Source organism: Plantibacter sp. ME-Dv--P-122b, assembly GCF_030209375.1.
Taxonomy (GTDB): Bacteria; Actinomycetota; Actinomycetes; order Actinomycetales; family Microbacteriaceae; genus Plantibacter.
In genome coordinates, this window is sequence record NZ_JARVSC010000003.1 from 974256 (window position 1) to 1030817 (window position 56562).

The window sequence follows — 56562 nt, forward strand, 5'->3', positions numbered from 1 at the left end:
CGGGCTCCGTGAGGGCGAGGCGACCGATGATCACGTGCATCGACGGCGTGCAGTGGAAGTACTCGCTGAGGGCGGCGCGATGCCGTTCGGCGAGGGTGTTCGCCGATGCGCTTCCGGCGAGGACACCGGCGCGCTTGGCCTCGGCGAGTTCGTCGACCAGGTCGCGCAGGGGCCCGACGAGCGCACGCCAGTCGTCCGATGTGCGCGTCGCGGACCGCTCGGCGTACTCGGCCCACTGTGCGGAGTCGCCCCAGCGGGCGCGAGCGGTCTCGGCCATCGTGGGGTTCCATTCGTCGCCGAACACCGCTTCGAGCTCGTCCTCGGGGACGAGCACGCCGAGCTCATCGGCTTCGATCAGGCGGTCGACGGACCGGGCGACTGCTTCGAGTCGTTCGATGGTGTCGCCGAGTTCGCGCCGGCGCTGCGTGAGCTCAGCGCGTCGTTCGACGGCCGGTGCGCTGAGCAGGGCGGAGATGCGAGCGAGCGGGACCCCGAGGTCACGCAGGAGGACGACCCGGCGGAGGCGGGCGATGTCGACGGGCAGGTACGAGCGGTAGCCACTGTTCGTCCTCCCCGACGGTGTCGCGACCCCGAGCTCGTCCCAGTGGTGCAGCGTCCGCACGCTGACCCCGATCTCGGCCGCCGCCCGACCGACGGTCACGCCACCCTCGGTCCTCCCGTGCTCGTCCATCCACCCAGCATCGCACCCGGCCAGCCCTCGGTCCGCTGCCTGCTGCCAGCGCGGTGCGCTGACGCGAATGCGTCCGACCCGGCGTGGGCGCACCCCACACACGCGAGCGCGCCCCTCCGGAGACCCGCGCCCACGCGCCAGACCCGCGCTCAGCCCCAGCGCACCGCGGTGACACCGGTACCGAACTCGCCAGCGCGGTGCGCTGGCGCGAGCGCGCCCTACTCGACGCGAGCGTGCGCCTCCCGGCCCGGGCGCACCCCACCCGCGCGAGCGCACCCCTCCGGAGACCCGCGCCCACGCGCCAGACCCGCGCTCACGTCAGCGCACCGCGCTGGCACCACCACCACACACCGGGCGAGCCCGACCGGTGACGCGGACGGCCCCGGGAGCAGTGTGCTCCCGGGGCCGTCGGATGTTCAGTCGGTCAGACCGCCCGGCGACGCGCACGCATCGCGACGAGGACTCCACCGAGGAGGACCAGCAGGACTCCCGCACCGATCGTGCCGAACGGCAGCTCGGCGCCCGTCGTCGCGAGCGCCCCACCCGACGCCGAACCGTCGACGCTCGTGCCGTCGGCCGCGACGATCCGCACCTCGGTCCAGCCGATGAGCGAGCCGTCCGCCGCGTAGACCGCGACGCGGTGGTCGCCTAGCGTCGCGTCGGCCGGGATCGTCGCCAGCAGGTCACCGGCGGCGTTCGTCGTGCCGGTGGCGATCCGCGCCGGCGTCGAGTACAGCCACACCTCGACGTCCGTCGCAGCGAAGCGGTCCTCGAGGCCGACCGTCACGGTCTCGCCCCGCTTCACCGTGTCGGCGAGCGTGATCGCACCACGGTTGGCCTCGGTCAGGCTCGTCCCGGGTAGCGGCGTGACCCCACCGGTCGGCGGCGTCACAGGCGGCGTGGTCGTGCCGGGCAGCGACCCGAGACGCAGGGCCTCGGAAGCGTAGCCGTCGGCGAACCAGTACACGGGACGCTTGCCGTCGACCGACAGCGAGGCCGGCGCGGTCGCGAAGCCCTCGTTGTTGAGGTTGGGCAGGCCCGCCGGACGCTCGACCTGGGCGATCCCCGGCTGCTCGGTCCCGTTCAACGTGATCTGCGCGCCGGTGCCCGCGCAGCCGTCATCGCACACGGCCCACAGCACGCCGAGTGTCGTGTCGTAGTCGAGCGCCATGACCGCCGGGAGGCCCGGGTCGATGGTCGAGATCAGCGTGGCCGAGCCGTCGGCGTTCAGCGCGAACGCGTACACGTCGCCGGTGTCCTCGACGCCGACGAAGAACAGTCCGTCGCCGTGGCCCGCGTAGTTCGCCGGGTCGTACGTCGCCTTCGTGTTGTCGTCGAAGAGCTTGCCGGCGAGGTCGCCGTCGGCCACCCACTCGACGGCCTCGACACCCAGGTTCGCGCCGACCGTCGGCAACAGGGCCGTGAGGTCCCACTCCTGCGACGCGACGACGTCGGGGCCGGGCGCGTTCGGGTCGACCTTGAGCACGGCGTTGAGCGTCGTGCCCTTCACACTGTTGTCGCGCTCGACACCGACATAGACGGAACCTGCGCCGTCGACGGTGATGCCCTCGGTGTCGGGGCCGGCTGCGGACGGGTTCGACGCGTCCTTCTGGAAGCGGGCGCGCTTGCCCTTCTCCCAACCGTCGGCGAAGGAGACCGAACCGTCTGCGGCGATCGCGAGCTTCCAGAAGGAGCCGGTGCCGTTGTCGACGGCCCAGAGGAACGCGCCGTCGGCGGTGACCTGGGTGTCGAGGCCTGAGCTGTCCTCGAGGAACATCGGCTTGGTGTCGAGCACCGTGACGTCTGGCGAACCGGGCCACGGGCCGACCGGGATCTCACCGGCGCACACGTTGGCCGCACCCTTGGTGCTCTCAGCGGTCGCTGCGAAGGCGCCGGTCGCGTCTGGGCAGCGTCCCCAGGTCGTGGCCGGGTGGCCCTCGCCCCAGGTGGTCGAGTCGAGCAGTGCGTCGCCCTCGAAGAGACGGACCGTGTCACCGCCGCCGAGCCCGAAGCCGAGGGCTGCGCGCTCGATGACGAGGTAGCCGCCGGCCGCGATGCTCGTGCCGGTGGGGATGGCGTAGGTGTGGGTGTCGTCGTCGTCCTTCACGACGATGCCGGAGACGTCGAGCGCGGCGGTCGTCGGGTTGACGAGCTCGATCCAGTCGTCGGGCGATCCGCCGTCGGACTCGACCTCGTTGATGCGCACCGGGTTGCCGCAGGCGTTACGCAGGCCCTTGGTGGAGACGGCGGTGTCGACGAACTCGCCCGTGCCGTCGGGGCAGCGCGCGAAGACGCCGTCCGCGTGGGCCGCGTAGGTGTACTCGGCGACCGTCGCGCCGGCGGCGTTCCGCACGGTGGTGGTGTCGCCGTTGCCGAGCCCGAACGCGAAGTTCACGTTCTGATCGAAGACGAAGTAGGCGCCCGGCTCGAGGATCGTGCCAGCGGGCAGCGGGGTCGTGTCGGCGGCGTGGCCCACCGGGTCGTTGTCCATGAGCGTCCAGCCGGAGATATCCAGCGCGGTCGCCTCGAGGTTGACGATCTCGACCCAGTCGGTCGTGTCCTTGTCGGATTCGACCTCGTTGATCGCGACGTTCGGGAGGACGCAGTCGTTCGCGGCACCCTTGGTGATGCGTGCGAGCGTGAAGTCGCCTTCACCGTCGGGGCAGCGGGCGAGCGTCGCGGCGATGAAGTCACCGTCGATGGCCGCGTGGCCGCTCCACGTTCCCGAGCGGTCGATGAGCGCGCCGGTCGCGTCGAACAGGCGGATCTCGTCGGCGCTGCCGATGCCGATCGGGTCGCGGAACGCGCCCTGCGTCTCGGTGCCGCCGACCAGGCCGATCGTCGCTTCGTCGACCACGAGGAACTCGCCGGGGGCGATGGACGTGCCGGGCAGGAACTGCCAGCGGTGGTCGTCGGAGTTGTCGCGGATCTCGTAGCGCGAGATGTCGAGCGCCGTCGTGCCGGGGTTGAAGAACTCGACCCAGTCGGATGGCTGCGAGTCGATCTCGTTGATGCGGATCTCACCGTCGGTCTCGGGAACCTCGGGTGCGGTGAAGACGTTCGCGGCGCCCTTCGTCGACTCGGTGGTCTCGGCCCAGCCGGCGCGGTCGGCGGTGACGCCGTAGGTGACCGGCGCGTGTGCGGTCCACGAGTACTCGTCGGCGATCGCCGCGGTCGCGTCGAACAGGCGGACCGAGTCGTCCTTGCCGAGACCGAAGCCGAACTGGGTGTCGTCGATGACGAGGAACGCGCCGGGCTCGACGACGGTGCCGGCCGGGAAGGCGTAGGGCTTGTCGTCCTTGTTGTCCTTCACGACCCAGCCGTCGAGGGTGACGGCGGTCGTTGCGGTGTTGGTGAACTCGATCCAGTCGCCGGGGACGCCGTCGGTGGACTCGACCTCGTTGATCTGGAGCCCCGGCGCTGGGGCGGCGATGGCGGCGGCGGGCGTCGCGATGAGTGCGGTTGCAGCGATGGCGCACGCGGCGGTCATCGTCAACACGCGGTTGAGGCGGGGCATGGGTCTCCAGGGCACGAAGGGACGGGGATCGTGTCCCATCCCATCGGCATGGGGTGGCCGGGTGGAGGAGCGGCGGTGACCGGGAGGTGAACGGCGGGTGGCTTCCCAGGCGGGACGTGCCACGATCCAGCAGATCCGACGCAGCGATCAGGACTACGCTCACCCCATGACCGACGACGCGACCACCGACACCGCTCCGCGCGCAGACCTCACCGGCTGGGTGCGGACCCCGTTCACCGGCGGCGGCGTCACGCACGACCGCTTCGAGAAGGGGTCGGGGCCGGGCGTCGTGCTCATCCCCGAGCTGCCCGGACTCACGCCCGAGGTCCTCGGGTTGGCGGAGCACCTCGTCGCCGAGGGGTTCACCGTCGCGATCCCCTCACCGTTCGGGACGCCTGGCCACGAGGCGACCGTCGGCTACACGCTCGCGAGCGTCACGAAGGTCTGCGTCTCCGCGGAGTTCAAGGCGTTCGCGACCGGTGCCCACCGACCCGTCGCCGACCACGTCCGGGCACTGGCCGCCGACCTCGCGGCCCGCACGCCGGGCCCGGGCGTCGGCGTCATCGGCATGTGTTTCACCGGCGGTTTCGCGCTCGCTGCCGCCGTCGACGAGCACGTCCTCGCCTCCGTCATGAGCCAGCCGTCGACGCCGTTCCCCGTCAGCCGGGCCCGCCGCATCGACCCAGGGATGTCCGCCGCCGAGTTCAACGCAGTCGCAGCCCGTGCGGCTCAGGGCTCAGTCTGCGCGCTCGGCCTCCGCTTTAGCGAGGATCGGGCCGTCCCGCGGGAGCGCTTCGCTACCATCGCGGCCAAGCTCGGCGACGCGTTCGAGGTCATCGAACTCGACTCCTCCCCCGGCAACGCCGCCGGTTTCTCGAAGACCGCCCACTCGGTCCTCACCGGCGAGGTCCGCGAACGCGACGGCCACCCGGCGTTCGAGGCACGCAAGCGCGTGGTCGCCTTCCTCCGCGAACGCCTCGCGACACCGACCACGTCGGCCTGATCTTCCCAGCCGGCCGACACGCTGCGATCATCGACTCCATGACCTCGACACGCCACGACCGCGCGACACCGAACCTGCCGTCCCGCAGCTTCAACGCGACGGAGACGTTCTATTCGGCGTTCGGCTTCGAGCGCGCGTTCCGAGACGACGGCTGGCTGATCCTCGTCCGCGGTGGTCTGCAGCTCGAGTTCTTCCCGGCACCCGACCTCGACCCGGCATCGAGCGGCTTCATGTGCTGCCTGCGTGTGGCCGACGTCGACGAGCTCTACGACGCCATCCGACGTTCAGGAGTCGCCGAGGCGACCGTCGGCGCGCCTCGCCTGCACCCGGTCCGGATGCAGGAGTGGGGACGCCGAGCGGGATTCCTCATCGACCCGGACGGCACGCAGCTCACCCTCATCGAGCAACGCGACTGATCCGCGACGGCGCGACGTTCCGCGGGTCGCTGCTCGGGAGCGCCTAGAAAAAGGTGATCCCGTGCGGCGCGCGCGGCGTCTGGAGCATCGATCGCAGCAGGAGCGGCGCTGCAGGGTCGGCCGCCTGCAGCACACCGGCAGCAGCGAGCGACACCGGGGAGACCGCGCCGAGCAGGAGCGAACCGAGGTCGGCCACGTCGAGCGCGAGGTCGGCGCCGGCCGCGTCGGTCTCGTCGCTCAGCTTCGTGGCGGTTCCACGACCACCGGCCACCTCGAGGCGGAAGGTGCCCGCCGCGTAGCCGAGCGCGTCGGTCACCGCGATCGTCAACGAGCCGTCGACTGCGAACGGACGCGACGCGAGGACGGCCGGGAGGTCGAGGACGCGCAGCCACACGTGGTCCTCTTCGTGCTCGATGTCGTATGCGCGGTTGTCACCGAGGGCCGAGACGATCGGGTCGTCGAGCCTGGCGCGGTTGTACTTCACGACGTCGTTGAGGTCGATGGAGAGCAGGAACTCCCACAGCGACAGGTAGGCCGCGTCGGTCGCGTAGACGAGGTCGATGATCTCGATGCCGGTCTGTCCGCCGGGCTGCTCGACCATGCGCCAGGTGACGTAGCCGTCGACCTCTTCGCCGTCGGCGGGACGGTGCACGGCGGCGCGGGTGTCCTTCGCCGGTTCACCGTCGCGACCCAGCGTGCCGAGGACCAGCGGCCAGGACCCCGTGTTGCGGACCATGGACCCGATCGAGCGCTCGTCGAAGCGGTCGAACACCTGACGTGCGACGCCGTCGACCAGGTACTCGGGCGTGACGACGGATACGATGCCGCTCGTCGGCGCGAGGAACGGCAGGGCCTTCGCGCGCTTCACGACGACGTTGCGCTCACGGATCGCGGAGCCGAACCCGAAGCGACGGTAGATGGTGCCCTCGCTGGCGGTGAGGGCCGCGATCGCATAGCCGTCGGCGACGCCACGCTCGAGTGCCTGCGTCATCATGCGGCGCAGGATCCCTCGGCGGCGTTCGGTCGGGCGGACCGTGACGTCGGAGATCGCCTGCGTGTTGATGCTCGTGCCGTCGCCCCAGCTGAGCGCCTTCGGGAACCAGGAGAAGGTGCCGGCAGGCCAGGTCTCGTCGACCGAACCGGGCTGCGGCTTGCGGACGTAAGCGCCGAGCAGCACCGCTTCGTCGGCGATGAGCTCGTTCACCTTGCGCTTGCGCGCCTCCGGCTTCGGGGTGGACTCGTGGAAGCCGAACCCGATGGCGTCGAGGGCTGCAAGGCTCTCGGGCGTCGGTTCGCCGTCGGCCCCGTTCGCGAACGGGAACTCACGGAGCTCGTACCGGGTGTCGAAATCTTTGCTGTTGGCCACGAGTCCAGCCTAACGACCTGGCCTGACACGCCCCCGGGAAGCGCGATGGGACCGCGACCTCACGGCAGGGTGATCGACACCTCGACCGTGTACTCGTCGGCGGTCTGGCCGAACACCCGCTGCCGCAGCTCGGTGGTCGGCATCGTGATGCCGCGCTCCGCGATCGCGTCGAACAGGGCGACCACTGCGGGGTGGGTCGATCCCTCGGGGAGCTCGACGCCGGGTTCGGATCGCCAGACCGCAGCGAGCTCGGTCCGCTCGGGCAGCGCTTCGACCGTGGTCTCGTCACCACCCCACGTCGGTTCGAGCTGCGACGAGGTCGGCCAGCAGCAGACGATCTCGACCGCCCCCTGCTCACTCGGTCGGAGCGTGGTCCAGAACGTGCCCGTCGGGCCGACGCCGGCCTCCTGCAGGGCGACGTAGAGCTGCGAGAACTGCTCGTTCGCGTCGTCGTCCGTCACGGCGTCCTCGTCGCCGCGGGGCACAGTGAGCACCCGGCCGACGTAGGGCTGGGGTGGGAGCGCTCGTTCGACGATCTCGACCGGTGCCGCGAGCGACACGACGACCGAGCGGGCCTGCACGAACGCGTGGTCCTCCTGCTCCCGCTGCTCCAGGACGAGGCGGTGGTGCACGTCGAGAGCGGTCGACGGGTCGGCGCCTGCGACGGAGACACCCACCGCGGCGAGGGGGACGCCGGCATCGCGGAGGGCCTTCACGATCACGCCTGAACGCACCTGCTCCTCGCCGTAGCGGCGGTAGCCGGAATCGGGATCGACGTCGGCCGGAACCAGGACGCCCTTCTCGTCGTAGTGGCGGAGCGCCTTCACGCTCAACCCGGTCATGCCTGCGAACTCTCCGATGTGCAACATGCTTCAAGCATCACGCCTCCCCCTACGGGAGAGTCAAACCGCTGACATCGGCGTCCAAACTGCACCCCGAAGATCCTTTAGTGAAGGATAAGCGCCTAAACTTCACTAACGGCTCTCGTAACTGCAACTTCGGCCGGGAAACAGGAGGGGACGATGACGACCGCTGTCACGTATGAACAGCGGCCCTGGCGGTCGCGTATCGCTCCCGACGCGTTGCCGAAGCGCGAGCGGCTGCTCCTCGCACAGCCATACGACGCCGCGGTCCCGCCGCCGATCGCGGACCTCGACATCCGTTTGCCGGATGATCTCGTGGAGCTGCTGGGCGAAGCGCAGGAACGGATCATCCGTTTCGACAGCGAGGTCGGTCACGTCACCGCGCCCTTCTCGTCGATCCTGCTGTGGAGCGAATCGGCGTCGAGCTCGCAGATCGAGAACCTGACGAGCAGCGCGAAGGCGATCGCCGAGGCCGAGTTGGACGAGCGCGACACCGGGAACGCGCCACTCATCGTCGCCAATGTCCGAGCTCTCGAGGCAGCACTCGCAGCATCGGACGAGCTCTCCAACACGACGATCATCGCCATGCAGGAGCAGCTCCTCGGCACATCGGCACCGGAGATCACCGGCCGATATCGCGACGAGCAGGTCTGGATCGGGGGCGGCAATTTCGGTCCGCATGAAGCAGACTTCGTTCCGCCGCACCATGACCGTGTCGCAGCGGCGATGGATGACTTCATCGCCTACTCCCTCCGACCGGCACCGCTCCCGCTCGCTGCGATCGCCGTCGCTCACGCGCAATTCGAGACCATCCACCCGTTCCCTGACGGCAACGGGCGCACCGGTCGAGCGCTGGTGCAGGCCGCCCTCCGGCGGGTCGGACTGACCAGCGGGGTCACTGTGCCCATCTCAGCCGGCATCCTGCAGCAGCGTGACGACTACTTCGCTGCACTCACCAGCTATCGGCAGGGCGACGTCGAGCCGATCGTCCGCGTCTTCGCCGACGGTGCGTTCCTCGCGATCGCCAACGGACGGACGTTGGTGGAGGAGATCGAGACCATCCGGGCCGCATGGCAGCAGGCCTTGCGCGACATCCGCGCCGATTCGGCCGCGCATCGCATCACGGCACTGGCACTGGAACATCCGGTGATGAACAGTCGGCTCGTGCGCGAACATCTCGACGCCTCAGATCGCACGGCCTTCAACGCGCTCGACACCCTCGTCGACCGTGGCATCCTCACGGTCGGCTCGTCGCGACAGCGGAACCGTCTCTGGACTGCGCCTCCCGTTCTGGCAGCGCTCGACGGGTTCGCGACGCGCAGCATGCGGCGCGGTTGACGCCCTGGACGGATGTCGATCTTAGGATCCGACGGGACTGGGCGGCAATGTGAATCCAGGCATCATCAGCCCTGCTTGATGGCCGAGAACCGGCGCGACACCGCAACCCACAGCAGACCGCCGGTCATCGCGTACGCACCGCCGAGGATCAGCCAACCGACAGCGGTTTCTCCGATCGATGGCCGGATGACGATTGCCGTCAGAGCGACCGGCGCGACCATGACCCCGAGCGACGTTCCGAAGCCGAAGACGCCCTGGTAGGCGCCGATCCGATGCGGCGGCGCGTAGGCGTAGCTCAGGGTCCACCCGGCAGCCGACGTCAACAGCTCGGCCAGAGTGAGGACGACGACAGCCCCGCAGAACAGCGAAGCGCCCGGCAGGTCAGGGAGCAGCGTCGAGGCCGCGAACAACGCTGTCGCGCCGAACAGCAATCCGCCCGCGAGCCCGAGCGCACGAGCCGAACGTGAGGGCGTGTCGGCGAGGGACGAGACCGGGACCTGCAGCAGGACGACCAGGACGGTGTTGACGACGATCGCGACGGGGATGAGGACGTAGCGATCCTCAGTCCCGGTCGACACCCACAGCGGCAACAGGAAGTCCAGGATCAGGTAGAACGACGACAGCGCGGCGATCCCGAGGACGAAGACCGTGAATCCGTGGTTGCCGAAGACCGACAGCGGCGACCCTCCCCCGATCCGTTGGACGTCGATCGGCTTCGGCCGAGGAGCGCGCAGCAGCAGGAGGATCCCTCCCATCTCAGCTCCCGCCATGGCAAGGAACGCTGCGCCGAATGGAATCGGCGCAGGAAGTACGAGGACGACCGCAGCGAGCGCGGCTCCGATCGCGATGCCGAGATTACCGACCGCACGCATCAGAGCGCGACACCTCGTCGCGGCCTCGGTCGGCAGCCGCTGACCGATCCAGGTCGCGAGCGTCGCAGCGGAGCTCCGGTCGAATGCAGCCACCACGCTGAACGCGATGACAGCGATCAGCCAGTCGTCGCAGAACACGAGCACGCCGTACCCGAGTGCAACTCCGCACGACGAACCGACGGTGACCGCCTTCGGGCTGAAGTGGTCGGCGACGAACCCGCCGAAGAGCGACCCGGCAAGCCCGAACGCCCCTGCGATGAAGACGGCGACCGCGACCGTCTGCTCATCGATCCGCAGCCCACTGGACAGGTAGATGACCGATAGCGCCACGAATCCTCCGCGCGCCAGGGCTTTCGTAAGTCCGTTGGACAGCATGGCGACGACCGTCCGCCGATCCCCGTCACTGAGATCGTTCGGAAGACGCCAGCCGGCGCGCAGACCGTGCAGCAGCGAGGTCACCGATCCCCTGACCCAGCATGCAGACCATAGGTCGATTCCGACCGCACTGCCTCGGAGAAGTGCGCGCGTTGCCAGGCTCGAAGCCCGGCGGCGTCCGACGCCGGTGGTGCGATCGCGACCTGGTCTGCGAACCAGGACTGGAGCAGGTGGATCCGCTCGTCGAACTGGGCGAGATCGGGCGCGGTGACGAGTGCCTCCGCGGTACGAATGTGCGTTCCGTGGGCAGCGCCGTGCCGCAGCACCGATCCGGGGGCGAGGAAGTACCGGGCGAACTCGACGCCGCTCTGGCGGTGGAATTCGTCAAGTGTCGGAACCGTCAGGATCGTGCCCTCCGGCGTCAGGAGTTGCGTCGTGCCGACGATGCCGGAACGCGTCGCGGTCGGCTGCTGCGGTGGTCGCCCGAGCGCGCAGCGGATGGCTGCCTCGACGATCGAGAAGCCGTACTTCAGGAGTAGCTGCTCGAACGTGAAGGCCCCTCCACGCCGGAGGGCGCACTCGCCGAAGACGTAGCCGTCGGTTGGCGACCAGAAGATCTCCATGTGGAATGCCCCACGCCAGGCACCGAGGGCGGACAACGCCGACTCGGCCATCGGCGACACATCCCGGTACGCCTCAGGCGCTTGTGCCGGGTCGAGCTTCACCATCGTCATCGGCGCACCGGCACTCAGCGATTGCAGCGGCGGAGCACCGTAGTGACTGATCGAGAGGAACTCGATGCGACCGTCGAAGACGATCCCGTCGACCACCCACTCCTTCGCGACATCGATGCACGATTCGAGAAGGAAGTCCTTGTCACCGGCGTCGGACTCGCCAAGGGCGATCAGTGCGGCACGGAGCTCGGGCTCATCCCGGACGATTCGGGTGTGCATCGTCCCTGCGCGGGCTGCCGGCTTCAAGACGTACGAGCCCGGCCAGGGCACTGAACCGGCGTCGAAGGTCCGCACATCTGGAATCGGCCAATGCGCGGCGGTCGCGATCCCCGCTGCCTGGACCGCGCTCTTCTGTATGCGCTTGTCGCGAAAGACCGAGATATCACCCGAGCGGGTGAGCCGCGACGTGTCGGCGAGCGCGGCGAGCGCGTTGCAGGCGCCGAGCGCGAACTCGTCCGTCGTGTAGACACCGTCAAACTGCTCGGGACGCGAGCCGGCAAGAATCAGAGCGGCGAGACAATCGTCGAGTCGACTGTGGTCCTCGACCAGCAGGACTGGCAAGTCTCCAAGTTCTCGAAGCCCAGCTCGCGCACTGGCTCGTGAGCAGATGACCACCGTCTCGACGCCGAGGGCTGCTGCAGTATCGACCGCCGGCCAGTCGAGCCCGATCATCAAGAGGCGTGAACCGGCGAGGTCGCGGTCGCGGGCGTTCGAGCTATCGGTCATGAACCCTCTCCAAGTACCACTGCTGCACAATCCGTCCTATGTCTGTCTTCGGCAGCACGTGCCCGTTCACGCTCCGGACCGGGACGACCTCGTACGCAGTGCCACAGACGAAGGCCTCATCCGCCTCGAACACCTCACTCGGCTGGACATGGCGCTCAACCGTTCGCAAGCTCAAGGACTCCGCACCGTTCAGGATTGTGCGTCTCGTGATACCTCCGAGAAACGTGTCTGCGATTGGCGTCACCAAGGTCGAGCCGAAGACGAGGAAGACATTCGCTCCCGTGACATCCGCAAGCCGGCCGTCATGCGTCGTGAACAGCGCGTCGTCGGCACCCGCCTGGCGCGCTTCGCGTGCGGCAAGTGTGCCGATCGTGTAGACCGTCGAGCATTTTGCGAGAACCGGAAGAGTGTCCGGAGCCGGCCTCCGCCACCGCGACCAGCTGAGGTCGATGCCATCTCGGGTGTCGAACGGAGCAGACCACACCACCGCAGCGAATGCAAGATGGACGGGCGCCCCGCCTCCACCGAGCCCCAGCGCTTCTCCGCGCCAAGCGATGATCCGGAGGTAGCAGTCGCTCACGTCGAGCACCGCGAGATAGCTCTCGATCTCGAGGCTGATCCGTCGCCCGTCGAGTGGCAACCCGAATCCGAGATGCTCAGCCGAAGCGACGAGGCGCGAGACGTGACGATCAAGCTCGAAGGCCCGGCCGCCGTAGACCCGAACGCCCTCATAGACCGCCCCCGCGTAATGGAGGGCGTGGGACATCACCGAAACCGTGGCATGCTCCGCGGGGAGAATCCGGCCATCCACCCACAACTGCTTCTGAGCCATCATGCGTACACAACCGAGATGTCGGCGTCGAGTTGCTGGTGGAAGTCTCGTAGCTCACCGAGATCCGCGTGTGCAGAAAGAACGAAGGCCGGGTACCCACTGAAGGCCGGGTAGGGGAGGATGACTTCACCGGGCCACATCATTTGGACGACGTCGAGAACGGCTGATCGCTGGCTCACCAGATCAAGTCCTCGAATCTCCTGGATCACGCCGCTGCCGCGACACGGCACGATGTAGTTACCGGCTGCTTGCACCACCGAGGTCGTCTCGTGATCGAACACGCTCGGGCGCCGCCCGGTGGCGGCCGCGAGTACCTCCGCGAAGAAGTCGATCCCGGTCGCGGCGCTCACGAGGGCGGCCGAGACACCTGAACCGCCGATGCGGGCGCCGATCTCCAAGATGTGAGGGGTGCCGTCCGCATCGAGACGGAGCTCGGTGTGCGTCGGACCACTGTCAATATCAAGCGCTCGGTGTGCCTCCAGAACGACTCGGCGGATGTCGTTCTCGCTTTTCAGGTCCAGGCCTGACGGGATCTGGTAGATCGACTCCTCGAAGAACGGACCCTGGGGCTGTCCTTTGTATCCGATGGACAGGATGCGGCTTGCTCCGGCGAAGGTCATGGCTTCGACCGCGAACTCCGGCCCTGCGATGAACTCCTCGACGACCACCTCGGTCGACGGACCGAGATCGGTCATCGCGGCGGCCGACCGGACAATCGCATGAGCAAGCTCATCGTGATTGATCACAAGCTCGACCCCTGTACTCGAGAACCCGTTCGATGGTTTGACGACCACCGGCAGGTCGAGTGACTTGGCTTCGGCGAGCAACGCTTCACCTGCGGGCCCCGAGCAGTATCTCGGGCTGGGTAGTCCGCTACGCGCCAAAGCCGACCGCATAGCCCCTTTGTCTCGCAGGCGTGAGATGACCCGAACCGGCAGTCCGGGCAGCTGATGCATCGCTGCGGCACGACTCACCGCCGGTAGCGAGGCCTCATGCATGCCGAAAATGCCGGATGCGCGAAATCGACCGATGACGTCACTCAAGAACTCGACGAACTCCGTTCCTCCGATCGGCCCCGACCAGTGCGCAATCTCGACATTCGCACTGTGTTCTCCGAGATCCCAATCGGAGGACTCGTCTTCGCGAGGAATCACGACCACGCGGCATCCGAGCTTCCGCGCACTCGAGATGAATCCGTCGAAGCGTCGTCGTGGATGAACGACGACGACAACTTCCGGTTGATGCTCCCCGGTCATGCGGAGGGTGTTCTGCTGAAGTCCAATGGGGGTACGGCATCGAAATGTTCGACGTGGCGGCGAAGAATGCGCTGTTCATCGGTGAGCGCATATTTGTCACCCGCGACAGTACTTTCGACGAGGTGCCGGCGCACCATCTGGGTCGCGTTCCAGCGGTACTCGTCAGGCGACGATGAGTCACGTTCCAGCGCTTCAATATCCGCGACCAACGCACGCAATGCCTCGACCGCGCCGCCTTGGTCGATACCGATCACCCCATCGCGGATCTCCAGAGCTCCGCGCTCTTGCAGGTACGAGAACAGGAAGACGCCAGTGCCCGCGTCGAAGTTTCGCTCGGGGCGAGGCTCCAGTGGATAACGGAATATCCGTTCAAGCAAGATCATGCTGAAGAGCTCGTCGAAGTAGGGAACGTCACCTTCACGCGCCATCAGTAGCAGCTTGACGTCGACCTTGATCTCTTCAATCACCCCGATGAACCAGTGCATCTTGAGCACCGCGTTATCGGCCATGGACCATGGGCCCGAGAAGTGTGCACGGTCGTGCAGATACCCCCACAGGCTTCGCACTTGAAAGCAGAGGTACTCGTCGAGCCCGGCTGAGCTCGAAAAGCGGTTGGGATCGCCCAGTAGGAGGCCTGCATTTGCGGCCGCGATCGTGCGGTGGATGTCGAGGAACTTGCTGAAGAAGAAGACGGCGTAGGACTGACGCTCGATCGGTCGGACCGCGGCAACACTCTCTGGGAAGAAGACCAGGCAGTTACCGAGCGTGAACCCCTTGGAACCAGCGAGCAGAATCACGTCCATGTGCACGTCGTTGTCGTGCGGGTAAGCCGATTCCACCTCGGCCAGCAGCCTGGACTGATGGCGCTGGATGAAGAACAGCTCAAGTCGGACCCCAGAGGGTGTCGTGCTGTTCGTCGCGCGAGTGACGCCGACGAAGAGGGCAGCTTCGCCGTCGCCGACACGGGAGAAGGCATCACGCGATCGGTCGAAGTATGGCTTCTCGTCGAGTCCTCGATCGAGCCAATCGGCAACGTCGTCCGCGAAGGCTTGCGCCTGAACGTCCCGGCCGATGTCCCCGAACGCTGCGACGACATGGTCGCGGATACGCGTCAGTAGCTCTCGGTCAGAATCGGTCGGATCAGGGATGACCCCCTGGGCAGTTTGGCGCAGGCGAAACGCATCGACGAGCGGCACCACCTGGTCGCGAAGAACGTCCGCTGTGGCCGCGTTTGCAGGCCGGATCAAGTTCTCCAAGCCGGTTTCGAGCATGTTGGTCCTCTTCTTTGGTCGGCCGTCAGAGCGTGCGGATAGACGGGTGAGCGTGCAAGGTGAAAGCCATGTCGACAGGGCCATGGTCGATGAGTGTCGTCAGCCCGAAGCGGTCAGCCGCCGCTTGTGTGGTGATACACGAGTCGGCGAGGCCAGCCGCGCAATCGGATGCTGCTTGCGAGTTGCTGCTGCTCAAGATCCACCTGACCGCACCTGGAACGAGTGCTCGCGGCGCGGGGTGAGCCGCGCAGGTGGAGATGACCGCACCTTCAGTCGCTTCGGGGCGCGCGAGGACCATCGAGTGCGTCGGCATGAGAAAGGTGTCGATGATCGTCAGCTCCCCAAGGTTGCTGAACACGAGGTCATGGAGAGCCGGGTAGGCAGCGCAAGCCATGACTGCTTGCGACGCATCTTCGAGCGCCTGGACCGCTCGCTCCACACTGCTGTGAAGCTCCACACGGCCCGTCACCTGATGATCGCTCAGCCACTTCCACGCAGCCGCCTCGAGATTCGAGCCTTCCGGGCCCAAGGTATGAATGCGACTGATCGTGCCGAGATACTGCGGCTCCACGTACTTCCCCCGATGTTGGACTCGTGCATTGGGGGTGTCTGCTTTACGGAGGCTCCCCGGCACGATGCGAGATGGCATCCAGAGTGCTCGGAGCCAGCGAGATCGAGCATAAGGTGGTCAAATAACATATATCAAGTATCAGAAGGTTAATGGACGACTGTTGCTGTTTCGCCGCCTCCTCGCTGTGAGGCCCGAAGACGGTGGCACCTCCGCGAGGTCCCGGGCAAGTCCGTCGGTGAGCGACCGCAACACCGCTCAGCGGACCACGCAGCCTTCGGCCAACCGGTAGCCTTCACGCGTGAACATCGATCCCACCGCATTCACCATCTTCTCCGTCACCGCCTGGTTGCTCGGCCTCATCCTGTTCGTGCTGCTGTGGATTTTCATCATCCGGACCGCGGTCCTGTCAGCGCTTCGGAAGCACCACGCGGAGACACAGGCCGAGCGCCGAGCCGCCGCAGGACGCGGCATGCCGCAGTAGAGGCGGGACGATCGATGTCACTTCCCCGCGACACGGAGCACCTCAGGTTCCGGCGCATGACGCCAGCGGACCTCGACGACATGGCGAACCTCCTCGTTGATCCTGCGGTCATGCAGTTCTACCCGGCGCCGAAGACCCGCGAGCAGGCCGCGGCGTGGATCGCCTGGAACGAAGACAATTACGCCCAGTACGGCCTCGGACTGTGGATCATCGAGACCCACGACGGCGAGTTCGTCGGGGACTGCGGCCTGACGTGGCAGCGGGTCAACGGCGAGCTGAAGCTCGAGGTCGGGTACCACGTGAGCCCCGCCTGGCAGGGTCGAGGGTTCGCGACCGAGGCCGCCGCCGCCAGCCGTGACTTCGCCCGCGAGCACTCGGACTCGCTCGAGCTCGTCGCGATCGTCCACCCTGACAACCGGGCGTCGTCGCGCGTGGCGGAGAAGATCGGCATGCGCCGCGTGGACGACGACCGCGGAGCAGACGGGTCGGTGCGGCACGTGCTGAGCATGCGACTTCGTGAGACGTCCGCCTCCAGCGACGCCGATCACCCTCGCTGAGTAGCCGCCGCACCTACCCCCGCGCCGCCACGAACGCCGCGACGCAGTCCTCGATGTCCTGCTCGCTGTGCGCGGCACTGATCTGGACGCGGATGCGGGCCTCGCCGCGGGGCACCACGGGGAAGCTGAACGGGATCACGTAGATGCCCTGCTCCAGCATCCGCGCCGCGACCTGCACCGCCTGCTGCTCGTCGTCGAACATCACCGGGATGATCGGGTGCGAGCCTTCCAGCAGACGGAAGCCCTCCTCGGTCATGCGGGCACGGAACAGGTCCGCCTTGCGGAACAGTCCCTCGCGCAGCTCGTCACCCTCCGCCGCGAGCTCGACGGCCCGACGCGCCCCGGCGACGAGCGACGGCGCCAGGCTGTTCGAGAACAGGTAGGGCCGACCCGACTGCCGCAGCACGTCGACGATCTCCTGCTTCGCACTCACATACCCGCCCGACGCACCGCCGAGCGCCTTGCCGAGGGTGCCGGTGAGGATGTCGACGCGGTCCTGCACCCCGAACAGCTCGGGCGTTCCACGACCGCCCGGGCCGACGAAGCCGACGGCGTGCGAGTCGTCGACGAGGACCAGCGCGCCGTAACGGTCGGCGAGGTCGCAGATCTCGTCCAGCGGGGCGTAGAAGCCGTCCATCGAGAACACGCCGTCGGTGACGATCACGGTGCGACGCGCGTCAGCGGCGTTCATCAGCTGCTGCTCGAGATCGGCCATGTTGCGGTTGCGGTAGCGCAGGCGGCGGGCCTTGCTCAGACGGATGCCGTCGATGAGCGACGCGTGGTTGAGCGCGTCGGAGATGATCGCGTCGTGCTCGCCGAACAGCGCACCGAAGACCGCTCCGTTCGCGTCGAAGCAGGAGGAGAACAGGATGGTGTCCTCCGTGCCGAGGAAGGCGCTCAGCTCCTGCTCGAGGTCGCGGTGGATCTGCTGGGTGCCGCAGATGAAGCGGACGCTTGCGAGCCCGTAGCCCCACTCGTCGAGCGCCAGCTTGGCGGCTTCGACGATCGAGGGCTCGTTGGCGAGGCCCAGGTAGTTGTTGGCGCAGAAGTTCCGCACCTCGCGGCCGTCGATCGTCACGTGACTGCCCTGGCGGGACGTGATCGCGAACTCGCGCTTGGTGAGGTCGTCGGCCTCGATGCGGTCGAGCTGGTCGCGCAGCTGCGTCTTGATGGTGCCGTACATGTCGTCTCCTCGGGGTCGAGTGGGCGGTTGAGCTGCGTGTGGCGGTCGCTCAGGCGGCGGTCGCGGCGTGGGCGGCGACCGGTGCCTGTTCGTCGATGACGCCGGTGATGACGACGTCGCGGGTGTCGGTCCAGTCGATGAGCACCTTGCCCGCCGCTCCCCCGCGCGCAGTGTCGAACGCGTCCTGCCAGGAGGCCAGCGGGAAGCGTGCGGTGACGAGCGACTCGAGGGCGTTACGGAGCTCGGGGCTGTGGTCGACCATCGCGCTCGCGTGGTGCCAGGTGTCGAACATCTCGCGGCCGTAGATGCCCTTGATGGTGATCATGCGGGTGATGACCTTGGTCCAGTCGATCTCGATGTTGGTCGAGGGGAGACCGAGGAGCGCGACCTTGCCGCCGGTGTTGAGGTTCTCGATGAGTTCGCTCGCGGCGGCGGCCTGTCCGGACATCTCGAGGCCGATGTCGAAGCCCTCGAGCATGCCGAGCTCGGCCTGGGCGTCGGCGACCCGCTCCTTCGAGACGTCGACCACGCGGTCCGCCCCGACGGCGAGCGCCTTCTCGAGGCGGTCGGCGACGACGTCGGTCGCGACGATGTTGCGCGCCCCGGCGACCCGGCAGACGGCGATGGCCATGAGGCCGATGGGTCCGCAGCCGGTGATGAGGACGTCTTCGCCGAGGATCGGGAAGCTGAGGGCGGTGTGGACGGCGTTGCCGAGGGGGTCGAAGAGGGCGCCGAGGTCGGGCGTGACCTGGTCGCCGTGGACCCAGACGTTGGTGGCCGGCAGGACGACGTACTCGGCGAAGGCGCCGTCGAGGTTGACGCCGAGGCCGCGCGTGTGGCGGCAGAGGTGGCGGCGGCCCGAGCGGCAGTTGCGGCACGTGCCGCAGACGAGGTGGCCCTCGCCGGAGACCGCTGCGCCAACAGGGATCGCTTCGACGCGGCTGCCGACCTCGACGACCTCACCCGAGAACTCGTGGCCGGGGACGAGCGGGGCGTCGACCGCGCCGGCCGCCCACGGGTCCCACGACTCGATGTGGAGGTCGGTGCCGCAGATGCCGGTGCGGTGGACTCGGATGAGGACGTCGTCGGAACCCATGGCCGGCATCGCGCGCTCGACGAGTTCGAAACCGGCGGTGTCGGGTCGTTTCCAGAGGGCGAGCAACGGCGTTCCTTCCTGCGGGAGCGGCGGCGGCCGGTGGGGCCGGCTGTCGCGGACGGGCGCCCTTGCGCTGTCCTGGTGACCAACGTAGTCAGATCGATCCGTCATGAATATTGAGGGTTTCCACGCGACCAGTTAGCTTGAGCTGATGAATCTCTCTCAGATGCGGATCATGCGTGAACTGGCCGAGCGCGGCACGATCGCGGCGGTCGCGCGGCACCTGCACGTGACAGCGCCGGCGATCTCGCAGCAGCTGGCCGCCCTGCATCGAGAGCTCGGCGTCGCGCTGACGTATCGGGTGGGGCGCGAGATCCGTCTGACCGAGGCGGGCATGGCACTGGCCGAGATGGCGGGGACGGTGCACACGCTGATCGACCGTGCGGCCGAGACGGTGCGCGAGTACGGCGACGACACCGGGGCGCGGGTGCGGGTGGCGGCGTTCCAGAGTGCCGGGCAGGCCTTGCTGCCGGGGTTGCTGGAGGACGCCGATGGCGGACCGTCGCTGGTGTTCGGGGAGCATGATGTCGCGCAACCCGAGTTCGCCGAGCTCGTCGACCAGTACGACCTCGTCATCGCGCACCGGATGGACCATGACGAGCCGTGGCCGTCGGAGCAGCTGTCGGTGACGACGCTGCTGAGCGAGCCGTTCGATGTGGCGATGTCGGTGGACCATCCGCTCGCGAGCCGGTCATCGGTGTCGGCGGTCGAGCTCACGGACGAGTCATGGATCGCTGCCCACGCTGGCTTCGCGCCGGATGTCGCGCTCGGGGTGGTCGAGGCGACGGCTGGCGTGCGGTTCCATCGCGCGCATCGGGTGAACGACTACCACCTGGCGGCGTCGCTGATCGTGGGCGGGGAACTGCTGGCGTTGTTCCCGAGGTACACGGCGCCGCGGGCCGACCCGCGGCTGGTGCTGGTGCCGCTCGAGGACGTGCGGATCGCCCGCAACATCGACGTGCTCGCGCGGCCGCACGCGCTGGCTCGGGTAGCGGTGGCGGGGACGCTCGAGCGGCTGCAGGACGGAGCTGATGCGCTGCAGCGGGAGCGTCCGTCGGCGCCGGTCGGGCCCGGGCTGCATCACGTCGAGGTGTGGCTCGCAGACGTGGAGTCGGAGCGTGCGAGCTGGGCCTGGCTGCTGTCTGGTGTCGGGTTCTCCCAGGAGAGCGAATGGCCGGGCGGCGAGTCCTGGGAGGCCGGCGGCACCTACGTCACGCTGACGGCGTCGCCGAACCTCAGAGCGGAGTCGCACGATCGGCGACGTCCGGGCGTGAACCATCTCGCGTTCCGCGGCGGCACGCGGGAGGCCGTCGACGCGATCATGGCGGCGGGTCCTGAGCACGGCTGGCGACCCCTCTACCAGGACCGCTACCCGCACGCCGGTGGCGAGCAGCACTATGCGGGCTGGCTCGAGAACGACGCGGGGTTCAAGGTGGAGGTGGTCGCTGGACCTGCAGTCAGCGATGCGCGGGCTGACGTCGCCTGAGTAGCGCCGCCCGTATTTCGACGCTGACGATCGCGATGATGACCATGCCGACGCAGCCGAGCGCGGCGATGGTGTTGCCGCTGAGCAGGAAGACTCCGCCGAGCCCGAGGCAGACGAGCAGGAGATCGTTGAAGCTCCCAGCCCGAGCGGTGACGTTCCGGTCGCGCACCACACCTCCCGACTTGTCGACGCGATGCCCCGCGAGGAGATGCTCCCGGAGCATTCTTGAACCCAGGCCTGCCGAAATGGTGATGGCCGCATAGACCGCGCTGGCGATGGGCCGCGGGAGCTCCTGCCAGAGAACCGCTTGAGCCAACCACGTCAGCATGATGGCGCACGCCACGGCCGCCGTGAAGAGATGTACCAGGGCTTCCTCACCAGACTCCTCCCCTCGCTGCGGATCGGCCGATACCGGCGACATCTCATCGACGCTTGGCGCGGGGGAGAGATGCCATCAATGCGCCGGTGGCATGAGCCACACGGTGGCTTCTCTGGGATCCGCTGCGAGATGCGATCGTGCGTCCCCAGAAGTGAGGGGTTCCGGGATGGAATTTAACATTCTACATTCTTGCCACGGCCAAATCGGTCGATGAAGTCAAGGGAGTGAGCATGAACACGATGAAGCGCAGCATGGTCAGTACCTGCACGGGCCTCGGCCTGGCGGCAGCCCTGACCATCACCAGTGCAATGAGCGCGGGAGCGACGCAGCTGACCGACGAGGATCCAGCTCACTCGTCGAGCGCCACGACACAGGTATCGGAAGACGAGGCTCTGGTCGACGTCAGCACGAGCGACGTCGATACTCAAGCCGTTCCCGTCATCGCGATCATCATCGCCGTGATCGCCATGGGTGGGTCGGCGCATGCGATGGGAACCGAGGCAGCGCGGAAAGCCTACTACGCGGGCCTCCGCAATGCCGAGTACCAATCGATCAAGTGGACGGTGCGTGCAACCGTCGTGACCGCACTCGGCCCCGCACTCGGTGGCACGTTCATGGTGGGGTTCGAGAACCAGTTCTACGCGATGTCATGAGGATGTCTCCGGAACAGATCAGGCGGATGCTGATCGTCATCTCGATCATCTTCGCGGCCTTCGCCCTGACGACCTCAGTCGGCGAAGACGGCACCCCCGGAATCGGCATCGCCATGGCTGGGGCACTGACGATCCTGGCGATCATCGCTGCGCGATCAGGTCCGCCGACGCGAGAGCGTGATGCCGCGCCGACGGAACAAGACACCGAACGAGGGGCGTGTTCCGAGGGCGGTGCCCCCACGCGGTGAGACGACTCGTATGAGCGTGACCGACACGTGACGGTGCGGCGAGCGACCGGTCGCTCGCCGCACTGCCGGAACGTTGCAGGGTCAGCTTGCGTGCTGGGCCATCGACGGCCACACGAACCCCAACACCAGCGGGTCCGCTCGGAGTCGGTGGTCGGTCGCCTTCGTCACCGCTTGCCGAGATAGATCTCACTGGCGCAGAGCGCAGCGACCTCTGGAAAGGTGAGGCCCGATTCGGAGGAAGCGAGCTCTGGCACGCACAACATGACGTCCATCGGCTCGATACCGAGCTTGTCGGCGACAGCGAGGACCGAACTCCAGGCTCTGGAGAAATTGTCGGTCGTCACCGGCGTACCGGTCGCGACCAGCGCCGCGGCAGTCGCCTACTGCACTCGTTCGTAGGAGTACGAGCCGCCAACCACCTCGCGCGCTTGTTCGATCGGATCATCTGCAGCCTGCAGCGAAGGAGCGTCGGCTGGCGGCGACTGCACCGACGATTGGCTGTCCGACTGGAGGGCTGCTGGAGGACGCGATCCGCCGACGACAACGCTGACGACGACGATCGCGCCGATCGCCGCGATGATCGAGCACGCGATCAGAAACCGTCCCGCCGCCGTTCGCGTGAACTTCATCGGCGCGGGTGCGTCTCCCCCGGGATCCGTTTGGGATAGCGGTTCAGACATGCGGAGGTCAGTCTCCATCGGGTCAAGTCGGAGTGGTCGATGCTGGCCGGGAGATGCCGGGCTCGTCGATCCACCTTGCGCTACCCTCCCACAACTCGGGCGCGTGACCCATTCTGGGACTGATGACCCCCGCCCCTCCCCCGCCAGACTGTGCTTGGCCCGGTTCGCGGGTCCGTCACCTGCTCCGTCGATGATCCGATGCTGCTGCGGGTCACGATGACCCGATGCAAGGACCGTTCCCATGAGCTCGACCACCCCGCCCTCTGCCACGCCCGCTGGCTGGTATCCCGATTACTCGGACCCGACACAGCAGCGCTACTGGGACGGTGCCGCATGGACCACCCACACTGCGCCCGCCGCAGTCATGCCTCCGCAGCAGGCGGCGACCGCTCCGCTCGTCAACCAGCCGCTCCAGCTGCAGAAGTCCGCGCCGCCAGCGTTCGCCGCCGCGCCGGTTCCGTCCCCGTACGCCGCACAGCCAGGCACCACGTCCGGCATGAGCGGCAAGGCGAAGGGTTGGATCATCGCTGGCGCTGTCGTCGGTTCGCTCCTGCTCGTCGGTGGTGTCTCGAACGCGATCAACGGCGGACGGACTGAGCCGGTTGCCATCGCACAGACCGCAACCCAGGCGCCGACAGCAACGCCGACACCGGTTCCGACCGCGACTGTCGAGCCCATCGCCGAGCCCGCTGCGCCGGCCGTGGTCGATGTCGCCGCCTTCCAGGCGGGCGCGAGCAAGCACACCGCCGACATCGACAAGGATCTCGACGACATGGTCACCACGCTGGCCGAGGGCGGCACCTGGCGGTTGATCTCGAACACGGCTGAGATCAGCTTCAACCTCGGTCAGCTGGAGTCGCTGGACGTGCCGGTATCGATCGCCGCCGAGTGGGCGCCCGCCCTCATCGGACTGCAGACCAACCTCGACACGCTGACGACCGCGGTATCGGGCGGCGACCCAGCTACCATCCAGGGCGCGATGGATGGCGTCCGCGCGTCGGCCGCGGTGCTGCGCGACATCGGTACTCGGGCCGTGTGACACCCCCAGGATCTGACGTAGCAATTCCTGTTCCAACCGTCTGGAGAACTTCGTGTCGAACACCCCTACTCTGCTCCTCCTTCATGGAGTGGGCGCCGGCGACCCTGAGGGCAACTGGACGACCTCGCTGACTGCTTCGCTGTCCGATCTCGGGTACCCCGATCTGTCCGACGTCAACGTCGTAGCGCCCCAGTACGCCCATGCGTTGAAGGGTTGGGATGACAAGGAACCGATGCCGGGCGAGAAGGTCAAGCAGCCCACCCGCGATGCGGCCAGGAAGAACCGGCGCGACTTCGAGCGCCGCATCGGAGCTCTGGAGTTTCGGCTCGGGCGACACCACCCCGGACACATCACGCCCGAGTTTGAGCAAATCGTCAATGCCGCCGTCGGTGCAGGTCTCGTCCTACCCTTTCTTGCTCAGGCCCGGCTGTATCTCTCCGATGCGCAGATTCGCGCGCACATCCTGAATCGAATCCTCGCCCACCTTCCGGGCTCCGGGTCAATCGTCATCGTCGGCCACAGCCTCGGTTCCGTGATCGCCGCTGACCTTCTCCGTCGCCTGCCACACGGGTTGGAGGTCGTCGGCATGGTGACGATCGGGAGCCCGTTGGCGCATGGCGGATTCGACGTCGACAAGCTGCGATCGTCCCTGTCCGAGCCGCCGGTCAACCTTGGCTGGTGGGTGAACTTCTGGAACTTCGGCGATCCGGTTGCGGCACATCGGGGCCTGTCCTCGGTCTTCCCCTGGCTGATCGACCTGGGGGTCAACACGGGACACCTCGGACGTCCCGCACATGACGCGACGGCTTACCTCGCCAACTCAACCGTTGCGGAGAGCATCGGCTACGCGGTCTTCGGGTCAAAGTCGCGCGAAGTGGATGTGTTTGACAACGCCCCAGCCATCCCGCTGGACTTCTCTGAGCAGATTGCTCTTCTCGCACTCCGTTATGCCCATCTCGTGACCCCGATGCTGCGGGGCGACAAAGACAAGCAGGATCGGTATGAGGGAGCGCTGAGGCATGTCCAGGCAGCGACCGTCGACCTCATTGCAAAGCGGAACGAGAGCGAGAGTCGCCCGCTGCCAGCAGCGATCGCGAGGCTCGCATTCGACCTTGCCGATGCCGAGGCAGCAGTTCCCGAAGCTCGCCCCGGTTTCCAGATCCCGAAGGATGAGGCCGTTGCGCTCCTGACGGTGCTCGCGTCAGAGAATGTCATTCGACCGTTCGAGATCGACATCTCAAGGGACCTTTGGAAGGCCGCGATGCGGGACCTCTCAGCCGAGATGGGCCTCGGAAGCCAGTTCGGCACCGACGTGTTCGATGCCGGCCAACGAGCGAAGAGTGCTCTCGGTGGGGCTCGCGGCGTCAATTGGCTCAAATGGGGTGCGATCGGTGTCGGAGCAGCGGCGATCGTCGTGGCGACCGGAGGTTTCGCTCTGGCGGCCGCGCCAGGGCTAGCCGGCGCTGCCGCCATCACGAGCGCGCTCGCGAGTTTCGGACCTGGCGGAATGGTGGGTGGTCTGTTGACCGCCGGCACCCTGGTGACTGCGGGCGGAGGCGGCATAGCCTTCGGGCTTGCGAGTCCGGGAACCTCCGCCGAGACCTTTGAGGCGGTGATCGAACGCCGTCTCGCAGCCGAGATTCTTCGCGAACTGCAGCATCTCGACTCGGACCCGACGACGTGGAGGGTGCTCGTCGAGACGGAGATCGAAGTTCGGCGTGAGCATGAACGACTCGACGAATTCTCCGACGGGGACGCTCCGGGATTGAAGGAGCTCAAGCGCAAAATCGATTCCGTCGAGCGCGCTTTGAAGTACCTGCGGGAACACGGACTTGAGCCAGGACACGTGCCCGAGGCATCCGAACCGCTCCTTGGACGAATAACCGGTTTCGTGCGCGACGGCCGCCAGCAGGAGCGCTGACGGCGTCCCACGGCACGTTCGAACTCTCACGGCACGCCGTGCAAGGCGTGCCGTGAGAGCGGACACGTGCCGCTTCAGGGGGTGTGGAGGGCGACGATCGTGTCCTCGCCGCTGCGCGCCAACCTCCCCGACGACAGCCCGAACTCGAGGGCCTCGTCGAGGCGGGCACCGATCGCGGCGGTGACTCGCTTGCCACCGAAGATCGCGAGGGTCTCGCGGCGGAGTTCGTCGGGCGAGAGACCGGCCGACTCCTCCGCTGCGATCGCCATCGCGTTCGCGATCTCCACCAGGGAGATGTGCTCGATCGCGCGGGCCGCTTCGGCTGAGGACTGACGCGCACCGCGCCAGGTGAGCGGGTCGATCGACGTCGGCCAAGCGAACGGCTCGTCGGAGCGGCCCAGCAGCTCGGCCGGGACCTTGTCGAGGATCGACTTCGCCCGCGAACCCACCACCCGGTCGAGACCGAACGCACCCGCGACCAGCTTGGCCAGACGCGTCACGTGGATCGGCCCCTCCGCCTCCACCGCAGCACGGATCGCACCCTGCACCGCGACGACCGACTGTCGCCCCGGCAAGCGGTCGAGCACTTCGATCCCACCCAGCGTGGGTGCATCCCAGGGCTCGTACTCCGAGAGCTCCGGGTGGCGCGCGGACGCGTCCACCACCGGCGCCGCCTCGACGGGCTGCGCCGAGCCGACCTTGCGGTCGCGGAACTCCGACAGGGTCTCCAGCGACGCCAGCCGCTCCGACCACTCGCGCACGCGGGCGCTGCGAACTGGCGCGGGCGCATCCGAAGCCTCGGGAGCGACATCGGCCTCATCGGTTGCCGGCGCATCAGCCGCATCCGACTCCGCACCAGCCGACTCCTCCGGTACCGCACTCCCCGCAGCAGCCCGCTCAGCCGCAGCCTCAACGGCCGCGACCAACCGGTCCAGCACCTCCTCGCGGTGGTGCAACCACTCCGGCAACCACACGCGCTCGACGCCCGGCCACCGCATCAAGCCACTCAGCACCTCGACCGGCAGTCCGTCACGGTCCGCGACCGTCCGGCGCTCGCGCCACGACGCCCCGTCGAGCAACACCGCCACCAGCGGTCGGTCGGGCTCCGCCTCCCTCGCAATACTGATGTCGACGCGGAAGTCCGACAAGCCGACATCCGTCCGCACCGCGTGCCCGGCGTACCGCAGCTCGTCGGCGATCTCGTCGCGGTGGCGGTCGATGATCGCCTGACGACGCCCGTCCTCGCCGGCCGCTTCACTCCCCCGCTGCGCCAGCTCAAGGTACGCCTTCAGGTGCTTGATGCCGATCGACGAGGTCTGCTCCGCCCGCAGCTCCGACGGGTCGAAGCTCGCGAACAACACCACCTGTCGCCGCGCCCGTGTCACCGCGACGTTCAACCGTCGCTCACCACCGGCGCGCGTGAGCGGACCGAAGTTCAACGGGATCACGCCCTTCTCGTTCGCACTGAACGCGATCGAGAACAGGATCGTGTCGCGCTCGTCGCCCTGCACGTTCTCCAGGTTCTTGACGAAGAGCCCGTCCTGCTCGTCCAGCGCCAGCGCGATCCGCGGGTCGGCACTGTCACGCAGCAGATCCTCGATCAACGTCCGCTGCTGCGCGTTGAAGGTGATGACCCCGAGTGACGGCGTCTCGTCCGGCGAGGCCTCGAAGCGGCGCGAGATCTCCTCGACGATCGCCTGAGCCTCCACCGGGTTGGTCCGCAACGTCTTGCCGCGGCCACCCCGCTCGAACTGCCCGTCCAGCTGCACGAACGCCAGCCCGTGACCCGCGACCCCACCGTCGCCCGCACCCGCGAACGGCGCCGGGAACGACGACAACTGGCTGTCGTAGTAGTGGTGGTTCGAGAACGCGATGAGCGACTCGTCCTGGCTGCGGTAGTGCCACGACAGCCACTTGCTCGGCACCCGCGCCTGCACGCACTCGGACAGGATCGACTCCTCGTCCTGCAACACCTCGCTCGTGTAGTCGGCGTCGTCGTCGATCGTCGCGCCCGCCTCGGCGAACGTGGTCGGCGGCATCTGCTTGCTGTCGCCCACGACGACGACCGAGCGCGAACGCCCCATCGCCCCGATCGCATCGGCGACGCGAATCTGCGACGCCTCGTCGAACACGACGATGTCGAACAGCTCGGCAGCCGCCGGGAAGAACCGCGCGACCGACTCCGGGCTCGCGAGCGTGCACGGCATGATCTGCGTGATGAGCTCGCCGAAGTTCTCGAGCAGTGCACGGACACTCATGCCGCCGCGCTGACGGTCGATCTGGCGACGCAGCCCGCCGACCTGACCACTCTCCGACTGGGAGCTGAACGTCCGCAGCCCGAGCACCGACGCTGGGATCGCCCGCGGCAACTCCTCGCGCACGGCCTTCACGCTCGTGGTGAAGCGGGTGACGCTGCGGTTGTGTGCGGTGGCGTCGAAGGCGTCGAGCGTGGTGGTGCGCTCGCGCTCGTCGATCGACGCCTGTGCGAGGCCCTTCTCGAAGGCGAGTGTCGCGTCCTCGGTCTCGATGCGACCGGCGAGGATCGCAGCGCGGACGTCGTCGAGCCCATGGGTGCGCAGCGGTTCGATGACCCGCACGAGATCGAGCCAGCGTTCGAGGACGACCGGCTCGGCGGCGTCGAGATGGCGTGCGTCGCGGGTCGACCACCAGGCCTGCAGGAAGCCCTCGCCACCCGACCACGCCGACAGGCGCTCGGTGCTGACGGACGCGGTGCGCAGGAAGTCGCTCCAGGTGCTCGCGAGCGTCGTCAGCGCCTGGGCCGCCTGCTGCGACGGCTGGGTCGTGGCGTAGTGGTCGCGGACGGCGGTGATGAACGCGTCGTCGGGCGTGCCCGGCAGGCGGAAGCCCTCCGACAGCCAGCGGTACCAGCCGAGCAGTTCGCGGACGGGCTGGGTCGGCTCGACGAGCGGGTTCCAGCGGTCGCCGACGAGCGGGAGCGCGGTGGAGCGGAGCGTGCCGCGCAGCTGGACGAGACGGTCCTGCGCGGCCTTCGCCTCGGTGAGCTGCGGCACGAGCTGCTTGACCTTGAACGAGGCCGCGTCGACGGCGAGCACATCGCTCAGCTGGGCGAGCGCGGCCCGGAGCCGCTTCTTGCGACCGAAGAAGCTCGACGCGGCAGCCTGCTCAGCGGCGTGGAGCGGGCCGGCGATGTCGCGGTCGAGGATCGCAGGCGTGAACGTCGAGCGCCACTCGGCCTGGGCGTTGCGGAGCTGTTCGGCGGCGGCGAGGGCGTCGTCGAGCCGGACGAAGTCCTCAGGCCGAGTCCCGGCCATGAGCGCGCCGATCGGCAGACGCGGCGCGGCGACGGCGGTCGACCAGAGGCCGAGGAGGTCGGGTCGCGACGCGAGGCGCAGGACGTCCATCGGGAGGCCGGCGTCGAGCGTCGAGGCCAGAGCCGCGTCCAGCGCGCGGGCGGCCTGCTGCACGGTCGCGGCGTCCAGCCCGGGAGCGGACGGGCCGTCGAGGAACGCCCACGGGTGCGTCGTGCTCGGGCGTGCGAGGTCGGAGCGCTCGGGCAGGTCGCGGAACACCTGCCGCAGCTGCTCGAAGGCCTCAGGCGTTCCGGCGGCGACGAGCTGCTCGGGGATCGCCATCGGGACGAGGTCGTGGTCCATCGCGAGCAGGCGACTCCGTGCGGAGTAGAGCGAGAAGCCGGCGGCGTTGACCTCGTGGAGGCGGTCGGCGTAGCGGGTGAGGGTGCGGAGGCCGGACTCCGACAGCTCGCGGTTGGTGCTCAGCGCGTCGATGTCGGCCTTGGTGCGGAGGTCGAGACCGGTCTTGATCTGCGCGCGGACGATGTTGGGCCGTGCGCCCTTGTCGTGGAGGTCGAGCGAGAACGCGCCGAGCCCGACGTCTTCGAGTCGCTGCTTGACGACGTTGAGCGCCGCTCGCTTCTCGGCGACGAACAGGACCTTCTTGCCCTCGGCGAGCGAGCGGGCGAGGAGGTTGGTGATGGTCTGCGACTTGCCGGTGCCGGGAGGGCCTTCGAGCACGAAGGTGCGGCCGGCGACCGCTTCGGCGACGGCGTCGAGCTGGGAGGAGTCGGCGGCGACCGGGCAGTCGAGGCCGAGGCGGTCGAGGTCGGTGTCGGTCTGTGCGGGCGTCGGGTCGGCGTAGGCCTCGAGCGGCGAGTTGATGAGGTGGTCGACGAGACTGTTGGACGCGAGGGTCTCCCAGTTCTCGTCGAGGTCCTTCCACAGCCGGTACTTCGCGAACTGGAGGATCGACAGCGACGCCGTCTCCTCCACGCGGAACGGCAGGCCAGCGTCGAGGATCGCCTGGCGCACGGCGGTGAACGCGGCCGGGAGGTCGATGCCGGAGCCGTCCTCGACCGGGTTGGCGAGTCCGGGGATCTCGAGACCGAAGCTCAGGCGTAGCTTCTCGAGCAGGCAGTAGTTGGGCGTGGAGGAGCCCGACTCGTCGAGCGTAAGGCGGTAGGAGGAGCCGCGGCTCGTGGTCGTGAGCGTGACGGGCACGAGCACGAGGGGCGAGCGGAGGTCGCGGTCGCCGAAGCGCCAGCTCAGCATGCCGAACGCGAGGTAGAGGTTGTTGGCGCCGGTCTCCTCGACGATGGTCTTGGCCTTGTAGGCGAGGGCGCGGAGCTTGGTCGGGTAGGCGGCCTCGGTGACGTCGATGAAGGCGCTCTTCTTGTCCTCGAGGAAGGTGATGCGGTCGCTCTCGGCGAGGTCGCGGCCGAAGCGGATGCCGCGCTGCTGGTCAATCGTCGCGACGCTGTCGGAGGCGACGAGGGTGAGCGGCGTGCCGTGGTTGATGCTGTCCTCGAGGCGGCCGAGCGCCGGGCCGGGGACGGCGAGCTCGAAGCCGGAGCGATCGGTGTAGTTGATGAGTTTGTTGCGGAGGCTGAGGTCGAGGAGGGCGTTCTTCCAGGTGGAGACGCGCTTCGGGACGTCGGGGCCGTGACCGGCGGCGGTCGATTCGGCGGTGGCCGGGGCGTCCTGCGTGAGGGCGCGGGCTTCGGGTGCCTGGTAGAGGGTGACAACGGGTTCGCCCTCGGCGTTGATGCGGCGGCTGGGCAGCGGGTAGATCTTGCGGAGGCGGGCCTGGACGACGTCGGTGACGCCGATGAAGGCGTCGAGCGAGCCGGCGAGGTGTTCGGTGTGGGGCCGGCGGGAGGCTTCGGCGAAGGTGGCGGAGGTGCCGGTGAGCATGGTGGTCTCGACGACGCCGATACGACCGAGTTCGAGGGAGTTGACGGCTTCGGAGACGTCGGTGCTGGCGACGACGTCGAGGGTGGTCTGGACGCGCCAGTAGCCGAGGAAGATGTGGTCGTTGAGGAGCCAGAGGAGGGGGTGGATCCCGATGGCTTCGAGGACGGACGCGAGCAGGATCGTCGTGTCGAGGCAGGTGCCGAGGTGGCTGGTGAGGACTTCCTCGGGGGCGCGGACCTTCTGGCCGCTCTGGCCCCAGCTGGCGGGCGGTTCGGCGTAGCGGATGTCGCGGGCGCGAGCGGCGTCCCAGACGGCGGCGACGATGGCGTCGATGCGGGCGGGGTCGTCGAGTTGGTAGGTGGCGAGGGAGCTGTTGCCGGTCTGCTTGTCGAGGAGGTCGGAGACCTCGAGCATGAGCTCGCTGACGACGAGGGCGTTGGGCTGCACGTGGGCGGCGAGGAGCTCGAGGCCGAGCTGCACGGGTGCGGCGATCCACTGGTTGGACGCGAGCACGGTGACGGGGCTCTCGACGGTGCCGAGCTCGGTGCCGGCGGCGTCGCGGACGGTGACGCGGATGACGCCGGGCCGCTGTTCTTCGACGAGGAGCATGCGGCGTGGGTCGAGGAGGACTTCGGGGCTGCGGAGGAGGGTGGTGCGGTCTTCGCCGAGGTCGGCGAGGAGCACCTTGGTGTCGGCGAGGGCGCCGTCGGCGGTGACGACATCGATCTCGACGGAGGCCGCCCGGCGTTCCCCGCCGTGGTTCTCGAGGACGATCTCGTCGATCACCGCGATGCTGCAGTGCGCCATGGCGTAGCTGAGCGTCGGCGTCGCGCTGACGCGGATGGAGACGGAGGCGGGGCCTGCGGCGGATGCGGTGCCTTCGGCGCTCTGCTCGTCCGCACCATCGGCCCCTGAGCCCGTCGAAGGGCCCAACACTTGCCCCTTCAACTCCCCCACAAACGCAGCCTGCGCCGCAGCCCCAACGCTTTCCAACAGCAACTGCATCGAATCCAACGCCCGGTAAGCCGACTGCTCCGTGAACCCCGCGTTGTGAGCCCAGGCGTTCCGAACCTCCCGAAGCTCACTCGCGTACCCGCGAGCGCTCCGCGACAATACGCGGTCGAACGGGTAACCCAGCTCCCCGATCCGCTCGGTCATCGCGCGAAGCATGAGTGACACGTCGGTCGCCGAGTACCGCCCGTGCCCGATCCCGGCCGCGCGGTCCTTCTCCTCGATAGTCCGCGTCCACTCGACACCGGGCACCGCCTCGGCGAACGCACCCTCGATGATGCGGCGAAGCCCCAACCCAAGCTGCTCGAGCCCCTGGCCGACGGCGGAGTTGAGTTCAGAAGCGTCCACGTGTGGGCCTTTCATCGGGGTGGTGCATGTGGGTCGGGCTGGTCCATCAGACGGCTGCAACGGAACTTCGCCATCGCGCGCTGAATCCCAGTGCGGTGCTAATGAAACAACCCTTAGGAAGTCTGCCGCGCGCGCCTGTACGAACCCTAGCGACGGGCAGCGACACAAGGATGCCCGGAAGAAAGCCGCACAGGCCGTCATGCCCGCCAGCGGGCGCATCGCGCTCACCACCGATCCGCCACCACAAACCGGACACGCCCCGCGCCTGCGAACCGTGACTCGCATCGGGGGGAATATCTAGGGATCACTCGACAACGAAGTCGACAACGTCAATACCCTTGGGCGTTGCGAGCAGGATGCCATGCGTGCGAAGGAGAGCCACCAGGTCAGGAATAGGGCGTCTTGGCAGAAGAATGACAGGCGTCGCTTCGATGTTGTGCGTCTTTGCCAGTGCAACGTAGTCGAGCACTTGCCCGATGGCCAACCGAACGTACGGGCGAGCCTCAGACTTTTTCGCCTCCACGATCCACTTACGACTCTTCACATAGTGGTCCGGCTTGATCGCCGTCGTGCCTGTCCCGAGCGTCAAGTCGGTCGGCGGTGTTTCGTTCGCTTCCAACCAACGCGAGAAGGCCACTTGTAAACGAAACTCTTCGCGCGTCACGATCTGCTCGGTGTCGTAAGCAAGCTCGCCTCGGGGCCGACTCGAGGAAAGTATCAAATCGTCCGTCGATGGGGCAGTCCACGCGTGTTCGCTATAGGGAGGCCGAGAGTCCTTCGCCCTGTTGCCGACCCTCTCGACGACGTGCGCGTCTTCAACTGATGCAGGGCGCCAATCTGGTCCGGGCGCTGTGCGTTCAAGGAGGTCGAGCAGTGCCGCACCCGCCCCATCAGAGAGAGGAAAAAGGTACCCCTGGTTGACCCGGCCAGATTCTTGGAATGGCGAGTTTCGATGCCGCTCTGCCTGGCGGGTGAGCAAGCTAATCTCGTCCAGTCGAACGGGTGTCTCCGAGGCCTCGAAGGAAACAGGGATCTTGCGGCCCGCATCAGGCCAAGCATCGGTTTCGAAAGGCCGCTGAGCTTGAATCGCCGCTGTGCGAACTCGACTAACTCCTTGGATGTGCTGCTTCGCGTAGTGGAAAACAACATCTCCGGCACTCACGTCGGCCAGCGAATCCCAGTGGGAAACACGACGCCCGTCTCCTCGTCTCAAGGGCGCCCACAAGAGCCCCAGGTCTCGCTCCGCTTCGAACGTCTGCGTTTGGTTCACCCACCAATATCGACTAGCCACTGCGTCCCCCGTCCACACATGACTAAACCATATGAAGACGTCGGTCGTATCAAGGAGCCAGTAGACGAAACGAATGGGTAACGCCGGTAAGCGGATCTGGGCGCAGCGAGGCGTCCCAGCTAGGACGGCGAGACTGATGGCCTGATCGATTGCCGGCGTCGGATGGTGCCTTGCTAGGCCAGCCCTGCGGCTAGCGCGTCTTTCGAATCTCGTCAGGACGAAGCAGACCCCCACCTGACGACATGGCACGCCGCAAGTGCGTTCTCAGTGGAGGATCGCTCACGTACACGTACGTCCCGCGGATACCGCGCGTCAACAACACCGTGTAGATGTTCGTGACGTACCGCAGGAGATCGTCGTCCGAGTAAGTCAGGCCCAGGGCCGGGTTGTTCTCCTTGCCTTTCTTGTCGAAGTAGGACTCTCGATGGAAGACGATGCGGTTCGTCTCAGCGTCGTAGCGCAGGTCTGGCCCGATGATCACTCCTGCGTAGTTCAGGTCGTATCCCTGAACGGTGTGGATCGAGCCGACCTCCTCGAGCGCCTTCGGCGACGCGATCCAGTCGGTCTGCGTGCCGTTCCAGCGCATGGAGACATCGTCGATCACAATGTCGTACGCGTCCTTGTCGTTCTTCGTCTTCCACTCCCAGGCGTAGCCCGCGACCATTCGCGCGAGCCCGAACTCGGCGTCCCGCTTGCGGATCTCCTCCCGCATCTCAGCGAGGTCGTCGAACAACCTGAGGTCGTACTCGCCGAAGTCCGGCGCCAGCTCGATCTCCACCTGGTTTCCAAGGATGTTCCGGACGTAGTCCACGTAACCCGACCCCGCGCGCACGCGCATCTGCGAGGCGAGGCCGGCGTATCGATCAGCAGACTGCGCTCTGGCGACCAGCTGGTGCAGGTGCTCAGCTGGGACATCCGCGGGACGAACACTCTGTCCGGCGTCGAGCAGGAAGATCTGGTGCGCGCTCTTCGCGATGATCCAGTCGAGTTGCGTCTTCGACTTGTCGTCCGCACCGAACAAGTTGGTAGTGATTTCGCGGAACTGCTTGTTCTGTGCCGCGGATGGTTGGTTCGCACGCCGATTGAGCCGGTGCGCCTCATCGACGACGAGGAGATCGAATTCCTCGTCGGATGCTCCGACATCGAACGCGGTCATCACCATGTCCGGGTGCAGGCCAGGCGTCTTGCGGAACACCTGCTTGATCGAAGCCCGCAATGACTGTTGAGGGACGACGATGCCGATCTTGAAACCCTGCAGCAGCTCGCGGTGACGCTCGGTGAAGAACGACGAGAAGAGCGTGTCATCGTCAGGTTCGTCGAGGGCCGCTGATCCTCGGATGTCAGCGATCAGTTTCAGCAGGTAGATCGCGACGACCGTCTTGCCGGTACCGGGATCACCTTGAACGACGGTCGTACTCCGTTGCGACCGGTTGAGATCTTCGAAGAGCCCCTCGAGCACGCCTTCGACGGCGATGGTCTGATCAGGTGTAAGCGCTTTGAACGGCGACAGCTTGAAGAGGTCGCTGTTCTCGATCTCGGGAAGGGATCGAGTGAAGACACCATCCGCCCTGAGTCGATCGAAGACGTCCTCGAAGGACTCGCGGTAACGGTCGCGATCGAAGTAGTTGGCGTCGACGATGCCGTCGTTGCGGTTGAGCACCTGGTAGGCGCCGTCCCCGGCGAGCATGCGGATCAGAAAGGACTCGAGATCGAGACAGACCGACTTGTTGAAGGTCTCATCCACGATCACCCGAAGACCGGTGAGATGTTCCTTCGCTGCGGACTCGAAGTGCTGACGCATACGCGCAGCGACGTTGAGCGACTCACCGACGTAGACATCACGCTCGGCGGCTTCTCCGGCCCTCTTCCGTCGCGAGGCCGAGGGAACTTTGGATGACCCAACCGGCCCATCCAACAGATACACGACAGGCCAATCGCTGAACCGCCGATCGCCTGCCGCCCCAAGCTTCACCTCGGTCGACGTGAAGTCGAGACTCGTGATCTCAAAGTTCGTCATACTTCGCAGACCGCCCCCGCGCCTTCTCCACCGGGTATTTCTCCCGCGTACGTGCGAGCTTGTCGCGGACGATGGTCTCCGCATCGAGACCGAGCCGATCCGTCAACAACAAGCAGTAGGTGAGGACATCGGCCAATTCGTCGCGCACGCGACCGGTGTCGGCATCCGGTCCCCACTGGAAGCACTCGAGGAGCTCGGCTGCCTCGATGGAGATGCTCTTCGCAAGGTTCTCCGGCGTATGGAACTGCGCCCAATCACGCTCGGCCACGAAATCGGCGAGCTCGTTGCGCAGTGAGGGGTCCGCCATTCGGTCAATCTACCAGCGGCGATCGACGCGAGCGGTGAGCTATTGCACGCCCGGATTGCCGAACTGCTCCGCTCGCTCAACATCCAACAACGCCTCGACGGACCCCACCTCGGCAACGAGCGCATCCCACCCGCGCTCCCCCGCGACCGCGGCCTCGCCGTCGGTGAGCAGTCGCAGCGTCCGCACGTGCCCGACCACCTCGCCGGCCTCGTTCCGGACCTCGTCGAACGACGCTCCCCAGCGCGACGGCGTCACCAGGAGCGCGGAGATCGCCGTCCCAGTGAGGAACGGCTCGTCGTTGCGCCACGGCACGAGCACCGGCGGTGTCCGGTGGTTGATCGCGATCTGGTTGATCACCATGCGCAACGCGACCATCGCGGCACCCTGCTGACCGTCGACGACCTCCACCGCGAGCTCGATCCGCTCGTCGGTCTCGTTCGGAATCCGTGACACCCCGGAGGTGAGGATCGTCACCGGCCCGTCATCAGGACGCTTCTCGATCACCATCACCGACCCACCGATGCGGTCCTTGAACACCACCGGGTCCAAGCCAAGGGCATCGAAGATGTGGAGCGGGAAGGCGTCTTCGCCGGGGACGAGAGGGACGTCGCCAGTCATGCGGCGAGCCTAACTGTGAGCGCGATGGGGCGAGGTGTCCCACGTCGGTGAGCTGCCGCAGAGAGCACCAGGCGCGGGACTCGACCGTCCCCGACGTTCCGTCCACCCCTGCCCCTCGCCGCCCGCCCTCGGTACGGTGGGACCAACGCAGTAGAGAGGCACCACGCGTATGTCGTACTCCAACCAGCCGCCCGCCCAGAACCAGCCCTACCCGCTGCCGGTGCCCGGGCCAGCCCCGGTGAAGACCGGCAATCGCGGCAACGGACTCGGCATCGCCGCCCTCATCGTCGGCGGGTTCGCGCTCATCGGCGCGTTCATCCCGATCCTGAACTACGTCGCCGGGTTCGTCGGACTCGTCGGCCTCGTGCTCGGCATCATCGCGCTGTGCCTCAAGAACCGGGAGAAGGGCTTCGGCGTCGCCGGCACGATCGTCTCGGCCATCGCGATCGTCCTGAGCATCATTCTCGCGATCACGTACACGGCCGGATTCGCCGGACTCGTCAGCGACGCCGTCAAGACCGCCGAAGCGAAGTCCTCCGAGGCCGCTAACAAAGAGATCTCCGTCGTCTACGAGGTCAACGGCACCGCGACCGACGCCTCGATCACCTACTCCACCTATTCGGCAGGTAGCAGCAGTACGGAACAGGCCAGCGGCAAGTCGCTGCCGTTCATCGAGGAGCTCGCCATCCAGGCAGGAAGCGAGTACGACTACGCCTCGTATTCCCTCCAGGCGCAGAACGGCGCGGAGGACACCGGGTCCGTAAGCTGCAAGATCACCGTCGACGGCGACGTGGTCGCCGAGCAGACGTCGACGGGCGCGTACGCGACGGTGTCGTGCTCCGCATCGGGTGCCGATGGGGTGACGGAGAACAAGTAGGAAGGGGTGTCTGCGATGACGAAATGCGCGGCATGCACTCGGAGAGCGTACGACTCATAATCGTGAGGTCTGCGGCGCGCTTTGGTGGGATCGTGAGTCTGCGGCGCACTTTGGCGGGATCGCGGGCTCCCCACACGCCTCGGCTCGAGACACCTTCTTGAGCTCATCATCGATCGGTCTCGACGTACCCCGAGCCAGAACTTCGCATCACCCCTCAACTGGCTGGCATCAGTTCAGTAGCGAGTGATGAACTTTCGCTCGCGTTTGTCCCAGTCTGAGTCGGTCCAAAAGAAGAGGGCCCCAGCGACGGAGGCGGTGTGCGATCGCGTCACGGGATATGCGCTCAGCACGTGGTCTGCGGACAGATGGCATCGAACACCGGGATAGCGCTTCCGTCGGTGGAACGCATCGGCGACGGCTTCACATCTTGATGATTCTGTCATTCAGCCATCCTCGCGCCACCGGCCGACACTTCGATCACGGCTCCGACTCGATCGCAACTGCGCGCCCGTCTCGTACAGTCGAGAACCCAGGCTTCTCGCGGCCTCAGGCAGTCGCCTGTACTCCCAACAGCGACACCGACGATCCAACGCGAGACCAGGGGATACCCCCCTCCGCGAACTTGGTCGCGTGCCCTACATTGGAACCGATGTCCCCCACAGTGCGGACATCGCACTGAGTACGCAGGGGGCCTCGCGGCGCGATCCTGACTCCGCCGCTCCGCCCACCGAACGCTCGGTCGGCGTGTGCCTTCTCGAAAGCATGAACATGACGCTCGTCCCGCAGCAGCCTGGACACATCCCGGCCGGTTGGTACCCGAATCCGCAGCGCCCCGGTCAGCAGCAGTACTGGGACGGCACCGCCTGGACCTCGGCCGTCGCACCGCTCGCTCCGACCGGGCCGATGCCGATGCTTGCCGCACCACCGCAGTACGGAGCACCCGCTGCTCCATCCGCCTATGCGCCCATGCCCTACAACCATCAGCCCTACCCGGCACCGGTCCCGTACGCCCGTCCGCTCAAGGAGAGCGGCACCGGCTACCTGCTGGCGATCCTCCTCGGCGGCTTCGGTGCACACCAGTTCTATCTGGGCAACGTCGGCGCCGGCATCGGCTTCATCGCGCTCTGGTGGGGCGGCTGGGCACTGAGCGTCTTCGGCATCGGCTTCGTCGCGATCCTCGCCGCCTTCGTGTGGTGGATCATCGACCTCTGCACCATGCAGTCCCAGGTCGACACCGCCAACCGGCGCCTCATCGCGTACCCCTACTGACCCGCCGGGCATCCAGGTCGCACACGCAGCACTGACCAGGCACTCTCCCACTCGCTTCCCCGCACCACCGACCGACGCCAGCACGCCGGCCGACCACACCGCAGAAAGGCACCACCACCATGTCCTACCCCGAGCAGCCTCCGTCGCCGCAGGAGCCCTACGGTCAGCAGCCGTACGGCCAGGCACCCCAGGGCCAGCAGCCCTATGTCCAGGCACCCTACGGCCAGCCCGGTTTCGGCCAGCCGACGCCGCCGCCCGCGAAGACCGGCAACGGTCTCGGACTCGCCGCCCTCATCATCGGTGTCGTCGCGCTCATCGGCGCGTTCATCCCGTTCGTGAACTTCGTCTCCGGCTTCCTCGCCTTCGTCGGCCTGGTGCTCGGCATCATCGCCCTCTTCCTGAAGAACAAGTCGAAGGGCCTCGCCATCGCGGGCACGGTCCTGTCGCTCATCGCGATGGTCCTCAGCATCATCCTCGCAATCACCTACACCGCCGGGTTCGCGGGTGCCGTGAGCGAAGGCATCAAGACCGCACAGGCGGAATCGTCCGCTGAGGCCGACCGCGACGTCACCGTGGTCTACGAGGTCACCGGTACGTCCGCCGCATCGTCGATCACCTACATGACGTTCACCGACGGCAACAGCGGCACCGAGCAGGCCAACGACCAGGCGCTCCCCTTCACCAAGGAGTTCACCATCAAGGCCGGTGGCACCTTCGACTACAGCTCCTTCTACGTCATGGCGATGAACGGTGCCGACGACGCGGGTGACATCTCCTGCAAGATCACCGTCGACGGCAAGGTGCTCGCTGAGAACACCTCGACCGGCGCGTACGCCTCGGCGTCGTGCTCCGCCTCGAGCATGGACCTCAACGAGTAGGCACTTCGCCCGTCGTCGTTCAGGACCCCACCAACCCGCTCCGGCCGGTTCGTGGGGTCTTGTCGTCGAGCGGCCGGGATGAGTCGTTCGGCCCCGATCATCCCTTCGAAACGGTGATCTCCACCGGCGTCGGGTTCTGGAACAGGTCGAGCACCGGGCAGTGCGCATCGACCGCGGCGCGCAGCTCCTGGTAGCGGTCCTCGGTCTCGGGGGGCGGTGATGGCGATGTTCAGCCGGAACTCGTCACGAAGGTGAAGGCGCCGGCCTCAAGGCGTCGGAAAACGTCGCAACTGACGGGGCGACTCGCAGTCAGTACCGCCACTCCCAAGCGGGATTCGTCGACAGCTCGAAACCCAGGACCATGATGGCGACGACACCGGCTCCGAGCGCAGCGAGCAGTGTTCCTCTCGCGACCGATCGCGGACGCGAGGCGCAGATGCCCGCGGCGACAGCGACGGCCGCGAGGAGAAGCACCGTGGTGAGCAAGCCAGGCAGGTCGACTTCCAGGAATTGGCAGCTCATCGGATAGGACTCGCGGCAGCCGCCGTCGAAGTTCGTGACGAACAGCAGGACGAGCGCGATGTAGAGGGCGGTCAGCCCGAGGACCGCCCAGAGGACGGGTTGTCGAACGACGCGTGTCACCGTGCCCATGTCTGCCCTTCGACAAGCTCAGAAACCGGGGATGTGCCGGTCACGGACACCCCTCCGACACGCTCACGGACCGGAAGAGACACGAACTCACCGACCGACGCCGCACTCACATCGAGAGGCGGCGCACGAGCTCCTCGACGGTCGAGAACTTGATCGACTCGACGCCCTCTTCGTCGTCCTCGTCGGGCTCGACCTCGACGGCCTCGAACGCGAGGTCGGCGTCGAGCTGCACGAGCACCGAGCTGTCGGGGAACTGCTTCGGCGCGTCGAACGAGAGCAGCACCGCGTCGATGAAGACGATCACCGAGCGCAGCACGAGGTCATCACGCAGGTCGGCGGTCTCGATGACCTCATCCGACTCGACGGCCTCCTTGATCTCCGACGCCACGCGGTCGAGCAGCACCTTCCACTCAGCCGTCGGCGTCGACAGGACCCGCTGCGCCAAGTTGGCGAGCGCCGCCGGCTCCGGCTCGCCCTCCTGCTCCTCGGGCTCGGGGTCGACGTTGAGCATGACCTCGGCGTCGATCGCGTCGAAGCGGGCGAGCCCGTAGACGAAGGTGTCCTCGATCTCCGGAGAGGCGACGAGGCCTCGACGCGTGAGTTCTTCGGCCAGGGCAGTCAGCGATGCAGTCATGCGCGCCAGGCTATCGCGACCGGGTGAACGGAGGCAGAACGTCGGCCAGCCGCTACTCCTTGGTGGCGGAGATCCGGAACCGGCGCTGGGTCACGGTGATGGGAGCTGCCGCATTCAGTTCCTGAAGGCGCTGAGCATGTGCCTGCACGGTGAAGTCGGGAGCATCCCACGGGACGAGGCCGATGTAGGTGACGAGGGCGACAGCATCCTTGAACTGCATCGATCCCTCCCATGAGTCGACCTGGTCGATCCGCATCCCCGCTTCCCGCAGAGCCTCCGCGTGGGCTTCCACGGTGACATCGGGGTGGGTGTACTCACTCCCGAACCATTCATGGATCTGGGGTGCGTCGAAGCCGTCAACCTGTTGGGTCAGGAACCTGCCGCCGGGCGCCAAGACGCGGGCGACCTCGGCCGCGTCGTAGGACTCGTGCCGAGACATCACGAGATCCTGGCTCTGATCGGGGAGGCCGAGGACGTCGCCGGCATCCGAGTCGTACTGCAGCACCGCGACGTGGCGGGGTGCGAGCTGCGCTCTCGCTACGGGGACGTTGGGTGGCCATCCTTCAGTAGCGACGACCAGGGGCAGACGTGCGGACTCGCGGGAGAGTGATTCCAGGAGCGCGGACAACCGCTCCCCACCGCCCGTTCCCAGATCCAGCGCTCCGATGCATGAGTCACGCAGCGCGTGCAGGCAGTCCGATTCGAAGTCCCACCATGGATTGTCGGAGATCAGCGCCTCGTCCAACCGCGAGAAGTCCCATCCGACCATCTGCGCTTCGGCATGTGCCGCGTTGAGGCGTTCGAGGAGGTCGTGATCAGCTCCGTGGAGCCCGTCGCTGAGCTGCTGGGAGTGATGCTGTCGGTCGCCGATCGTCACGTTCCGAGTCTGACACTGGGCCGGTTGGGTGTCGACCCGACCTCGTTGATGTCGCCGGCAGCGCCGAACGCAGCAACGCTCAACCACCCTGAGTTACCCGAATGTGTTGCGAATCGGGCGAGTTTGGAACACATTCGGGCGACTCGGCACAGGCCGCGACGGCCAAGCGTCTTGAGTCGCCCAGATCTGTTGCAGATTGCGCGAAATCGGAACATATTCGGGCAACTCAGCCCACCCCGGCACCACACCTGTCAGCGGCACAGGCCATGATCGCCGTATGCCCTTCGCAGACGAGCTCCTCGGCACCGCCGTCGCCCGCACCCTCACCCGCTCGCTCCAGGAGGCCGCGCCGGGCAACCCGTTCGACGCCACGGCCCACGCTGCCGAGCAGCTCGGCGGTCTCGCGCTCCGCGAGCGGGCCGACCTCCTGCGCGATGCCCTGCTCGAGGACGTCCCGGGCGACTACCCGACGCTCGCCGGCATCATCCGCGCCGCCCAGGCGACGAACCCCGCGTTCACCGGCTGGCTCATCTGGCCGGTGACGAGCGCCGTCGCGGCCCGCGCGGTCGACGAGGGCACCCCCGACGCCTTCGACGACGCCATGCGACTCCTCGCCGAACTCACCGAGCGCCTCAGCGCCGAGTTCGCCATCCGCACCCTGCTCCGCCACGATCTCGACCGCGCGCTCGCCATCGTCCTCGACTGGACCATCTCCGACAACGAGCACATCCGCCGCCTCGCCAGCGAAGGAACCCGCCCCTACCTGCCGTGGGCGGTGCGCGTGCGGGAGATCGTCGCGAACCCGGGCGTCACCGTCCCGATCCTCGACGCCCTCTACCGAGACCCGAGCGAGTACGTGCGCCGGTCCGTCGCCAACCACCTCAACGACCTCAGCCGCGACGACCCCGACCTCGTCGTCGCGACCGCCGACGGCTGGCTCGCCGACCCCGACGCCAACACCCCGGCACTCGTCCGCCACGCGCTCCGCACCCTCGTGAAGCGGGGCAACCCGGGCGCCCTCGCGGCCCTCGGCTTCGGCGCGGCGACGACGGAGGTCGAGGGCTTCGCGGTCGACAGCGCCCACATCCCGTTCGGCGGAACGGTCCGATTCGTCGCGACCGTCCGCAACACGGGCGCCGAGACGGCTCGCCTCGCGATCGACTACGTCGTGCACCACCAGAAGGCGAACGGCTCGCAGACGACGAAGACGTTCAAGCTGACGACGACCGAACTGGCCCCCGGCGAGCACATCCTCCTCACGCGGGAGCACTCGTTCCGCGCGATCACCACCCGCCGCTACCACCCGGGCGCGCACGGGATCGCACTGCAGGTGAACGGGGTCGCGACCGAGCCGCTCGCGTTCGAGCTGCTTCCGCCGGTGGAGTGAGGCGAGCGTCACCACGGCAGAACTCTGGTCCGTGAGGTTCTCGGAGGGCGCACTTCGACAAGCTCAGTGACCGGGAAAGGAGCTCGGAGACCGGTAGAGCGCTCAGTGACCGGGAAAGGAGCTCGGAGACCGGTAGAGCGCTCAGTGACCGAGAAGGGAGCTCAGCGGCGGCCTGGGCGGCCCGCTCCGTACCCGACCGCATCCGGTAGCCACGCCAATCGGAATACACATGTATTCTTTCGGCATGCCTCCTCTCCCCGACTCAGCCTCGGCACCGGCCCCCTCCCCCGAGCAAGGACCGCCTGGCGACCACCCCGCCGCGAGCTGGCGCGTGCGCGCACCCTGGCTCGCCGCCATCGCCCTCGCGCTCGTCCCCGTGGTGTTCACGGCCGGCGCGTCGGCAGCAGCGCAACTCTCCGGGGCGAGCGAGGCCGGAGCAGCCCTCGTCCTCGCCGCCGGCGCAGCCGTCTCCGCGATCCTCAGCCTGCTCGTCATGCGGCTGTCGCCGTCTCGCGTCCGCGACTTCGGTTACCGGCGTCCGCGGCGAGCGCGCGCCGCGCTCTGGTTCGTCCCGGCTGCAGCCACCGTCCTGATCATCCTCGGCACCCAGGGTGTCCGGGTCGACGCACCGACCGTCGCGGCGTACGGAGTCCTCGTCGTCGCCGTCGCGCTGAACGAGGAGACCTGGTTCCGTGGCATCGTGTTCGCGATCCTCCGCGCACGCAGCGCCCGCACGGCGATCGTGGGCAGTTCCGTCCTCTTCGGCGTCCTGCACCTGGCGAACCTCGCGGGCGGTGCGGACGTCGGCTCCTCCATCCTGCAGGTGGCGTTCGCGGCCCTGTTCGGCCTCGTCGCCGCCCAACTCCTCGTGCTCACCGGCAGCCTCTGGCCCGCGATCGTCTGGCACGCCGCCTGGAACTTCGTCAGCTTCGTCGGAGGCGATTCGAGCGACAGCCGGTCGCTCGTCGGCCTCGGCGCCGCCTGTGTCGTCATGCTCGGCTACGCGGTGCTCCTCGGGCGACGAACGCCCTCGCGGCCGGACGACGCAGCGACGACCGACGCCCCAGCCCTACCCTGAGAACGTGGACCTGACCGAGCGCCAAACCCAACTCGCCGACGCGGCGCTGCGGATCGTCGCACGGTCCGGCCTGGGCGCCCTGTCGTTCCGCGCCGTCGCGGGCGAGGACGACTGCTCGCTCGGTTCCGTGCAGAAGGCGTTCCCGAGCAAGCAGCGGATGGTGGCGGCGGCGTTCACCCGACTCCGCGACACCTCGGCGCCCCTGCCACCCGGCGAACCAGGCCGCCCGAACCTGCGACAGTGGCTCGTCGACCTGTTCATCGGCGTCCTCCCGCTCGACGAACCACGCCGAGCCGCGCACCGCCAGGGCGAGGTGTTCGCGCAGGTCGCGCTCGTCGATCCGGACATCGCCGCCGCCATCGCCGAGAGCGACGCCCGACTTCGCGGGCTCATCGCGTCGCTCATCTCCCGCGGACGCTCGGAGGGCGAGATCCCGGCCTGGGTCGAACCGGACACCGCCGCCTGGGCCGTCTGGGCGCTCGCGGGCGGCGTCGCGGCCCAACTCGGCTATGACCCGGAACCCGAGAGCGACGTCCGGAGCAGACTCGATGCGGCGATCGGCGCGCTCCTGGGCGTCGCAGCCACCGACTGACGACCGAACCAACGCGGATGAACGTCCGCTGAGAATCGCCGAGCGGAGGAATGCCCCACCCCGCCCGAACCGTTCCCCTGAACATGACAACCATCGGAATCATCGGTTCAGGAAACATCGGCTCTCAGCTCGCACGCCTCACGGTGGCGCAGGGTCACGACGTCATCGTGTCCAACTCGCGCGGTCCGGAGACGCTCACCGACCTCGTCTCGGAGCTCGGCGAGCACGCCACCGCCGGCACCGCCCTCGACGCGGCCGAGCGTGGCGACATCGTCATCGTCACCATCCCGCTGCACGCGATCGACACCGTCCCCGTCGCACCGCTCGCGGGCAAGGTCGTCATCGACACGAACAACTACTACCCCGAGCGCGACGGCCACATCGCCGAGCTCGACGCCGAGACCACCACCACGGCCGAGATGCTGCAGGCGCACCTCCCCGAGTCGAAGGTCGTGAAGGCGTTCAACCACATCTACGCCGCCGACCTCACCACCAAGGGCAAGCCGTCCGGCACGCCGAACCGCCGAGCACTCGTCATCGCCGGTGACGACGCCGACGCGAAGGCCACGGTCGCCGCGCTCATCGACTCCTTCGGGTTCGAGCCCCTCGACATCGGCGCACTCTCCGAGGGATGGCGCATCCAGCGCGACACCCCCGGCTACGGCCCGGACGTCGACGCCGACAAGCTGCGTGAGCTCGTCGCCGAGGCCAAGCGCTACCGCGACATGTAATCACGCCGCATCGCGGATCGCCCTGAACCGTCCCGAGCCCGCTCGGCTCGCGGATCAGGGCGATTCGTCGTTCTCGGGAAGCTGCAGGCGACCGTCAGATGAGCGCATCGACCGCCGCCCAGCCGGCACCGAAGAGCACGGCGATCCAGCCGGCGAGCGCCAACGCGTCGCGCCCGTCGTCTCCCAGCTTCTCCGAATCGTCCGCGGCGTGGACGACCTGCAGCAGCGCGCCGAAGAACAGGAGCAACGGGGCGATGGCGGGGAGGATCGGCCATTCGCTGACCACCGAAAGCGCGCCGACCACCAGGAGCACCAACGTCGGCAGGCTCGTCAGCACGAGGATGCCGAAGGGCCGACCGCTCCAAGTCGGCTTGCGCAGGTACTTCATCCAGCCGGCGAGGACCACCACGACTGCGAGCGCCAGCAGGGTCAACCAGATCAGTTCTTGAGCCACCGTTGGAGGTTAGCGGGATCCGTCCGCCTCGGCCCGCCACTCGAGGAGCAGCGGCGCTTCCTCGAACCCGGCACGGCGGTAGACCGGCGCACCCGCGTCGTTCGAGCTGACGGAGACCCGCCCGATGTCGCGAGCGCGGGCGGCGTCGAGGAGTCCATCGACGAGACGGCCGGCGATGCCGCGACCGCGGAACTCCCGGCGGACGAACACGCTCTGCACATCGCCCGTCAGCCGGCGGAGTGCGCCGATGTTGGGTGCGCGGGAGAACACGACGAGCCATGCCATGCCGACGAGCCGATCGTCGACCTCGGCGACCAAGCACACGCGGGAGTCAGGGTCGACGGCGATCCACGAGACGAGGTCGTGGGCGAAGAGCGCTCGTTCCCAGTCGGCGAGCGGGGTGGCCGACGGCGACATCATCAACTTCAGCTCCGCCAACCCGGCGGCGTCGGCCGGCGTGGCGACGCGGATCGCGACCTCGGGTTCCATGGGTCGAGTGTGCCACGGGCCGCTGTCATGGGAGGGAGGTGGGCCATTCGTGGGCCCTTCGACATGCTCAGGGAACGCCGCGGGAACCAGCGACGCGGAACCGTAGAACGGTCACTGAGCCTGTCGAAGTGCACACGAGGAACACCCGCCAGGGCCGAAGCCTTCGCGGGAGGGGCGGACTCGTGGGCCCTTCGACAAGCTCAGGGAGCGGGAAGGGGTCTCGGGCGGAGGTGGCCGCCGCTAGCCGAGTGACTCGGGGTAGGGCTCCGCTCGTTGACTCGGTCGAGGTGTGGACGAGCGCCCTTCGACAGGCTCAGGGAGCGGGAGGGGTGTGCGCGCTTCGACAAGCTCAGGGACCGAGGGAGGTGTGGGCCCTTCGACAAGCTCAGGGAGCGGGAAGGGTGGCCCAGGACCGGGAAGGGTGTCCCAGGACCGGCGCTCCTCGAGCAGGGAAATGCCCCATCCGTAGACTGGGCGCCCATGGGGGAATCGAACGCAGTCACGTCAGGGTCCAAACAGGTGTGGATCGTCGCCGGAGCACTGATGATCGGTTCCGTCCTGCTCGGCCCGCTCATGCAGCTCGGAGCGTTCCTCGGACCGACCGGGGGCCTCCTTGCGACCCTCCTCATCACGGTCTCGATCGTGATGTTCGCGATCGGCTCGAACCGCTCCTCCAGCGTGACCGCGAGGGCGACCACTCGGCACATCCGCACTCCTCGCACTGGGCGTCTGGACGGCGATCAGCGCATTCGTCCGTGGCACCGTGACCGAGCAATCGGGTGTCGGCACCTTCCTGAGCTTCGGGTACCTCGACGCCCTCCTCCAGTTCGTGCTGTCTGCGATCGCCACGACGCAGATCGCCCGCGTCGGAACGGTGCCCCGGCCGTGGAACCTTGCTCCACTGTGGGTCGTCACGGCTGCGGCACTGTGTTGGGCGGCTCAGCAGGTCATCGTCGTCGCAGCGGGATCGGACGTGTCGCTCTTCACGCCACTCATCGCCGTCCTCGGCGGAATGGTCGGAGTGGTCGGCCCGGTGTTCCTCGGAGTCGTCGCGTTCGCCCTCGCGAGTCGCGCGTCCGGGGCGGCGGCTGCCGCCCGGGAGCAGGAGTCGTAGGCTGTCGGGAATCGACCTCGGGGGACGTCACATGCATCGACGCATCGCAGCAGGACTCACGGCGCTGGCCCTCGCCGCCGGACTGAGCGCCTGCACCGGCGGGGGCCCGACGTATGCGGACCTGCAGCGCGACCAGAACGAGCAGGACCGATTACCTGAGCACTCCGTCGGAGCCGACACCGGCGACCCGTTCGCCATCGACGCCGATTCCACCCGTCTCGTCGCCGTCCAGGGCGACACGGAGGTCTTCCTCGCCTCAGCGACCGAGGAGGGTCAGCCGCGGATCTGCATCATCGTGTTCGCGGCGACGCAACCGTTCCGCGCCTGCGGCAGCGGCGACCGCGTCGGCCTGAGCGACAGCGTCGACGAGTACACGGTGCTCTCCGACGCCGTCGTCGACACTGCGCTCGAACCTGCCGACGGCTGGACGAAGATCAGCGAGAACGTCTTCACCCGGCCGGTCGAGCCGACGACGAGCGACACACAGTAGGGGCGGACACAGACCCTTCGACAAGCTCAGGGACCGGAGAGAGTTCGAGGGACGGGATAGGTTGCACGCCCTTCGACAGGCTCAGGGACCGGAGGGGGACGTTGGGCGGAAACGGCCGACCGGTTGCGTGAGTCCTTCGACAAGCTCAGGGACCAGGGGGGGAGGTCGAGGGACGGGATAGGTTGAGCGCCCTTCGACAAGCTCAGGGACCGGAGGGGACGTTGGGCGGATACGGCCGGCTCGTCGTGTGAGCAAGCTCAGGGACCGGGGCCAGGCTCAGGGACCGGAGGCGACCGGGGAGCTAGGAGACGAGGCGCTCGGGGAGGCGGGCGGGGGACGCCACGGCGCGCCGGGTGGGGCTGATCGTGGCCCAGACCTCGTCGAGGGAGAGACCGAGGACCTCGGCGATCGCGGCGATCGTCGAGAACGCCGGCGTCGCAACCCGGCCCGACTCGATCTTGCGCAGCGTCTCCGGCGACAGACCGGCGTCGAGGGCGATGTCGAGCATCGACCGCTCCCCGCGAGCCTCGCGGAGGAGCGCACCGAGGCGCTGACCGCGTTCGACGTCGGTGGGGGTGAGCGGGAGGCGGACCATGCGCCCAGTGTAGTACGGGATAGTTTGACCGGTATAGTTATTGGCCGAGCGCCGTTCGCGGCACGAACACCACCGCACCACGAACGCAGCACCCCGATGGAAGGGCCCCGCATGATCGAGATCTTCACCCCCACCGAGGTCGCGAAGGCACGTCGCACCGGCGAGCTCGTCGCGAACATCCTCCACACGCTCAAGCACCGCGTGACGGTCGGCACCAACCTCCTCGAGATCGACCGCTGGGCCAAGGCGATGATCCTCGAGGCCGGCGCCGTCTCCTGCTACGTCGACTACGCCCCCTCCTTCGGTCGCGGTCCCTTCGGCCACTACATCTGCACCGCCGTCAACGACGCCGTCCTGCACGGCCTCCCCCGCGACTACACGCTGGCCGACGGCGACCTCCTCACCCTCGACCTCGCCGTCCTGCTCGACGGCATCGCCGCCGACTCGGCCATCAGCTTCGTCGTCGGCACGGCGACCCCCGAAGACCTCACGCTCATCGAGACCACCCAGGAGGCCCTCGCCGCCGGCATCGCAGCCGCCAAGCCGGGTGCGAAGATCGGCGACATCTCCTTCGCGATCGGCACCGTCCTCCGTGGCGCCGGCTACCCGGTCAACATGGAGTTCGGCGGCCACGGCATCGGCACGACCATGCACCAGGACCCGCACGTCTCGAACGACGGACGCGCCGGCCGCGGCTACAAGCTGCGCCCGGGCCTGCTCCTCGCGATCGAGCCCTGGGTCATGGCCGACACCGACAAGCTCGTCACCGACGCCGACGGCTGGACCCTCCGCAGCGTGACCGGCAGCCGCACCGCCCACAGCGAGCACACCATCGCGATCACCGAGGACGGCGCCGAGATCATGACCCTGCCGACCGTCACGTTCTGAGCACCTGAAGGCCTGTCGAGCGCACTCGACCGGCCCGCCACACCGTGTTTAGGCTGGTGACATGACCGATGATCGCCGCAGGGTCCTCCGGGGCCGCTACCTGAGCCTCGGACTCGGCGAGCTGTTCGCTGCCGTCGTGTTCATCTGGGTCGCGTTCGTCTCGGCGCTGCCGTTGTTCGAACGGCCGACCGATGCACTCGCGTTCTGGTCGGCCCTCCTACCCCTGCTGGTGATCCTCGTGCAGGCCGGCGGTTACTGGCTGCTCGCACGGCGGTGGGTCAAGCAGGGCACGATGCCCGGCGGGCTGGCCGCCACCTACCGCGGGTTCCGTGTGCTCGACGCGGCACTGCTGCTCGCCGGACTCGTCGGCATCATCGTCTGGTTCCCCGCCCACCCGTTCGCGGCCATCGGCATCCCGTTCGTCTGGCTCCTGGGTGTCATCGAGTACGTGAACTACTTCGTCGTCCGGCTGGCCTACCCACCGTCCGTGTGGTTCCAGCGGGTCGGCGAGCGGCGCACGCCCCGGCTCATGCAGGACGTGCGCGCCGCCGCCTGAACGACCGTGCGGGCGGAGCGGGGACGCCGTCAGCGGCGGTCGCGCCAGGCCTCCAGGCAGCGGCGAGTGACGTCCCGCATCTGCTCGTCGTAGGCCGCCGGTTCCCGGTCGCGCGACGGGGCCACGACCAGTTCGGAGGTCGACAACCGCTCGTGCCAGAGCTCGGCCACCCAGAGCGGGTGCACCGGATCCGCCTCGGCCCCGACCACCACGATCGGGTAGGGCGCGGTCCATCGCCCGTCCCACGTGATCGACGGGTTCACCGGAACCTGCTCGAGGCGCACGACCCGCTCGACGGCTCCCGGCTTGGTGAACTGGGCCAGCAGGCTCTCGGCACCGGCGTGCGACACCGCGGCGATCGACCGGTACGCCTCGGAGGCCGCGAAGGTCTCGACCCCGGCGGCCCCCGCCGACCGGAGGAGCGCCGCGACCTCCCGGAAGACCCGCAGGTGCTCCGGCCAGGGCGTTTCGGCGAACGCCGGTCGGACGAGCAGCCCACCCCGGATCCGGAGCCCGCCCCGCTGCAGCAACCGCAACGCGACCGCCGCTCCCATCGAGATCCCCACCACGATGAGCGGACGGGCGATGAGTCCTCGACTCCGCAGCAGGGCGACGGCGTCGTCGGCCAGGCGGTCGACCGTGAAGTCCTCCGGCTCGCCGATGACGACCGTCTCCCCGTGGGCACGCTGGTCGGGTGCGATCACCGTGATTCCCTCGACGGGCGGTTCACTCAGGAGCCCCAGGGGCTGGTTCCGGTCACCGCCGAGCCCGTGGAGCATGAGCACGACCGTCTCGCCGGAACCGATGACCGTGGCCGCCGCGGTCTCCGCGTACGCGACGGACGGGTCGACCGCGCTCATGCGTCGCCGAGCACGAGCGCACGGACCGCGGCGAGGTTCGCGGGGTCCGCGTCTTGGACGATGACCGGAACCGGGCGCGGCAGGGCGGCGTGCAGCGCTCGCACCAGGTCGAAGTCGAGCCCAGCGGCGCCCGCGATCCGCTCGTCCCACGTGACGACGTCCTTCGCGTGGACGCAGATGGCCCGCGACCCGAGTCGGTCGAACGCGTCGCGCAGCACCGTCTCGTAATCGTCGGGTCCCGTCTCGCCGACGAGGTTCGCGGGGTCGAGGATGAAGCCGATGCGCGAGGCGCGCTCCCCCAGCTCGTCGAGAAGCCGGACGGCCGCATCGGTGCCCGAGATGACGTTGCCCGGCTCCGGTTCGACCGCCAGGAACACGTCGGCCTCGTCGGCGGCGTCGAGCAGGGGACCGAGATTGCGCAGCAGGTCCGCCCAGGCCTCCGCCGTGTCGTTGTCCGGGTGCGCCCGCCACATGTCGTCGGGATTCCGACTCCCCGTGCACAGCGTGACGGCGACGACCCCGAGCTCCGGTGCACGACGGATCAGCCGAGCGGCGTCCTCGGTCTGCACCCGCGCACGCTCCTGGTCGGGATGGGCGAGGTTGTAGGAGCCGGAGAGCCCCCAGATGCGCAGCCCCGGGGCCTCGAGATCGCGACGGACGGAGACCAGGTCGATGTCCTCGAGCGCCTGCGCGTCCGGGATCGTCGGGAGCCCGACGGCCGAGAGGTTGAGCTGCACGGAGGAGAATCCCGCGTCCGCGATCGCCCGGCCGAGCGGTTCCGGCGCCTGCGCCGGGAAACACCGGGCGAAGACACCGAGGTCGATGCCGCTCATCGGAGGGCCGGTTCGGTGAGGGCGACGAGTTCGCCGTCAGCCGCCGCGCTCGCGACCGCCGCGTCGATGAGACGCACGACGGAGACCCCGTCCTGCGGGCTCGGGCTCTCCCCGCCACCGGCTGCGACGGCGGCCGCGAAGGCCTCCAGCTGGAGCTTGAACGCGTTCGTGTCCGTCGGGTGCGGGCGACGCGAGAAGCCCTCGGACTCGACGAACACCTCGACGTCGGAGGCGCGCTTCCAGAACGGCTGGTGCGTCCTCGTCCGGATCGTGCCCTTCTCGGCGGACAGCTCGATACCCTCCGACCAGTCGCCGTGGACGTCGACGGTCATCTCGAAGGACCCGACGCCGCCCTCGGCCAGGCCGACGACTCCGTGCCAGGTGTAATCCTCGCCCACCTGGCTCCCGTGCACCCGGATCCAGCGAGGCAGACCCGTGAAGTGGATGAGCGTGTCGAAGACGTGGGCCCCGTGGGTCGCGAGGAGGTACCCCGTGCGGTTCCCGCTCGACTTGAAGGTGTTCTCGACGGCACGGACCGCGTCGTCCACGATCATGTCGGGGAACAGCGTGGCCTCGATGGGCGCGCGGCGGGCCGGCACCCGGTAGACCGAGTGGTACGACACGGCCCGCCCGAGCTCCGGTAGGGCGTCGTGCGCGAAGGCGACACCGGGGTCGTGACGCTTCATGGCACCGGTCTGGAGCCGGAGGCCGCGCTCGGCGGCGAGCGCCACGAGCTCCTCGGCCTCCTCGACCGTCGCCGCGAGCGGCTTCTCCACGAGGACGTGCTTGCCGGCCCGCAGGGCCGCCATGCCCAGCTGATGGTGGAAGCGGTCGGGGGTCGCGATGACGACGGCGTCGATGTCGGCGGCGAGGAGGTCGTCGAGCGTCACCGAGCTGGTGACGCCGTAGCGGGCCGCGACCTGAGACGACAGGAGCTCGCTCGGGTCGTAGACGGAGACGAGCGTCAGCTGATCGGTTTTCGCGAGGGCGGGGAGGTGCGCGGCCTGCGCGATCCGTCCGCAGCCGATCATGCCGATGCGCAGAGGGGTGGTCATAGCGGTTGCCTTCCAGAGTGTGGTGCGGGACAGGTGGGTGGAGCGGGGACAGGGGTCAGACGACGAGGGTCGCCGTCGCAGGTGCTGGGCTGAGGTGGTCGCCGGCGAGGAGGGCGGCTCCGATGGCCGCCGCGAACGGGCCGATCGCGTCGAGGCGGACCGGCGGGGGCGTCGTGAGGCCCGCGAACGACCAGTGCCGGTGGAGGTGGTGCTCGATGCGCGCGGGGAGCAGTTCGGCGGCTCCGTGCGCGATGCTCCCGCCCAGGAACACGACGGCGGGTTCGATCGTGACGCAGATGGCACGGATGGCCTGCGCGCAGGCGGCGGCCGCCTGGTCGAGCAGCGCGGTGGCGACGGGGTCGCCCCGCAGCGCGGCCTCGACGACGTCCTTCGCGGACGGGTTCGCTGCGACCCCGTGCCCGGGAGCCCATCCGGCCTCGACGGCCTGCGCCGCGAGGACGCCGACGCCCTTCCCGCCCGCCACCTGCTCGAGGCAGCCTGAGCCGCCGCACACGCAGCGCGCGTCGGTCGGCGGCAGGACGGGCAGGTGCCCGAGTTCTCCGGCGAGGCCGGTGACACCATCGACGACGCGGCCATCGGCAACCATCGCACCGCCGACCCCGGTCCCGAGCGTGAGCAGGACGGCGTCGCGCACCCGTTCGCCGGTCTCGGTCTCGTGCCGGTCGAGGACGGACCGCAGGGTCGCATCACCGTCGTTGACCACCCGGACGGTGGTGCCGAGCGACGTGGCGAGGTCCGATCCGAGGTCGCCGACGATACGGAGCGAGGCGCCGCTCGTGATCGTGCCGTCGCGTCGCACCAGTCCGGACACGGAGACCCCCACGGAGTCGATCGGACCGCTGCCGGCGAGGCGTGCCACCGCCGCGATCAGCTCGGCCGCGACCGCGGCGTTGCCCTGGGCGTGGTGTGCCTGCCAGTCCTCGGCGACGACGCTGCCGGCCGCGTCGACGGCGACCGCCGCGACCTTGCTGCCGCCGATGTCCAGTCCGATGTGCATCACTGCCTCACTTTCGAAATGGATCGTATCAGGTTTGCTTTATTTTGGTTTCTTGCCATTTCGGAGCCGTCAAGCGAACATGGGACCGGCAGATGCTGCTGAACACGCAAATCACGGAACAAGGGAGTCACACATGGTGTCGTTTTCGCTCGAAGGCAAAGCCGCCTTCGTCACAGGGGCCGCGCAGGGGATCGGCTACGGTGTCGCGGACGCCCTGATCGGCGCCGGGGCGAAGCTCGCCGTCGTCGACCTCGCGGCAGCCGACCCCGCGGCGGCCGCAGCGCGACTCTCCGAGACACACGGCCTCGAGGTGGAGCACTTTACCTGCGACGTCACCGACTCCGCGGCCGTCGCCGACCTCATCCCCGCCGTCGCCGACCGGCTCGGCGGTCTCGACATCGCCGTCAACAACGCGGGCGTCGGCAACGCGGGTGCCGCTACGGAGACCACCGACGAGGAATGGCGCCGCGTCTACGGCGTCAACGTCGACGGCATGTTCTACTGCTGCCGCGAGGAGGGCCGCTGGTTCATCGAGAACGGCGTCCGCGGCTCGATCATCAACACGGTGTCGATCTCTTCGTTCTTCTCCGTGCCGCAGTACCAGGCGCCCTACAACTCGTCGAAGTCCGCGGCCTGGGGCCTCACCCGCACCCTCGCCTACGAGTGGGGCCCGCACGGCGTCCGCGTCAACTCGGTGAGCCCCGGGTTCACCATCACCCCGATGGTCGAGACGCCGCGGATGAAGCCGCAGCAGGAGGGCTGGAAGCAGATCACCCCCATGGGCAAACTCGCGACGATCGAGGACCTCGCTGGGGCCTACGTGTTCCTGGCGAGCGACGCGTCTGGCCACATGACGGGCGCCGACCTCATCATCGACGGCGGCCTGACCCTGCGCTGATCGCGGCACGGCGACCACTCGAACGGCCGGCACCCGGACATCGGGTGCCGGCCGTTCTGCGCGGGATCGACGACGTCGGCGTCAGATCGAGGAGGTCCGCGTCAGATCGACGACGTGAAGGCGCCTTCGACCGGCAGCACGATGCCGTGCACGTACTCCGACTCGTCGCTCATGAGCCAGCAGGCGGCACTCGCGATCTCGTCGATCTCGGCGTATCGGCCGGCCGGGATGTTCGCGAGGACCTTGCGGCGGTAGCGCATCGGGTCGTCCGGCGTCTGCATCCGCTCGTTCGCGTGCATCATCGGCGCATTCACCGGCCCGGGGGCCAGCGTGTTGACCCGGACCCCCTTGCCGGCCACCTCGGCGGCCGCCACGCGGGTGAGGCCGACGACGGCGTGCTTCGTCGCGGCGTACGCGGAGTGGTCGGCGTGCCCGATGATCCCCGCGACCGAGGCGGTGTTCACGATGTTGCCGAAGCCCTGCTCGATCATGTGCGGCAGGGTGAAGTGGAGGCCGTAGAACACCCCGTCCAGGTTGATCGCGACCACCTTGCGGTAGACGTCGAGCGGGTAGTCGACGATCGGCACCATCTGACCGTTGATCGCCGCGTTGTTGAAGAGGATGTCGATTCGCTCGAACTGCTCGAGCGTGTAGTCCACGTACCCGCGGACCTGTTCCGGGTCGCTCACGTCGGCGACGCGGACCCGAGCGGTGCCGCCGTCGGCGGTGATGGCGTCGACGGTCGCCTGGGCGGTCGTCTCGTCGAAGTCGACGACGACGACGTTCGCCCCCTGCGCCGCCAGCCGGCGGGCGGTCGCGGAACCGATGGCACCACCGGCCCCGGTCACGATGGCGGTCTTACCGGCGAAGCGGTCGGGGTGGGTGATGGTGCTCATGTTTCTCCTTCGAAATGGATGAGTCGATCCACACGGATCGTTCCGGTCGCGGAACCGCTCCGCGCCCGTGCTGGTGCGACCGCCGGAGCGGTCGGGGTGCCGCCGGTTCAGTCCTCCGGGTACACCAGGGAGACGTCGTGCGCGCCGGCCCACTCGGTGAGCTGCCCGTCGGGACGATCCGTGACGATCGTGTCGACGGCCGAGAGCGGGCAGACCTCCACGAAGTCGGTCAACCCGACCTTGGAGTGGTCCATCGGGATGATGACGCGGGTGGCCCGTCTGGCGACGGCACCCTTCACCTCGGCCTCGCCGATGTCCGCCGCGAACGCACCGTCGCCGTTCACGCCCGTGACGCCGATGAACGCAACGTCGACCCGGAACTGCTCGAGACTCCGCATGGTCAGCGGGCCGACGAAGCACCTCCCCTGCGGTCGGTAGCGACCACCGAGGACGACCGGGTGCTCGTCCAGCCGGTTGCCGAGGACCTCACCGACCGCGAACGAGTTCGTGATGACCTTCACGTCGCGCGGCACGCCTGCGCCACGATCCGCGAGGAGCATCGCGAGCTGGATCGTCGTCGTCCCGCCGTCGAGGAAGATCGCGTCGCCGTCCTGGATGAATTGCAGGCACGTCTCGGCGATGCGCTGCTTCTCCGCGACGAACTTCCGCTCGCGCTCACCGACGGGCACCTCGGTCATCGGGCGGCGCGCGACGGCACCGCCGTGGGTGCGTCGCAGCAGATCGCGCGACTCCAACTCGGCGATGTCCTTCCGGATCGTCGGCTCGGTCACGTCGAACGACCGGGCGAGCTCGGAGGTCCGCACGCGCCCCCGCTCGGTGACGAGGCGCCAGATACGCTCCCGGCGCTCGGTTGCGAACGCGTCCCGTGAGCTCGAAGGCTCGCTCATGGCGGCCTCCCTTCCTGGTCGTGCTCGGCGCCTCGACGACACCGATCCGGATGCCCGTCGGACGGGCTGGTTCTTGACAAGCTCGACGATACCTGTTTCTGTGCACTCGAAGCAAAGCAAACACAAGCCGAATCGGTAG

At 68.0% G+C, this 56562-nt stretch carries 54 protein-coding genes and 1 pseudogene (1 of these 55 cut by a window edge); 23 read left to right on the plus strand and 32 right to left on the minus strand.

Translation table 11 applies throughout. The features are described from left to right. Both QRN19_RS09250 and QRN19_RS09255 read right to left on the minus strand, forming a co-directional pair. Positions 1-691, minus strand: partial view of a MerR family transcriptional regulator gene (locus QRN19_RS09250; RefSeq protein ID WP_285026512.1) — the 5' portion only. It extends 116 nt beyond the left edge of the window; the window shows 691 of its 807 coding nt (coding positions 1-691); it begins with the start codon at positions 689-691; the stop codon falls past the left edge of the window. 424 nt (positions 692-1115) lie between these two features. Then, a complete protein-coding gene (locus tag QRN19_RS09255; RefSeq protein ID WP_285026513.1) occupies positions 1116-4208 on the minus strand; it encodes a lamin tail domain-containing protein in 3093 nt (1030 codons plus the stop codon). A 166-nt stretch (positions 4209-4374) separates the two neighbouring features. Between QRN19_RS09255 and QRN19_RS09260 the strand changes: the two genes are divergently transcribed. Together QRN19_RS09260 and QRN19_RS09265 are read left to right on the plus strand one after the other, a co-directional pair. Further along, entirely contained in the window at positions 4375-5211 is an 837-nt protein-coding gene (locus QRN19_RS09260; RefSeq protein ID WP_285026515.1) for a dienelactone hydrolase family protein, read from the plus strand. 38 nt (positions 5212-5249) lie between these two features. Continuing rightward, the gene (locus tag QRN19_RS09265) at positions 5250-5627 is read left to right on the plus strand and encodes a bleomycin resistance protein (RefSeq protein WP_285026517.1); all 378 of its coding nucleotides are present in this window, start codon (positions 5250-5252) and stop codon (positions 5625-5627) included. Between the two features lie 43 nt (positions 5628-5670). Here the strand turns inward: QRN19_RS09265 and QRN19_RS09270 are convergent, their stop codons facing one another. Together QRN19_RS09270 and QRN19_RS09275 are read right to left on the minus strand one after the other, a co-directional pair. After that, on the minus strand, positions 5671-6993 hold the full coding sequence (locus QRN19_RS09270; protein WP_285026519.1) for a GNAT family N-acetyltransferase: 1323 nt from the start codon (positions 6991-6993) through the stop codon (positions 5671-5673). Positions 6994-7052: 59 nt separating this feature from the next. Then, on the minus strand, positions 7053-7862 hold the full coding sequence (locus tag QRN19_RS09275; protein WP_285026520.1) for a MerR family DNA-binding transcriptional regulator: 810 nt from the start codon (positions 7860-7862) through the stop codon (positions 7053-7055). Between the two features lie 153 nt (positions 7863-8015). Between QRN19_RS09275 and QRN19_RS09280 the strand changes: the two genes are divergently transcribed. Further along, positions 8016-9194: a Fic family protein gene (locus QRN19_RS09280; RefSeq protein WP_285026521.1), complete on the plus strand. Its 1179-nt coding sequence runs from the start codon at positions 8016-8018 to the stop codon at positions 9192-9194. A gap of 65 nt (positions 9195-9259) precedes the next feature. Here the strand turns inward: QRN19_RS09280 and QRN19_RS09285 are convergent, their stop codons facing one another. The 6 genes from QRN19_RS09285 to QRN19_RS09310 form a co-directional block, all read right to left on the minus strand. Next, the gene (locus QRN19_RS09285; protein WP_285026522.1) at positions 9260-10441 is read right to left on the minus strand and encodes an MFS transporter; all 1182 of its coding nucleotides are present in this window, start codon (positions 10439-10441) and stop codon (positions 9260-9262) included. Between the two features lie 80 nt (positions 10442-10521). Continuing rightward, positions 10522-11901, minus strand: a complete 1380-nt coding sequence (locus QRN19_RS09290; RefSeq protein ID WP_285026524.1) for an ATP-grasp domain-containing protein — start codon at positions 11899-11901, stop codon at positions 10522-10524. Then, positions 11891-12733 (minus strand): aminotransferase class IV, encoded by an 843-nt coding sequence (locus QRN19_RS09295; RefSeq protein ID WP_285026525.1) that lies wholly within the window; start codon positions 12731-12733, stop codon positions 11891-11893. Before QRN19_RS09295 ends, QRN19_RS09290 begins: the two co-directional genes overlap by 11 nt. Then, entirely contained in the window at positions 12733-13989 is a 1257-nt protein-coding gene (locus QRN19_RS09300; RefSeq protein WP_285026526.1) for an ATP-grasp domain-containing protein, read from the minus strand. Before QRN19_RS09300 ends, QRN19_RS09295 begins: the two co-directional genes overlap by 1 nt. Then, the gene (locus QRN19_RS09305) at positions 13986-15260 is read right to left on the minus strand and encodes a DUF6421 family protein (RefSeq protein ID WP_285026527.1); all 1275 of its coding nucleotides are present in this window, start codon (positions 15258-15260) and stop codon (positions 13986-13988) included. Before QRN19_RS09305 ends, QRN19_RS09300 begins: the two co-directional genes overlap by 4 nt. 25 nt (positions 15261-15285) lie before the next feature. Beyond that, complete coding sequence (locus tag QRN19_RS09310) at positions 15286-15831, minus strand: type 2 periplasmic-binding domain-containing protein (RefSeq protein ID WP_285026528.1); 546 nt, start codon at positions 15829-15831, stop codon at positions 15286-15288. 298 nt (positions 15832-16129) lie between these two features. Here QRN19_RS09310 and QRN19_RS09315 point away from each other — a divergent pair, with 298 nt between their 5' ends. Continuing rightward, complete coding sequence (locus tag QRN19_RS09315) at positions 16130-16312, plus strand: hypothetical protein (RefSeq protein ID WP_285026530.1); 183 nt, start codon at positions 16130-16132, stop codon at positions 16310-16312. A gap of 56 nt (positions 16313-16368) precedes the next feature. After that, on the plus strand, positions 16369-16869 hold the full coding sequence (locus tag QRN19_RS09320) for a GNAT family N-acetyltransferase (RefSeq protein ID WP_502928110.1): 501 nt from the start codon (positions 16369-16371) through the stop codon (positions 16867-16869). Between the two features lie 13 nt (positions 16870-16882). Here the strand turns inward: QRN19_RS09320 and QRN19_RS09325 are convergent, their stop codons facing one another. Beyond that, the gene (locus tag QRN19_RS09325; RefSeq protein ID WP_285026532.1) at positions 16883-18052 is read right to left on the minus strand and encodes a glycine C-acetyltransferase; all 1170 of its coding nucleotides are present in this window, start codon (positions 18050-18052) and stop codon (positions 16883-16885) included. 49 nt (positions 18053-18101) lie between these two features. Beyond that, entirely contained in the window at positions 18102-19214 is a 1113-nt protein-coding gene (gene tdh / locus QRN19_RS09330) for an L-threonine 3-dehydrogenase (protein ID WP_285026533.1), read from the minus strand. A 160-nt stretch (positions 19215-19374) separates the two neighbouring features. On the opposite strand from tdh, the pseudogene QRN19_RS09335 reads away from it, so the two are divergent. Both QRN19_RS09335 and QRN19_RS09340 read left to right on the plus strand, forming a co-directional pair. Continuing rightward, positions 19375-20220: pseudogene (locus tag QRN19_RS09335) on the plus strand (LysR family transcriptional regulator); the annotation flags it as partial. Positions 20221-20244: 24 nt separating this feature from the next. Then, the gene (locus QRN19_RS09340; protein ID WP_285026761.1) at positions 20245-20694 is read left to right on the plus strand and encodes a VOC family protein; all 450 of its coding nucleotides are present in this window, start codon (positions 20245-20247) and stop codon (positions 20692-20694) included. Here QRN19_RS09340 and QRN19_RS09345 read toward each other — a convergent pair. Next, positions 20666-21115: a hypothetical protein gene (locus QRN19_RS09345; RefSeq protein WP_285026534.1), complete on the minus strand. Its 450-nt coding sequence runs from the start codon at positions 21113-21115 to the stop codon at positions 20666-20668. The two genes, QRN19_RS09340 and QRN19_RS09345, sit on opposite strands and share 29 nt — an antisense overlap. A 188-nt stretch (positions 21116-21303) precedes the next feature. On the opposite strand from QRN19_RS09345, the gene QRN19_RS09350 reads away from it, so the two are divergent. Beyond that, positions 21304-21726 carry a hypothetical protein gene (locus tag QRN19_RS09350; RefSeq protein ID WP_285026535.1) on the plus strand — a complete coding sequence of 141 codons (423 nt, stop codon included), beginning with the start codon at positions 21304-21306 and terminating at the stop codon, positions 21724-21726. Positions 21727-21752: 26 nt separating this feature from the next. Continuing rightward, positions 21753-21974, plus strand: coding sequence for a hypothetical protein (locus QRN19_RS09355; RefSeq protein ID WP_285026536.1), 222 nt, complete (start codon positions 21753-21755; stop codon positions 21972-21974). Between the two features lie 164 nt (positions 21975-22138). Here the strand turns inward: QRN19_RS09355 and QRN19_RS09360 are convergent, their stop codons facing one another. Together QRN19_RS09360 and QRN19_RS09365 are read right to left on the minus strand one after the other, a co-directional pair. After that, entirely contained in the window at positions 22139-22318 is a 180-nt protein-coding gene (locus QRN19_RS09360) for a hypothetical protein (protein WP_285026537.1), read from the minus strand. Between the two features lie 36 nt (positions 22319-22354). Continuing rightward, a complete protein-coding gene (locus QRN19_RS09365) occupies positions 22355-22603 on the minus strand; it encodes a hypothetical protein (protein WP_285026538.1) in 249 nt (82 codons plus the stop codon). Between the two features lie 292 nt (positions 22604-22895). On the opposite strand from QRN19_RS09365, the gene QRN19_RS09370 reads away from it, so the two are divergent. Next, positions 22896-23693 carry a DUF2510 domain-containing protein gene (locus tag QRN19_RS09370; protein WP_285026539.1) on the plus strand — a complete coding sequence of 266 codons (798 nt, stop codon included), beginning with the start codon at positions 22896-22898 and terminating at the stop codon, positions 23691-23693. A 52-nt stretch (positions 23694-23745) separates the two neighbouring features. After that, positions 23746-25614 (plus strand): alpha/beta hydrolase family protein, encoded by a 1869-nt coding sequence (locus QRN19_RS09375; protein WP_285026540.1) that lies wholly within the window; start codon positions 23746-23748, stop codon positions 25612-25614. Positions 25615-25688: 74 nt separating this feature from the next. Here QRN19_RS09375 and proA read toward each other — a convergent pair whose 3' ends face one another. The 5 genes from proA to QRN19_RS09400 all read right to left on the minus strand — a co-directional run bounded on the left by proA (position 25689) and on the right by QRN19_RS09400 (position 36395). Continuing rightward, complete coding sequence (gene proA, locus QRN19_RS09380) at positions 25689-32162, minus strand: anti-phage protein ProA (protein ID WP_285026541.1); 6474 nt, start codon at positions 32160-32162, stop codon at positions 25689-25691. Positions 32163-32466: 304 nt separating this feature from the next. Then, the gene (locus QRN19_RS09385; RefSeq protein WP_285026542.1) at positions 32467-33324 is read right to left on the minus strand and encodes a hypothetical protein; all 858 of its coding nucleotides are present in this window, start codon (positions 33322-33324) and stop codon (positions 32467-32469) included. 319 nt (positions 33325-33643) lie between these two features. Further along, complete coding sequence (locus QRN19_RS09390; protein ID WP_285026543.1) at positions 33644-35470, minus strand: DNA/RNA helicase domain-containing protein; 1827 nt, start codon at positions 35468-35470, stop codon at positions 33644-33646. Next, positions 35457-35777, minus strand: coding sequence for a nucleotide pyrophosphohydrolase (locus tag QRN19_RS09395; protein ID WP_285026545.1), 321 nt, complete (start codon positions 35775-35777; stop codon positions 35457-35459). The genes QRN19_RS09390 and QRN19_RS09395 overlap by 14 nt, the downstream gene beginning before the upstream one ends. Positions 35778-35816: 39 nt before the next feature. Then, on the minus strand, positions 35817-36395 hold the full coding sequence (locus QRN19_RS09400; RefSeq protein WP_285026546.1) for a suppressor of fused domain protein: 579 nt from the start codon (positions 36393-36395) through the stop codon (positions 35817-35819). A 169-nt stretch (positions 36396-36564) separates the two neighbouring features. Between QRN19_RS09400 and QRN19_RS09405 the strand changes: the two genes are divergently transcribed. The 3 genes from QRN19_RS09405 (at position 36565) to QRN19_RS09415 (ending at position 39419) form a co-directional block, all read left to right on the plus strand. Continuing rightward, positions 36565-37272, plus strand: coding sequence for an MmpS family transport accessory protein (locus QRN19_RS09405; protein WP_285026547.1), 708 nt, complete (start codon positions 36565-36567; stop codon positions 37270-37272). Between the two features lie 768 nt (positions 37273-38040). After that, complete coding sequence (locus QRN19_RS09410) at positions 38041-38541, plus strand: DUF2510 domain-containing protein (protein WP_285026548.1); 501 nt, start codon at positions 38041-38043, stop codon at positions 38539-38541. Positions 38542-38660: 119 nt separating this feature from the next. Next, positions 38661-39419, plus strand: coding sequence for an MmpS family transport accessory protein (locus QRN19_RS09415; protein ID WP_285026549.1), 759 nt, complete (start codon positions 38661-38663; stop codon positions 39417-39419). Between the two features lie 309 nt (positions 39420-39728). Here QRN19_RS09415 and QRN19_RS09420 read toward each other — a convergent pair whose 3' ends face one another. From QRN19_RS09420 to QRN19_RS09430, 3 genes are all read right to left on the minus strand, one after another. Next, the gene (locus tag QRN19_RS09420; protein WP_285026550.1) at positions 39729-40070 is read right to left on the minus strand and encodes a hypothetical protein; all 342 of its coding nucleotides are present in this window, start codon (positions 40068-40070) and stop codon (positions 39729-39731) included. Between the two features lie 106 nt (positions 40071-40176). Further along, positions 40177-40704, minus strand: coding sequence for a cytochrome C5 (locus tag QRN19_RS09425; RefSeq protein WP_285026551.1), 528 nt, complete (start codon positions 40702-40704; stop codon positions 40177-40179). A gap of 52 nt (positions 40705-40756) precedes the next feature. Next, a complete protein-coding gene (locus QRN19_RS09430) occupies positions 40757-41581 on the minus strand; it encodes a class I SAM-dependent methyltransferase (RefSeq protein ID WP_285026553.1) in 825 nt (274 codons plus the stop codon). Positions 41582-41858: 277 nt separating this feature from the next. On the opposite strand from QRN19_RS09430, the gene QRN19_RS09435 reads away from it, so the two are divergent. The 4 genes from QRN19_RS09435 (at position 41859) to QRN19_RS09450 (ending at position 45369) form a co-directional block, all read left to right on the plus strand. Further along, positions 41859-42968, plus strand: coding sequence for a DNA alkylation repair protein (locus tag QRN19_RS09435; RefSeq protein WP_285026554.1), 1110 nt, complete (start codon positions 41859-41861; stop codon positions 42966-42968). Positions 42969-43212: 244 nt separating this feature from the next. Next, positions 43213-44046 (plus strand): CPBP family intramembrane glutamic endopeptidase, encoded by an 834-nt coding sequence (locus QRN19_RS09440; RefSeq protein ID WP_285026555.1) that lies wholly within the window; start codon positions 43213-43215, stop codon positions 44044-44046. 4 nt (positions 44047-44050) lie between these two features. Continuing rightward, positions 44051-44638, plus strand: coding sequence for a TetR/AcrR family transcriptional regulator (locus QRN19_RS09445; protein WP_285026556.1), 588 nt, complete (start codon positions 44051-44053; stop codon positions 44636-44638). Between the two features lie 83 nt (positions 44639-44721). Then, positions 44722-45369: an NADPH-dependent F420 reductase gene (locus QRN19_RS09450; RefSeq protein ID WP_285026557.1), complete on the plus strand. Its 648-nt coding sequence runs from the start codon at positions 44722-44724 to the stop codon at positions 45367-45369. A gap of 94 nt (positions 45370-45463) precedes the next feature. Here the strand turns inward: QRN19_RS09450 and QRN19_RS09455 are convergent, their stop codons facing one another. Together QRN19_RS09455 and QRN19_RS09460 are read right to left on the minus strand one after the other, a co-directional pair. Next, positions 45464-45823, minus strand: a complete 360-nt coding sequence (locus QRN19_RS09455) for a hypothetical protein (RefSeq protein ID WP_285026559.1) — start codon at positions 45821-45823, stop codon at positions 45464-45466. A gap of 9 nt (positions 45824-45832) precedes the next feature. Next, positions 45833-46312, minus strand: a complete 480-nt coding sequence (locus QRN19_RS09460; protein ID WP_285026560.1) for a GNAT family N-acetyltransferase — start codon at positions 46310-46312, stop codon at positions 45833-45835. 763 nt (positions 46313-47075) lie between these two features. Here QRN19_RS09460 and QRN19_RS09465 point away from each other — a divergent pair. Then, a complete protein-coding gene (locus QRN19_RS09465) occupies positions 47076-47426 on the plus strand; it encodes a hypothetical protein (protein WP_285026562.1) in 351 nt (116 codons plus the stop codon). Between the two features lie 31 nt (positions 47427-47457). Beyond that, complete coding sequence (locus QRN19_RS09470) at positions 47458-47916, plus strand: hypothetical protein (RefSeq protein ID WP_285026563.1); 459 nt, start codon at positions 47458-47460, stop codon at positions 47914-47916. Positions 47917-48217: 301 nt separating this feature from the next. Here QRN19_RS09470 and QRN19_RS09475 read toward each other — a convergent pair whose 3' ends face one another. Further along, a complete protein-coding gene (locus tag QRN19_RS09475) occupies positions 48218-48511 on the minus strand; it encodes a helix-turn-helix domain-containing protein (protein WP_285026564.1) in 294 nt (97 codons plus the stop codon). Between the two features lie 111 nt (positions 48512-48622). On the opposite strand from QRN19_RS09475, the gene map reads away from it, so the two are divergent. Together map and QRN19_RS09485 are read left to right on the plus strand one after the other, a co-directional pair. Beyond that, complete coding sequence (gene map, locus QRN19_RS09480; protein ID WP_285026565.1) at positions 48623-49399, plus strand: type I methionyl aminopeptidase; 777 nt, start codon at positions 48623-48625, stop codon at positions 49397-49399. A 61-nt stretch (positions 49400-49460) separates the two neighbouring features. Beyond that, a complete protein-coding gene (locus tag QRN19_RS09485; RefSeq protein ID WP_285026566.1) occupies positions 49461-49955 on the plus strand; it encodes a hypothetical protein in 495 nt (164 codons plus the stop codon). Between the two features lie 29 nt (positions 49956-49984). Here the strand turns inward: QRN19_RS09485 and QRN19_RS09490 are convergent, their stop codons facing one another. Genes QRN19_RS09490 through QRN19_RS09505 form a run of 4 tightly spaced genes read right to left on the minus strand, consistent with a single transcriptional unit; the run spans position 49985 to position 53721 of the window. Next, positions 49985-50815 (minus strand): alpha/beta fold hydrolase, encoded by an 831-nt coding sequence (locus tag QRN19_RS09490; RefSeq protein WP_285026567.1) that lies wholly within the window; start codon positions 50813-50815, stop codon positions 49985-49987. After that, positions 50812-51648, minus strand: coding sequence for a sugar phosphate isomerase/epimerase family protein (locus tag QRN19_RS09495; protein WP_285026568.1), 837 nt, complete (start codon positions 51646-51648; stop codon positions 50812-50814). Before QRN19_RS09495 ends, QRN19_RS09490 begins: the two co-directional genes overlap by 4 nt. After that, a complete protein-coding gene (locus QRN19_RS09500; protein ID WP_285026569.1) occupies positions 51645-52703 on the minus strand; it encodes a Gfo/Idh/MocA family protein in 1059 nt (352 codons plus the stop codon). Before QRN19_RS09500 ends, QRN19_RS09495 begins: the two co-directional genes overlap by 4 nt. A gap of 55 nt (positions 52704-52758) precedes the next feature. After that, positions 52759-53721: an ROK family protein gene (locus QRN19_RS09505; RefSeq protein ID WP_285026570.1), complete on the minus strand. Its 963-nt coding sequence runs from the start codon at positions 53719-53721 to the stop codon at positions 52759-52761. Positions 53722-53854: 133 nt separating this feature from the next. On the opposite strand from QRN19_RS09505, the gene QRN19_RS09510 reads away from it, so the two are divergent. Next, positions 53855-54619, plus strand: coding sequence for an SDR family NAD(P)-dependent oxidoreductase (locus QRN19_RS09510; protein WP_285026571.1), 765 nt, complete (start codon positions 53855-53857; stop codon positions 54617-54619). A gap of 101 nt (positions 54620-54720) precedes the next feature. On the opposite strand, the gene QRN19_RS09515 is transcribed toward QRN19_RS09510, so the two are convergent. Continuing rightward, the gene (locus QRN19_RS09515; RefSeq protein WP_285026573.1) at positions 54721-55515 is read right to left on the minus strand and encodes an SDR family NAD(P)-dependent oxidoreductase; all 795 of its coding nucleotides are present in this window, start codon (positions 55513-55515) and stop codon (positions 54721-54723) included. Positions 55516-55622: 107 nt separating this feature from the next. After that, on the minus strand, positions 55623-56423 hold the full coding sequence (locus tag QRN19_RS09520) for a DeoR/GlpR family DNA-binding transcription regulator (RefSeq protein ID WP_071258440.1): 801 nt from the start codon (positions 56421-56423) through the stop codon (positions 55623-55625). Between the last annotated feature and the right edge of the window lie 139 nt (positions 56424-56562).

Coding starts and splice junctions, on each gene's coding strand:
- QRN19_RS09255 (WP_285026513.1), bottom strand. CDS start 4,208: ATGCCCCGCCTCAACCGCGTGTTGACGATGACCGCCGCGTGCGCCATC.
- QRN19_RS09260 (WP_285026515.1), top strand. CDS start 4,375: ATGACCGACGACGCGACCACCGACACCGCTCCGCGCGCAGACCTCACC.
- QRN19_RS09265 (WP_285026517.1), top strand. CDS start 5,250: ATGACCTCGACACGCCACGACCGCGCGACACCGAACCTGCCGTCCCGC.
- QRN19_RS09275 (WP_285026520.1), bottom strand. CDS start 7,862: ATGTTGCACATCGGAGAGTTCGCAGGCATGACCGGGTTGAGCGTGAAG.
- QRN19_RS09280 (WP_285026521.1), top strand. CDS start 8,016: ATGACGACCGCTGTCACGTATGAACAGCGGCCCTGGCGGTCGCGTATC.
- QRN19_RS09285 (WP_285026522.1), bottom strand. CDS start 10,441: ATGCTGTCCAACGGACTTACGAAAGCCCTGGCGCGCGGAGGATTCGTG.
- QRN19_RS09290 (WP_285026524.1), bottom strand. CDS start 11,901: ATGACCGATAGCTCGAACGCCCGCGACCGCGACCTCGCCGGTTCACGC.
- QRN19_RS09295 (WP_285026525.1), bottom strand. CDS start 12,733: ATGGCTCAGAAGCAGTTGTGGGTGGATGGCCGGATTCTCCCCGCGGAG.
- QRN19_RS09300 (WP_285026526.1), bottom strand. CDS start 13,989: ATGACCGGGGAGCATCAACCGGAAGTTGTCGTCGTCGTTCATCCACGA.
- QRN19_RS09305 (WP_285026527.1), bottom strand. CDS start 15,260: ATGCTCGAAACCGGCTTGGAGAACTTGATCCGGCCTGCAAACGCGGCC.
- QRN19_RS09320 (WP_502928110.1), top strand. CDS start 16,369: ATGACGCCAGCGGACCTCGACGACATGGCGAACCTCCTCGTTGATCCT.
- QRN19_RS09325 (WP_285026532.1), bottom strand. CDS start 18,052: ATGTACGGCACCATCAAGACGCAGCTGCGCGACCAGCTCGACCGCATC.
- QRN19_RS09345 (WP_285026534.1), bottom strand. CDS start 21,115: ATGTCGCCGGTATCGGCCGATCCGCAGCGAGGGGAGGAGTCTGGTGAG.
- QRN19_RS09350 (WP_285026535.1), top strand. CDS start 21,304: ATGAACACGATGAAGCGCAGCATGGTCAGTACCTGCACGGGCCTCGGC.
- QRN19_RS09355 (WP_285026536.1), top strand. CDS start 21,753: ATGCTGATCGTCATCTCGATCATCTTCGCGGCCTTCGCCCTGACGACC.
- QRN19_RS09365 (WP_285026538.1), bottom strand. CDS start 22,603: ATGAAGTTCACGCGAACGGCGGCGGGACGGTTTCTGATCGCGTGCTCG.
- QRN19_RS09370 (WP_285026539.1), top strand. CDS start 22,896: ATGAGCTCGACCACCCCGCCCTCTGCCACGCCCGCTGGCTGGTATCCC.
- QRN19_RS09390 (WP_285026543.1), bottom strand. CDS start 35,470: ATGACGAACTTTGAGATCACGAGTCTCGACTTCACGTCGACCGAGGTG.
- QRN19_RS09395 (WP_285026545.1), bottom strand. CDS start 35,777: ATGGCGGACCCCTCACTGCGCAACGAGCTCGCCGATTTCGTGGCCGAG.
- QRN19_RS09400 (WP_285026546.1), bottom strand. CDS start 36,395: ATGACTGGCGACGTCCCTCTCGTCCCCGGCGAAGACGCCTTCCCGCTC.
- QRN19_RS09405 (WP_285026547.1), top strand. CDS start 36,565: ATGTCGTACTCCAACCAGCCGCCCGCCCAGAACCAGCCCTACCCGCTG.
- QRN19_RS09410 (WP_285026548.1), top strand. CDS start 38,041: ATGACGCTCGTCCCGCAGCAGCCTGGACACATCCCGGCCGGTTGGTAC.
- QRN19_RS09415 (WP_285026549.1), top strand. CDS start 38,661: ATGTCCTACCCCGAGCAGCCTCCGTCGCCGCAGGAGCCCTACGGTCAG.
- QRN19_RS09420 (WP_285026550.1), bottom strand. CDS start 40,070: ATGGGCACGGTGACACGCGTCGTTCGACAACCCGTCCTCTGGGCGGTC.
- QRN19_RS09425 (WP_285026551.1), bottom strand. CDS start 40,704: ATGACTGCATCGCTGACTGCCCTGGCCGAAGAACTCACGCGTCGAGGC.
- QRN19_RS09435 (WP_285026554.1), top strand. CDS start 41,859: ATGCCCTTCGCAGACGAGCTCCTCGGCACCGCCGTCGCCCGCACCCTC.
- QRN19_RS09440 (WP_285026555.1), top strand. CDS start 43,213: ATGCCTCCTCTCCCCGACTCAGCCTCGGCACCGGCCCCCTCCCCCGAG.
- QRN19_RS09450 (WP_285026557.1), top strand. CDS start 44,722: ATGACAACCATCGGAATCATCGGTTCAGGAAACATCGGCTCTCAGCTC.
- QRN19_RS09460 (WP_285026560.1), bottom strand. CDS start 46,312: ATGGAACCCGAGGTCGCGATCCGCGTCGCCACGCCGGCCGACGCCGCC.
- QRN19_RS09470 (WP_285026563.1), top strand. CDS start 47,458: ATGCATCGACGCATCGCAGCAGGACTCACGGCGCTGGCCCTCGCCGCC.
- QRN19_RS09475 (WP_285026564.1), bottom strand. CDS start 48,511: ATGGTCCGCCTCCCGCTCACCCCCACCGACGTCGAACGCGGTCAGCGC.
- map (WP_285026565.1), top strand. CDS start 48,623: ATGATCGAGATCTTCACCCCCACCGAGGTCGCGAAGGCACGTCGCACC.
- QRN19_RS09485 (WP_285026566.1), top strand. CDS start 49,461: ATGACCGATGATCGCCGCAGGGTCCTCCGGGGCCGCTACCTGAGCCTC.
- QRN19_RS09490 (WP_285026567.1), bottom strand. CDS start 50,815: ATGAGCGCGGTCGACCCGTCCGTCGCGTACGCGGAGACCGCGGCGGCC.
- QRN19_RS09495 (WP_285026568.1), bottom strand. CDS start 51,648: ATGAGCGGCATCGACCTCGGTGTCTTCGCCCGGTGTTTCCCGGCGCAG.
- QRN19_RS09500 (WP_285026569.1), bottom strand. CDS start 52,703: ATGACCACCCCTCTGCGCATCGGCATGATCGGCTGCGGACGGATCGCG.
- QRN19_RS09505 (WP_285026570.1), bottom strand. CDS start 53,721: ATGCACATCGGACTGGACATCGGCGGCAGCAAGGTCGCGGCGGTCGCC.
- QRN19_RS09510 (WP_285026571.1), top strand. CDS start 53,855: ATGGTGTCGTTTTCGCTCGAAGGCAAAGCCGCCTTCGTCACAGGGGCC.
- QRN19_RS09515 (WP_285026573.1), bottom strand. CDS start 55,515: ATGAGCACCATCACCCACCCCGACCGCTTCGCCGGTAAGACCGCCATC.
- QRN19_RS09520 (WP_071258440.1), bottom strand. CDS start 56,423: ATGAGCGAGCCTTCGAGCTCACGGGACGCGTTCGCAACCGAGCGCCGG.